Annotated in this window: 55 protein-coding genes and 5 tRNA genes (2 of these 60 running past the window's edge); 25 read left to right on the top strand and 35 right to left on the bottom strand. The window is 58.9% G+C overall.

All coding sequences use genetic code 11. From position 1 onward, the window contains the following. A protein-coding gene (locus AC097W_RS18120) for a valine--tRNA ligase (protein WP_479604029.1) crosses the window boundary here: on the top strand, window positions 1-1,242 show its 3' portion. It extends 1,689 nt beyond the left edge of the window; 1,242 of the gene's 2,931 nt are visible here — the last part of the coding sequence; its start codon lies off the left edge, out of view; it ends in the stop codon at window positions 1,240-1,242. A gap of 74 nt (window positions 1,243-1,316) precedes the next feature. Here AC097W_RS18120 and AC097W_RS18115 read toward each other — a convergent pair whose 3' ends face one another. From AC097W_RS18115 to cysM, 3 genes are read right to left on the bottom strand one after another with little or no spacing between them, the layout of a single operon-like run. Then, window positions 1,317-1,544, bottom strand: a complete 228-nt coding sequence (locus tag AC097W_RS18115) for a sulfurtransferase TusA family protein (RefSeq protein WP_479604028.1) — start codon at window positions 1,542-1,544, stop codon at window positions 1,317-1,319. 19 nt (window positions 1,545-1,563) lie between these two features. Further along, on the bottom strand, window positions 1,564-2,094 hold the full coding sequence (locus tag AC097W_RS18110; RefSeq protein WP_479604027.1) for an NUDIX hydrolase: 531 nt from the start codon (window positions 2,092-2,094) through the stop codon (window positions 1,564-1,566). Continuing rightward, a complete protein-coding gene (cysM, locus tag AC097W_RS18105; protein WP_479604026.1) occupies window positions 2,091-2,993 on the bottom strand; it encodes a cysteine synthase CysM in 903 nt (300 codons plus the stop codon). Before cysM ends, AC097W_RS18110 begins: the two co-directional genes overlap by 4 nt. Before the next feature lie 41 nt (window positions 2,994-3,034). On the opposite strand from cysM, the gene AC097W_RS18100 reads away from it, so the two are divergent. The 4 genes from AC097W_RS18100 (at window position 3,035) to AC097W_RS18085 (ending at window position 7,430) form a co-directional block, all read left to right on the top strand. Then, window positions 3,035-3,119: transfer RNA gene (locus AC097W_RS18100), tRNA-Leu, on the top strand. 122 nt (window positions 3,120-3,241) lie between these two features. After that, the gene (gene mgtA, locus AC097W_RS18095; RefSeq protein WP_479604025.1) at window positions 3,242-5,998 is read left to right on the top strand and encodes a magnesium-translocating P-type ATPase; all 2,757 of its coding nucleotides are present in this window, start codon (window positions 3,242-3,244) and stop codon (window positions 5,996-5,998) included. Further along, the gene (locus tag AC097W_RS18090) at window positions 5,989-6,606 is read left to right on the top strand and encodes a hypothetical protein (protein ID WP_479604024.1); all 618 of its coding nucleotides are present in this window, start codon (window positions 5,989-5,991) and stop codon (window positions 6,604-6,606) included. The genes mgtA and AC097W_RS18090 overlap by 10 nt, the downstream gene beginning before the upstream one ends. Window positions 6,607-6,698: 92 nt before the next feature. Next, entirely contained in the window at window positions 6,699-7,430 is a 732-nt protein-coding gene (locus AC097W_RS18085; RefSeq protein WP_479604023.1) for a phosphatase PAP2 family protein, read from the top strand. Here the strand turns inward: AC097W_RS18085 and AC097W_RS18080 are convergent. Beyond that, complete coding sequence (locus tag AC097W_RS18080; RefSeq protein WP_479604022.1) at window positions 7,408-8,325, bottom strand: NAD-dependent epimerase/dehydratase family protein; 918 nt, start codon at window positions 8,323-8,325, stop codon at window positions 7,408-7,410. The two genes, AC097W_RS18085 and AC097W_RS18080, sit on opposite strands and share 23 nt — an antisense overlap. Before the next feature lie 45 nt (window positions 8,326-8,370). Between AC097W_RS18080 and AC097W_RS18075 the strand changes: the two genes are divergently transcribed. Further along, complete coding sequence (locus AC097W_RS18075; protein WP_479604021.1) at window positions 8,371-9,423, top strand: CDP-6-deoxy-delta-3,4-glucoseen reductase; 1,053 nt, start codon at window positions 8,371-8,373, stop codon at window positions 9,421-9,423. A gap of 111 nt (window positions 9,424-9,534) precedes the next feature. Here the strand turns inward: AC097W_RS18075 and AC097W_RS18070 are convergent, their stop codons facing one another. The 6 genes from AC097W_RS18070 to AC097W_RS18045 all read right to left on the bottom strand — a co-directional run bounded on the left by AC097W_RS18070 (window position 9,535) and on the right by AC097W_RS18045 (window position 15,523). Continuing rightward, a complete protein-coding gene (locus AC097W_RS18070; protein WP_479604020.1) occupies window positions 9,535-10,455 on the bottom strand; it encodes a DMT family transporter in 921 nt (306 codons plus the stop codon). A gap of 19 nt (window positions 10,456-10,474) precedes the next feature. Continuing rightward, window positions 10,475-11,194 (bottom strand): ABC transporter ATP-binding protein, encoded by a 720-nt coding sequence (locus AC097W_RS18065; protein WP_479604019.1) that lies wholly within the window; start codon window positions 11,192-11,194, stop codon window positions 10,475-10,477. Between the two features lie 15 nt (window positions 11,195-11,209). After that, window positions 11,210-11,980 carry an ABC transporter ATP-binding protein gene (locus AC097W_RS18060; protein ID WP_479604018.1) on the bottom strand — a complete coding sequence of 257 codons (771 nt, stop codon included), beginning with the start codon at window positions 11,978-11,980 and terminating at the stop codon, window positions 11,210-11,212. Between the two features lie 11 nt (window positions 11,981-11,991). Then, a complete protein-coding gene (locus AC097W_RS18055) occupies window positions 11,992-13,077 on the bottom strand; it encodes an ABC transporter permease subunit (RefSeq protein ID WP_479604017.1) in 1,086 nt (361 codons plus the stop codon). A gap of 13 nt (window positions 13,078-13,090) precedes the next feature. After that, the gene (locus tag AC097W_RS18050; protein ID WP_479604016.1) at window positions 13,091-14,020 is read right to left on the bottom strand and encodes a branched-chain amino acid ABC transporter permease; all 930 of its coding nucleotides are present in this window, start codon (window positions 14,018-14,020) and stop codon (window positions 13,091-13,093) included. Window positions 14,021-14,254: 234 nt separating this feature from the next. Further along, window positions 14,255-15,523, bottom strand: a complete 1,269-nt coding sequence (locus tag AC097W_RS18045) for a replication-associated recombination protein A (protein WP_479604015.1) — start codon at window positions 15,521-15,523, stop codon at window positions 14,255-14,257. Window positions 15,524-15,726: 203 nt separating this feature from the next. Here AC097W_RS18045 and AC097W_RS18040 point away from each other — a divergent pair, with 203 nt between their 5' ends. Together AC097W_RS18040 and AC097W_RS18035 are read left to right on the top strand one after the other, a co-directional pair. After that, the gene (locus tag AC097W_RS18040) at window positions 15,727-17,847 is read left to right on the top strand and encodes an acetyl-CoA hydrolase/transferase C-terminal domain-containing protein (protein ID WP_479604014.1); all 2,121 of its coding nucleotides are present in this window, start codon (window positions 15,727-15,729) and stop codon (window positions 17,845-17,847) included. Window positions 17,848-17,901: 54 nt separating this feature from the next. Continuing rightward, window positions 17,902-19,149 carry a methyltransferase gene (locus AC097W_RS18035; protein ID WP_479604013.1) on the top strand — a complete coding sequence of 416 codons (1,248 nt, stop codon included), beginning with the start codon at window positions 17,902-17,904 and terminating at the stop codon, window positions 19,147-19,149. A gap of 139 nt (window positions 19,150-19,288) precedes the next feature. On the opposite strand, the gene AC097W_RS18030 is transcribed toward AC097W_RS18035, so the two are convergent. The 12 genes from AC097W_RS18030 to AC097W_RS17975 form a co-directional block, all read right to left on the bottom strand. Next, window positions 19,289-19,365: transfer RNA gene (locus AC097W_RS18030), tRNA-Asp, on the bottom strand. Window positions 19,366-19,433: 68 nt separating this feature from the next. Then, a tRNA-Glu gene (locus tag AC097W_RS18025) sits at window positions 19,434-19,509 on the bottom strand. Between the two features lie 32 nt (window positions 19,510-19,541). Further along, window positions 19,542-19,617, bottom strand: a tRNA-Ala gene (locus tag AC097W_RS18020). A gap of 64 nt (window positions 19,618-19,681) precedes the next feature. Then, entirely contained in the window at window positions 19,682-21,085 is a 1,404-nt protein-coding gene (gene gltX / locus AC097W_RS18015) for a glutamate--tRNA ligase (RefSeq protein ID WP_479604012.1), read from the bottom strand. Next, window positions 21,082-22,308 (bottom strand): O-succinylhomoserine sulfhydrylase, encoded by a 1,227-nt coding sequence (locus AC097W_RS18010; RefSeq protein WP_479604011.1) that lies wholly within the window; start codon window positions 22,306-22,308, stop codon window positions 21,082-21,084. The genes gltX and AC097W_RS18010 overlap by 4 nt, the downstream gene beginning before the upstream one ends. A 28-nt stretch (window positions 22,309-22,336) precedes the next feature. Next, window positions 22,337-23,836 (bottom strand): amidophosphoribosyltransferase, encoded by a 1,500-nt coding sequence (gene purF, locus AC097W_RS18005; RefSeq protein ID WP_479604010.1) that lies wholly within the window; start codon window positions 23,834-23,836, stop codon window positions 22,337-22,339. Window positions 23,837-23,850: 14 nt separating this feature from the next. Further along, on the bottom strand, window positions 23,851-24,336 hold the full coding sequence (locus tag AC097W_RS18000; protein ID WP_479604009.1) for a CvpA family protein: 486 nt from the start codon (window positions 24,334-24,336) through the stop codon (window positions 23,851-23,853). A 15-nt stretch (window positions 24,337-24,351) separates the two neighbouring features. Further along, a complete protein-coding gene (locus AC097W_RS17995; protein ID WP_479604008.1) occupies window positions 24,352-25,029 on the bottom strand; it encodes an SPOR domain-containing protein in 678 nt (225 codons plus the stop codon). A gap of 13 nt (window positions 25,030-25,042) precedes the next feature. Further along, the gene (gene folC, locus AC097W_RS17990) at window positions 25,043-26,353 is read right to left on the bottom strand and encodes a bifunctional tetrahydrofolate synthase/dihydrofolate synthase (RefSeq protein ID WP_479604007.1); all 1,311 of its coding nucleotides are present in this window, start codon (window positions 26,351-26,353) and stop codon (window positions 25,043-25,045) included. Between the two features lie 65 nt (window positions 26,354-26,418). After that, complete coding sequence (gene pip, locus AC097W_RS17985) at window positions 26,419-27,354, bottom strand: prolyl aminopeptidase (protein ID WP_479604047.1); 936 nt, start codon at window positions 27,352-27,354, stop codon at window positions 26,419-26,421. A 4-nt stretch (window positions 27,355-27,358) separates the two neighbouring features. Further along, entirely contained in the window at window positions 27,359-28,378 is a 1,020-nt protein-coding gene (locus tag AC097W_RS17980) for an alpha/beta hydrolase (RefSeq protein ID WP_479604006.1), read from the bottom strand. Between the two features lie 15 nt (window positions 28,379-28,393). Continuing rightward, window positions 28,394-28,546: a hypothetical protein gene (locus tag AC097W_RS17975; protein WP_479604005.1), complete on the bottom strand. Its 153-nt coding sequence runs from the start codon at window positions 28,544-28,546 to the stop codon at window positions 28,394-28,396. Between the two features lie 137 nt (window positions 28,547-28,683). On the opposite strand from AC097W_RS17975, the gene AC097W_RS17970 reads away from it, so the two are divergent. The 4 genes from AC097W_RS17970 to AC097W_RS17955 all read left to right on the top strand — a co-directional run bounded on the left by AC097W_RS17970 (window position 28,684) and on the right by AC097W_RS17955 (window position 31,983). After that, entirely contained in the window at window positions 28,684-29,034 is a 351-nt protein-coding gene (locus AC097W_RS17970; protein ID WP_479604004.1) for an ArsC family reductase, read from the top strand. Window positions 29,035-29,112: 78 nt separating this feature from the next. Next, a complete protein-coding gene (gene ppnP, locus AC097W_RS17965) occupies window positions 29,113-29,430 on the top strand; it encodes a pyrimidine/purine nucleoside phosphorylase (protein WP_479604003.1) in 318 nt (105 codons plus the stop codon). A gap of 4 nt (window positions 29,431-29,434) precedes the next feature. Then, window positions 29,435-30,778: an argininosuccinate synthase gene (argG, locus tag AC097W_RS17960; RefSeq protein ID WP_479604002.1), complete on the top strand. Its 1,344-nt coding sequence runs from the start codon at window positions 29,435-29,437 to the stop codon at window positions 30,776-30,778. 386 nt (window positions 30,779-31,164) lie between these two features. Then, complete coding sequence (locus AC097W_RS17955) at window positions 31,165-31,983, top strand: SDR family NAD(P)-dependent oxidoreductase (RefSeq protein WP_479604001.1); 819 nt, start codon at window positions 31,165-31,167, stop codon at window positions 31,981-31,983. 151 nt (window positions 31,984-32,134) lie between these two features. Here AC097W_RS17955 and AC097W_RS17950 read toward each other — a convergent pair whose 3' ends face one another. The 4 genes from AC097W_RS17950 to murB all read right to left on the bottom strand — a co-directional run bounded on the left by AC097W_RS17950 (window position 32,135) and on the right by murB (window position 35,544). Continuing rightward, window positions 32,135-32,920 carry an alpha/beta hydrolase gene (locus AC097W_RS17950; RefSeq protein WP_479604000.1) on the bottom strand — a complete coding sequence of 262 codons (786 nt, stop codon included), beginning with the start codon at window positions 32,918-32,920 and terminating at the stop codon, window positions 32,135-32,137. 98 nt (window positions 32,921-33,018) lie between these two features. Next, on the bottom strand, window positions 33,019-33,342 hold the full coding sequence (locus tag AC097W_RS17945; RefSeq protein ID WP_479603999.1) for a hypothetical protein: 324 nt from the start codon (window positions 33,340-33,342) through the stop codon (window positions 33,019-33,021). Window positions 33,343-33,400: 58 nt separating this feature from the next. Next, window positions 33,401-34,396 carry a complex I NDUFA9 subunit family protein gene (locus tag AC097W_RS17940; protein ID WP_479603998.1) on the bottom strand — a complete coding sequence of 332 codons (996 nt, stop codon included), beginning with the start codon at window positions 34,394-34,396 and terminating at the stop codon, window positions 33,401-33,403. Window positions 34,397-34,464: 68 nt separating this feature from the next. After that, window positions 34,465-35,544 (bottom strand): UDP-N-acetylmuramate dehydrogenase, encoded by a 1,080-nt coding sequence (gene murB / locus AC097W_RS17935; protein ID WP_479603997.1) that lies wholly within the window; start codon window positions 35,542-35,544, stop codon window positions 34,465-34,467. Window positions 35,545-35,617: 73 nt separating this feature from the next. On the opposite strand from murB, the gene AC097W_RS17930 reads away from it, so the two are divergent. From AC097W_RS17930 to AC097W_RS17920, 3 genes are read left to right on the top strand one after another with little or no spacing between them, the layout of a single operon-like run. Beyond that, on the top strand, window positions 35,618-36,103 hold the full coding sequence (locus AC097W_RS17930; protein ID WP_479603996.1) for a YajQ family cyclic di-GMP-binding protein: 486 nt from the start codon (window positions 35,618-35,620) through the stop codon (window positions 36,101-36,103). Then, window positions 36,103-36,768 (top strand): retropepsin-like aspartic protease family protein, encoded by a 666-nt coding sequence (locus AC097W_RS17925; RefSeq protein WP_479603995.1) that lies wholly within the window; start codon window positions 36,103-36,105, stop codon window positions 36,766-36,768. Before AC097W_RS17930 ends, AC097W_RS17925 begins: the two co-directional genes overlap by 1 nt. Window positions 36,769-36,783: 15 nt before the next feature. Next, window positions 36,784-37,746, top strand: a complete 963-nt coding sequence (locus AC097W_RS17920; protein ID WP_479603994.1) for an HD-GYP domain-containing protein — start codon at window positions 36,784-36,786, stop codon at window positions 37,744-37,746. 22 nt (window positions 37,747-37,768) lie between these two features. Here AC097W_RS17920 and plsY read toward each other — a convergent pair whose 3' ends face one another. The 6 genes from plsY to AC097W_RS17890 form a co-directional block, all read right to left on the bottom strand. Continuing rightward, the gene (plsY, locus tag AC097W_RS17915) at window positions 37,769-38,407 is read right to left on the bottom strand and encodes a glycerol-3-phosphate 1-O-acyltransferase PlsY (RefSeq protein ID WP_479603993.1); all 639 of its coding nucleotides are present in this window, start codon (window positions 38,405-38,407) and stop codon (window positions 37,769-37,771) included. A gap of 49 nt (window positions 38,408-38,456) precedes the next feature. Continuing rightward, entirely contained in the window at window positions 38,457-38,942 is a 486-nt protein-coding gene (locus AC097W_RS17910; protein WP_479603992.1) for an aminoacyl-tRNA deacylase, read from the bottom strand. 39 nt (window positions 38,943-38,981) lie between these two features. After that, entirely contained in the window at window positions 38,982-39,374 is a 393-nt protein-coding gene (locus tag AC097W_RS17905; protein ID WP_479603991.1) for a universal stress protein, read from the bottom strand. Window positions 39,375-39,426: 52 nt separating this feature from the next. Then, entirely contained in the window at window positions 39,427-40,491 is a 1,065-nt protein-coding gene (locus AC097W_RS17900) for an aldo/keto reductase (RefSeq protein ID WP_479603990.1), read from the bottom strand. Window positions 40,492-40,611: 120 nt separating this feature from the next. Next, window positions 40,612-41,379 (bottom strand): glycine-rich domain-containing protein, encoded by a 768-nt coding sequence (locus AC097W_RS17895; RefSeq protein WP_479603989.1) that lies wholly within the window; start codon window positions 41,377-41,379, stop codon window positions 40,612-40,614. A gap of 15 nt (window positions 41,380-41,394) precedes the next feature. Then, window positions 41,395-43,167, bottom strand: coding sequence for an acetate--CoA ligase (locus AC097W_RS17890; RefSeq protein WP_479603988.1), 1,773 nt, complete (start codon window positions 43,165-43,167; stop codon window positions 41,395-41,397). 25 nt (window positions 43,168-43,192) lie between these two features. Between AC097W_RS17890 and AC097W_RS17885 the strand changes: the two genes are divergently transcribed. The 8 genes from AC097W_RS17885 to AC097W_RS17850 all read left to right on the top strand — a co-directional run bounded on the left by AC097W_RS17885 (window position 43,193) and on the right by AC097W_RS17850 (window position 51,165). Next, the gene (locus tag AC097W_RS17885; protein WP_479603987.1) at window positions 43,193-44,095 is read left to right on the top strand and encodes an alpha/beta fold hydrolase; all 903 of its coding nucleotides are present in this window, start codon (window positions 43,193-43,195) and stop codon (window positions 44,093-44,095) included. A gap of 80 nt (window positions 44,096-44,175) precedes the next feature. Then, window positions 44,176-45,280 (top strand): peptide chain release factor 2 gene (gene prfB, locus AC097W_RS17880; RefSeq protein WP_479603986.1). Its coding sequence is split into 2 segments (ribosomal slippage): window positions 44,176-44,256 and window positions 44,258-45,280, totalling 1,104 coding nucleotides; the frame shifts between segments, so codons are not numbered across the junction. 2 nt (window positions 45,281-45,282) lie between these two features. After that, window positions 45,283-45,984: an HAD family hydrolase gene (locus AC097W_RS17875; RefSeq protein WP_479603985.1), complete on the top strand. Its 702-nt coding sequence runs from the start codon at window positions 45,283-45,285 to the stop codon at window positions 45,982-45,984. Then, on the top strand, window positions 45,968-48,709 hold the full coding sequence (gene pepN, locus AC097W_RS17870) for an aminopeptidase N (protein ID WP_479603984.1): 2,742 nt from the start codon (window positions 45,968-45,970) through the stop codon (window positions 48,707-48,709). The genes AC097W_RS17875 and pepN overlap by 17 nt, the downstream gene beginning before the upstream one ends. A 15-nt stretch (window positions 48,710-48,724) precedes the next feature. Next, window positions 48,725-49,732, top strand: coding sequence for a class 1 fructose-bisphosphatase (locus AC097W_RS17865; RefSeq protein WP_479603983.1), 1,008 nt, complete (start codon window positions 48,725-48,727; stop codon window positions 49,730-49,732). Window positions 49,733-49,774: 42 nt separating this feature from the next. Continuing rightward, a tRNA-Thr gene (locus AC097W_RS17860) sits at window positions 49,775-49,850 on the top strand. Between the two features lie 197 nt (window positions 49,851-50,047). After that, on the top strand, window positions 50,048-50,377 hold the full coding sequence (locus AC097W_RS17855) for a hypothetical protein (RefSeq protein WP_479603982.1): 330 nt from the start codon (window positions 50,048-50,050) through the stop codon (window positions 50,375-50,377). 140 nt (window positions 50,378-50,517) lie between these two features. Further along, window positions 50,518-51,165, top strand: coding sequence for a diguanylate cyclase domain-containing protein (locus tag AC097W_RS17850; protein ID WP_479603981.1), 648 nt, complete (start codon window positions 50,518-50,520; stop codon window positions 51,163-51,165). Between the two features lie 81 nt (window positions 51,166-51,246). Here AC097W_RS17850 and AC097W_RS17845 read toward each other — a convergent pair whose 3' ends face one another. Beyond that, window positions 51,247-52,386: an ABC transporter substrate-binding protein gene (locus AC097W_RS17845; RefSeq protein ID WP_479603980.1), complete on the bottom strand. Its 1,140-nt coding sequence runs from the start codon at window positions 52,384-52,386 to the stop codon at window positions 51,247-51,249. A 129-nt stretch (window positions 52,387-52,515) separates the two neighbouring features. Between AC097W_RS17845 and AC097W_RS17840 the strand changes: the two genes are divergently transcribed. Further along, a complete protein-coding gene (locus tag AC097W_RS17840; RefSeq protein WP_479603979.1) occupies window positions 52,516-53,286 on the top strand; it encodes a YdcF family protein in 771 nt (256 codons plus the stop codon). Here the strand turns inward: AC097W_RS17840 and AC097W_RS17835 are convergent. Continuing rightward, entirely contained in the window at window positions 53,254-54,570 is a 1,317-nt protein-coding gene (locus tag AC097W_RS17835; RefSeq protein ID WP_479603978.1) for a hemolysin family protein, read from the bottom strand. The genes AC097W_RS17840 and AC097W_RS17835 overlap by 33 nt on opposite strands. Before the next feature lie 24 nt (window positions 54,571-54,594). Here AC097W_RS17835 and AC097W_RS17830 point away from each other — a divergent pair, with 24 nt between their 5' ends. Continuing rightward, window positions 54,595-55,452: a symmetrical bis(5'-nucleosyl)-tetraphosphatase gene (locus AC097W_RS17830; RefSeq protein ID WP_479604046.1), complete on the top strand. Its 858-nt coding sequence runs from the start codon at window positions 54,595-54,597 to the stop codon at window positions 55,450-55,452. On the opposite strand, the gene AC097W_RS17825 is transcribed toward AC097W_RS17830, so the two are convergent. Next, window positions 55,444-56,247: the 3' portion of a DEAD/DEAH box helicase gene (locus AC097W_RS17825; protein ID WP_479604045.1), read on the bottom strand. The gene runs 708 nt beyond the window's last position; only the last 804 of its 1,512 coding nucleotides appear in the window; its start codon lies beyond the right edge, outside the window; it ends in the stop codon at window positions 55,444-55,446. The two genes, AC097W_RS17830 and AC097W_RS17825, sit on opposite strands and share 9 nt — an antisense overlap.

Here is a 56,247-nt window from a genome sequence, read left to right as displayed (position 1 = left end):
GGCAAGAAGATGAGCAAGTCGGAAGGCAATGTGCTCGATCCGGTGGACTTGATCGACGGCATTGAACTCGCACCCTTGCTGGCCAAGCGCTCCGAAGGATTGCGCAAGCCCGAGACGGCGCCTGCCGTGCGCAAGAACACCGAGAAAGAATTCCCCGAAGGAATCCCGGCCTTCGGCGCAGATGCACTACGGTTTACCTTTGCCTCACTGGCCTCGCTGGGCCGCAGCATCAATTTCGACAGTAAGCGCTGCGAGGGTTATCGCAACTTCTGCAACAAGTTGTGGAACGCCACCCGCTTTGTGCTGATGAACTGCGAAGGCCAGGACTGCGGACTCATGGAGCACACCAAAGCGCAGTGCGAAGCCGGTGGCGAGGCACATGGGTACCTGCGCTTCAGCGCGGCGGACCGCTGGATTGTGTCCCTGTTGCAGAAGGCCGAGGCCGACGTCGCCAAGGCGTTTGAAGAGTACCGTCTGGACAACGCAGCCAACACGATTTACGACTTTGCCTGGAACGAGTTTTGTGACTGGTACCTTGAAATCGCCAAAGTGCAAATACAGACCGGCAACCCCGCACAGCAACGCGCCACGCGCCGCACCCTGATTCGCACGCTGGAAACCCTTTTGCGCCTGCTCCACCCGATCACGCCCTTCATAACCGAAGAACTGTGGCAAAAGGTAGCGCCTGTGGCGGGTCGCGCAGGGCCATCCATCAGCATCGCCGCGTACCCGGTGAGCCAGCCTGAGCGCATTGACGAAGAAGCCATCGCCCATGTGGCCAAACTCAAGCAACTGGTGGATGCGTGCCGCAACCTGCGCGGCGAAATGAGCGTGTCACCCGCCACACGGCTGCCTTTGTTTGTGGTGGCCAATACACCCGCGGAGAAGGAGTTCCTGCAGGCTTCGGCTTCCGTTTTGCAGGCGCTGGCCAAGCTCAATGAGGTGCGCCTGTTTGATGATGAAGCGTCGTGGGCTGCCGCAGCACAGGCGGCGCCAGTGGCCGTGGTGGGTGAAGCACGCATCTGCCTGCACATGGAAATCGACCTCGCCGCCGAAAAGCTGCGTTTGGGCAAGGAAGTGGCGCGCTTGGAAGACCAAATCACCCGAGCCCATACCAAGCTGAGCAACGAGGCCTTTGTCGCCAAAGCCCCGGCGGTAGTGCTGGAGCAAGAGCGCAAACGGGTTGCCGACTTTGCCGCTACGCTGGAGAAGATGCGCGAACAATTGGTGCGCCTGGGTTAACCAGAGACATCACGCAACGGCGCGGATCCATTGCACGCGATCAGGCCCTGCGGGGCCTGGTTTTGTTTTGGGGTTTAGCGTCGGCGCATGACGTGGATGTAGTCGGTGCCTTCGGTTTGCTGATCCAGCAACTCGTTGCCGGTTTGCTTGGCAAAGGCCTGAAAATCACGCAAGGACCCCGCGTCGGTGGAAACCACTTTCAGCGTTTGACCGCTCACCATGTCAGCCAGCGCTTTCTTGGCTTTGAGGATGGGCAGCGGGCAGTTCAGCCCGCGGGTGTCAATTTCTTTATCGATGAGCATCGCAATTCCTATGTCGCTGTTATTTTAGTTTGGGAAACTCGATAAATGTGGGCGTGTGGCCTCTGGACTTCAACCAGTCCGCCAAGGCGTAGCCTGTTCCAGCGGGCCAGCATTTAACGTCTTCCGGCGCATAGAGCCGGTAGTCCACCAGCTCCGGCGACAAGCGCACCTCGCCATGGCACACGGCATGGTAGGCAATGATGATCTGGTTCATGCGCTGAAAGTCATAGACACCAATCAGATTCAGCGCGGTGGTGGAGAGGCTGGTTTCCTCGGCAATTTCCCGGGCAATACCCTCTTGCGGTGTCTCGCCCGCTTCCATGAAGCCAGTGATTAGTGCGTACATTTTTCCGGGCCAGGCGGAATTGCGCGCCAGCAGAATCTGGCCGTCGTACTCAATCACGGCCGCCAGCACAGGGGTCGGATTGTTCCAGTGGGTGTAGCCACAGGCCGGGCAGCGCAAACGCTCTTTGTCTCCTCCATCTTCTGCCTGCGTGATCAAGGCCAGCGCGGTGGCGCATTGGGGGCAAAACCTGAAACCGGGTGTCATGCTGGAAATACTCCTGTCGACAGGTAGCGGTCGCCCCGGTCGCAGACGATAAAGACGATCGTGGCATTGGGCTCGCGCTGGGCGATTTCCTGTGCAACCCAGCACGCACCCGCTGCGGAAATACCGGCAAAAATACCTTCTTCACGGGCAAGGCGGCGGCACATTTCTTCTGCATCCGACTGACTCACATAAACCAGTTCATCGACATTGGCGGGATCGTATATTTTTGGCAAATATTCCTGCGGCCACTTACGAATGCCGGGTATGCGCGAACCCTCGGAAGGCTGCGCACCAATGATCTGGATCGCCGGATTTTTTTCCTTCAAAAACTTCGACACACCGGTAATGGTGCCCGTGGTGCCCATGGCGCTGACGAAATGCGTCACTTTTCCGGCGGTGTCTTCCCAGATCTCGGGCCCGGTGGTCTCGTAGTGGATGCGGGGATTGTCGGCATTGGCAAATTGGTCCAGCACAGTCCCCTTGCCATCGCGCTGCATCTGCTCGGCGAGATCGCGCGCATATTCCATGCCGCCACTCTTGGGCGTAAGGAGGAGCTCGGCACCAAAGGCTTTCATGGTTTGCACCCGCTCTATGGAAAGGTCTTCCGGCATGATCAGCACCATGCGATAGCCCTTGATGGCAGCAGCCATCGCCAGCGCAATGCCGGTATTGCCCGACGTGGCCTCAATCAGGGTGTCGCCCGGCTTGATGTCACCGCGCTCCTGAGCGCGCTGGATCATGGACAAAGCCGGACGATCCTTGACAGATCCGGCCGGATTGTTGCCTTCCAGCTTGCCGAGGACTACCGTCTGGCGCGCCGCATTGTCTGCCGCGCCAATGCGCTGCAGGGCCACCAAAGGTGTTTTCCCGATGGCATCTTCAATTGTTGGGTATTTCATGCCCCTAAATGTGCCATAATTTAGGCCTTAGTTTTCGCGTCGCCCGGGTGGTGGAATTGGTAGACGCACGGGACTCAAAATCCCGCGCCGCAAGGCGTGCCGGTTCGATTCCGGCCCCGGGCACCATAGCTTCTCTGCTATGGTATAGCTAGCATGTGACACTTTCGCTGTCAAACCTTCACGAATTCCCGCTACCATGCAACGGACCATGACGTCTATTGCCATAGTGTGAATCAAGAGGTTCTCCCATGCATTTCTTTACTCACCTGTTTGGCAGGTTTCTCAAGTCACGCCGCGCCGGCCACTTGTTCGCGCGCAAGGTCCTCTTTGAGTCTTTATCGAAAGACGACGCAGCGAGAGCCGTATCTGCTCCGTTGGCCCAAAAGCTGGCACGCGATGCATCGGACGACTTGGCCGCTGTTTTGGCGCGGCTCAACTCCAGTGAAGATGGATTGAGTGACGCTGAGGCGGAACGGGTTCGTGAAAAAGTGGGGCCCAACGAGGTTGCCCACGAAAAGCCCATGCCCTGGTGGCTCCACCTGTGGCTGAGCTACAAGAATCCATTTAACCTTTTACTGACGGCTTTGGCCATCGTGTCCTGGCTCACCAAGGACACCAAGGCGGCGGTGGTGATTGGAAGCATGGTGATTCTTTCAACGGGCATGCGCTTTATCCAGGAGCGTCGCTCCAACCATGCGGCCCAGAGACTGAAAGAGCTGGTGAGCAATGACGCAACAGTGATTCGGCGCGACATATCTGCGGCGGCCGCTCCCGATGCGCAGCGCTACTTTGCAGTCAATTTACAGGTCAAACCACCGCACCAGGCAGAAATAGCCATCAAACTGCTGGTTCCGGGTGACATCGTGGTGCTGTCCGCCGGAGACATGATTCCCGCCGACTGCAGGATCATCGGCGCAAACGATCTGTTTATCAGCCAATCGGCGATGACCGGTGAATCGCTGCCGGTTGAAAAATTCCCTGATGCGAGAAGCCGCGGCGACGATCCTCTGGAGATGAAAAATCTGGTTTTCATGGGTACCAATGTGGTGTCGGGATCCGCCAAAGCGCTCGTGCTGACTACGGGCAATGCGACCTACTTCGGGCACTTGGCAACGCAGGTCAAGGAAGGCGGCGAGGAGGTCAACGCGTTTCAGTCTGGCGTCAACACCGTGAGTTGGCTGCTGATCCGCTTTGCTTTGGTGATGGTTCCCATGGTGCTTTTGATTAACGGATTTACCAAGGGCAACTGGCCAGAGGCATTCCTGTTTGCGCTGTCAATTGCAGTAGGGCTGACGCCCGAGATGCTGCCCATGATCGTCACATCCACTCTGGCCAAGGGGGCGGTGATGTTGTCCCGAAAGAAAGTCATCGTCAAGCGGCTGGATGCGATTCAGAACTTTGGCGCCATGAATGTGCTGTGCACCGATAAAACTGGCACTCTGACGCAAGACAAAATCGCGCTTGCTCGCCACACCGACGTTTTTGGCAAGGAGTCAGAACCGGTGCTTGAATTTGCCTACCTCAACAGCTTCTACCAAACCGGATTGAAGAACCTGCTGGATCACGCTGTCCTGGAACATGTAGAGATGCAGGAGGAGCTTAAGCTTGAGCAGCACTATCAAAAAATTGACGAGGTGCCCTTCGATTTTCAGCGTCGCCGCATGTCCGTGGTGGTGTCCGAGCGCGACCACCACCACGAATTAATATGCAAGGGAGCGGTAGAGGAAGTCATGACCACCTGCACGCTGGTGCGCGATGGTGATCGGGACGTACCACTGGATGCCACCATGCTGGAACGCGTGCTGACCGTCACTCGGGGGTTGAACGAAAAAGGGTTGCGCGTGGTGGCCGTTGCGGTGAAGGAAATGCCACCAAGCCAATTGGTCTATTCGGTGGCCGACGAATCAGAGTTAACCTTGGTCGGCTACATAGCCTTTCTTGACCCCCCGAAGGAATCTACTGCTCCGGCACTCAAAGCCCTTGCGGACAGCGGCATCACTGTCAAAGTACTGACCGGTGATAACGAACTGGTCACGCGTGAAGTGTGCCGCCAGGTTGGCCTCGCGGTGGCAGGGGTTGTCATGGGATCGGAAATCGACCACATGGACGACAAGGCGCTGAGTCTGGCGGTCGAAGCAAACACCATTTTTGCCAAGTTGTCCCCCCTGAGCAAGGAGCGTATCGTGCGTGCCCTGCGCGGCAATGGGGACGTGGTTGGCTTCATGGGAGACGGTATCAATGACGCGCCGGCCCTGCGGGCAGCGGACATAGGCATCTCGGTCGACACCGCGGTGGATATTGCCAAGGAAGCCGCAGACATTATTTTGCTGGAGCGCAGCCTGATGGTTCTGGCAGAGGGTGTGCAGGAGGGCCGCAGAACTTTCAGCAACATGCTGAAGTACATCCATATGACGGCCAGTTCGAACTTCGGAAATGTGCTGTCAGTACTGGTAGCCAGCGTGTTCTTGCCGTTCCTGCCTATGCTGCCCATACAGCTACTGGTTCAAAACCTGCTGTACGACATATCTCAGGTTTCCATCCCATTCGACAACGTGGATGCAGAATTGCTCAAGACCCCGCTCAAATGGAATCCCGGTGAAATTGGGCGATTCATGGTGTTTTTTGGCCCCATCAGTTCCATCTTTGACATCTCCGCATTTCTGATTATGTGGTTTGTCTTCAAGGCCAACTCGGTAGCGGAGGCCACGCTGTTTCAGTCCGGCTGGTTCGTGGTGGGCTTGCTCACCCAAACGCTTATCGTGCACATGATCCGGACGCCCAAGATTCCCTTCCTTCAAAGCCGGGCCGCATGGCCATTGATGACCATGACCTTGCTGGTAATGGCTGTGGGTGTATTTCTGCCTATGGGTCCACTGGCGGATGACTTCAAACTGCAAACATTGCCAGCGCCATTCTTTCTGTGGCTTGTTGGCATTTTGCTAAGCTATGCACTACTGACAACCGTTTTGAAACGTTTCTACATTCGGCGGTATGGATGGCAATAGCTGAAAACATGAACCTGGGAGCCGATCACGTGACTCGGAATCGCTACAAACAAATGTGCCTGGTCCTTGCGGGCAGCCTGCTGGTGGGCGGCTGTACATCCTTGCTACCCAAATCGCAAACGGAGTCACCCACGTTTCAAAACTTTGATGATGCCCGACTGGCAATCGAGTCGCTGGTTCCCGGCAAAAGCAATCTGTCCACACTTTCGGCCATGGGCATTGACCCTGCCAAACAACCCAATACGCTCATTCTGACCCATTCGGACATTGTGAGAAAAGTGGTGAATGGCAGCGTTCTCAGCAAGGAGGAACTTGACACGGGAATCGTGAAATGTCTGAACGCCCGCGACGCCTGCCGCGGCTGGGAATTGAACGTGGCACGTATTTCAAAGGCGCGCACCGGCAACTTCTTTGCCGACTTCATCAACTTCAAGAGACGCACCGAAACTACCGGGTGGCGTTTCAATGCACTGATCCTGCTGGTCGATGATGTGGTGGTCTACCGGGCGTGGGGGGGGCAACCCGTCGTCAACGAGGTGGAAGTCAATACCAACCCACTGGGACCATTTCAGGATATGGGGCCGGCGGTTATCACCAACGGGCGATAGCAGCCAGGCTGCATGTGCCCGTTTGGAGTGCAACGACCCATGTCAGGTCAGGAATCATCGACAATAGGGGCCGTGCTGACCAACCGTTCCCGATGAATACCAACCAGACTCATCTATCGAAAACATCCGAAACACCTCGACTTTTCTGGTGGATCGTCGGCATATCATTGGCATTGGCGCTCATTCCCACGGCGTGGACAGCCATTGATTTGCAGACAGCAGGGCTGTTCATTGGGGATTCTGCGACGATCGATACGCGATCCTGGCTCTGGGTGGAGCTGATCAACTTGTACATACCCGCCGCCTTTCGTGTGGTGGTATTGACTGCCTTGGCTGGCTGGATATTTGCCAGTTTCAGCCGGCACGCAAAGCAATGGAGATTGCAACTTGCATTTGTGGTGCTTGCCGGCGCGCTGGGCCCAGGCGTGCTGGTCAATAGTGGCTTCAAGGAAAACTGGCAACGTTCACGCCCCTACCAGGTGGACAACTTTGGTGGAACTCAGAAATTCACCCGTGCCACAGTCATGACCGACCAATGCAACAACAACTGCTCCTTTGTCAGTGGTCACGTGGCGTGCGGCTTCTTCTTCGCTTCGCTCATGCTGATCGACCGGAGACGCCGCGTTGCATGGGGTGTCACTGGGATCGTCGCCGGGCTGGTCATCGGGTTTGCACGGGTGTCGGTCGGCGATCACTGGTTGAGCGATGTGCTCTGGGCCAGTCCCATCACGCTGCTCTGCAGTTGGGCAATCTGGAAGGTACTGCTGCGAATTTACGCTAGCCAAGCCAACGGTGCGTTGCCTAGCGTGACTGCAAGCCGGTAGCAACCGTGGGGTAAAGCAGACGCAAACCCAGTTCCTGCTTCATTCGGGTGTTGTCCATGCGGCGCGACTCGTTCATGAAACTGAGCAGCATGAGAGGTAGCTGGTCAGCGGCACCCTCTCTGGCTATTCTTGGAGGCCGCGGCAAGCCGTACAGATCTGCAGCAAGGTCAAAATAGTCGCCCATCTTCATTGCGCTGTCATCATTCACGTTATAGACCCTTTGCGGCCCGCCCTTCCATAACGTGCGGCAGCAAGCACGCGCAAGATCGTCGGCGTGGATGTGGTTGGTATACACATCGTCTTGAGCGCGCAAAACAGGTACACCTTTCATCAGGCGGGCCCGAGGCGTTCCCCCATCCCTGTCCGGAGCATAAATTCCCGGAATGCGCAAGATGCTTACCCGAAGCTGCGCAGCACGTCCCCAAAACCGGACTCGGCCTTCGGCGTCTACCCGCCGACGGGCACGCGGCGTGTCGGCGTGTACCGACCGGCATTCGTTCACGTGCTGCCCGCCACAGTCGCCGTAAACGCCACTCGTAGAACCGTATACCACGCTGACCGGCTTTGTCCGCAGGCGCAGTGCCCGCACCAAAGCAAGGGTTCGTGAATCGGCCCACCCCGCAGAAGGTGGCGGAGCAAGATGGATGACCCGGGTGGCAATACCCGCCAGTCGCCGCAAGCTCTGGAAGTCATCCAGGTTACCCGGAAGCGGGGTCACGCCTTTGGCACGCAATTCTTCGATACGCCCGGGACTGGATGTCAGCGCCAGCTTGCGAATCTGGCCTGGCATCCTGACCGCCACGCGCAGTCCGACATCGCCACATCCGATGATAAGAACGCGTTCGCGCCGAAAGCGGGCAGGCAGGGCTCCGAGAGGGTTTTGGTTTGAAGGCAAAATCAACGCTTATTTCAAAGAATGAGATCCAAGGATACCCACAAGATGATGGCAAACGCAGCAAGCGCTTCTAAATATTGCGTCACGGTTCAGCCCAGCGGACGCGTCTTTGATGTCGAAACGGGTGAGGCTGTTCTGGCTGCAGGCATCCGCCAGGGCATCGGCCTACCTTATGGCTGCAAAGACGGCGCTTGCGGCACCTGCAAATGCAAGATGCTCTCCGGTTCCGTAGTGCATGGTGCGCACCAGAGCAAGGCCCTTAGTGCTGAGGAAGAGGTCCATGGCTACGTGCTGACCTGTTGTGCAGTGCCACAATCCGATCTGATTCTTGAGTCACGCCAGGTAACCGAATTAGGCGCGTTGCCCATCAAAAAAATGCCGACTCGCGTGAGTTCGCTGACGAAGAAATCAGCCGATGTGGTGGCAATGCAGCTTCAATTGCCGTCGAACGACGCCTTTGCCTACCGCGCTGGACAGTATGTGGAATTCATTCTTCGCGATGGCGCCCGGCGAAGCTACTCCATGGCCAATGCACCGCACTTGGGGCCGGGGCTGGAACTGCATATTCGCCACATGCCTGGCGGAAAGTTCACGGACCATGTTTTCGGCGACATGAAGGAGAAGGAAATTCTGCGCATTGAGGGCCCCTATGGCTCCTTCTTCCTTCGGGAAGACACTGCAAAGCCCATCATTCTGCTGGCTTCGGGCACGGGGTTCGCCCCGATCAAAGCCATGATTGAGCATATGCAATTTGCTGGAATTACGCGAACCGCCACGTTGTACTGGGGAGCCCGACGGCCGGCAGATCTGTATATGAATGATTGGGTTTTGGCACAGCTTGAAAGCATGCCCAACCTGCACTACGTGCCGGTAGTTTCCGACCCAACGCCCGACGACCAATGGGGCGGACGGACCGGATTTGTCCACCTTGCGGTGTTGGAGGACTTTCCGGACCTCAGTGGCCACCAGGTTTATGCCTGCGGCGCGCCGGTGGTTGTTGACTCAGCTCGCCGGGACTTTTGTGCGTTGGCAAATCTACCCGAGGAAGAGTTTTTCGCTGACTCATTTACGTCAGAGGCAGACAAGCACGCAAGCTGATCGACTTCGAAATAAAGCGGACCTGCCTGCGCGTGGCATGCAGGGCTTTGAGAATGCTCGCCTCGTGCAGCTTGTCCTCCCTTGTGATCACGCCGGCTATAGTGGTTCATGTCACGTTGCGTGATCCATTTTTTCAGCGTGGGGCACAGCCTTCCACTCACTGAGCACGACAGCAAGCACCACCATGGCACCCCCGATGGCCGCCTGAATTGACAGCACTTCCGCCAACCACATCCAGGCAAACACTGCGGCAAAAACGGGCTCCATCGCGTAAATCAAGGCGGCCTTGTCAGCCGTCACATGGCGTTGCGCCATAGCCTGCAAGAACAGCATACCTGCCGTGGCCACGACGCCCAAGTAAACCAGACTGGCCAACATTTCCAAGTCCACACGAGACGCCAGTGTCTGCAACTTGTCGGTTCCTGTGGCGTCGAGCAACATCCAGAGTCCGCCCAGTGCGGCCATCCAGACAATCTGCGTAGCGGCCAACTGGCGCGGCATGTGGTGTCGTGAACGTGCTGACAGCAAAATCACATACAGGGCGTAGGCCAGCGCACCGAACACGGTTGCAACGTCTGCCAGCAAATGGGCACCGCCGTCCCACGACATCAACCCGATCCCCACCAAAGCCAATACGGCCGCGCCCAATACCATCATCGTGGGGCGGGTTCCAAACACGATCCCCAGCAAAGGAACCATCAGAACATTGAGGCTGGTTAGAAAGGCGCTGCGATTGGACGAAATGAACTCAAGCCCAAAGGCCTGGGCGACATAGGAAACCAGCACGAGTGCACCCAGAACGCCGCCTTCCATCCAGGTGCGCCGGGGTGCCCTTATTGCCAGTGGTGCCATGCAAGCTGCGGCAATCAGAAAGCGCAGAGCCGAAACCTCGACGCCACTCAAGTGGGCAGTCGCCAGTTTGAGAACCGGAAACGTCGCACCCCACACCAGAGTGACGAATAGAAGTGCGAGAACGTGGATATTCACAAAATAAGACGACCTGCCGGGTGGTGTGACCAAGGTACCCGGCATGGCCTGAACCAGGCCTTGATCATTCGCCCAGATAAGCGGCCCGAACCCTTGGATCAGTCAGCATCTGGGCAGCGTCGCCCGACATGGTCACGATGCCTGACTCCATCACATAACCGCGATTGGCAATGGCCAGCGCACGGCTGGCATTTTGCTCAACCAGCAGCACGGTGACACCTTGCGCGTACACATCACGCACCACTTCGAAAATCTTGTCTACCATGATCGGTGACAAGCCCATTGAGGGTTCATCGAGCAACAGCACCTTCGGACGGCTCATCAGCGCACGGCCCATTGCCAGCATTTGCTGCTCTCCGCCCGACATGGTGCCCGCCAACTGGTCGCGACGCTCTTTGAGCCGCGGAAAAATCGCGAACATCTTGTCAATGTCTGCCGCAATACCTTCCTTGTCGTCGCGAATGTAGGCGCCCATCTGCAGGTTTTCGATAATAGTCATGCGGGTGAAAACGCCCCGCCCTTCGGGCACCATGGCCAAGCCCTGCTTGACCAGATCCCAGGGGCCCTGCCCACGAATGCTCTTGCCCAGGTACTCAATGTCACCCGCATTGATGGGCAGTGTGCCTGTGATCGCTTTCATGGTGGTGGTCTTGCCAGCCCCGTTGGAGCCAATCAGCGAGACCAGTTCGCCCTCGTGCACCTCGAAATCCACACCCTTGACCGCCTGAATCCCGCCATAGGAAACCTTCAAACCGGTTACTTTGAGCAAAGTATTTGTAGTCATGTTTTTCCTTGCCGCTTAGTGGCCACTGGTGCCGAGGTAAGCCTCAATCACTTTTTCATTTTTCTGCACGTCCGCTGGCGTGCCTTCCGCAATTTGTTTACCGTAGTCCAGGACGGTAACGCGATCACACAGACCCATAACCAGCTTGACGTCGTGCTCAATGAGCAAAATAGTGCGATTGTCCTTGCGGATACGGTCAATCAACTCGCGCAACATGACTTTCTCTGTGGCGTTCATGCCGGCCGCAGGTTCGTCCAGCGCGATCAGTTGCGGATCGGTAGCCAATGCACGGGCAATCTCCAGGCGGCGCTGGTCACCGTAGCTCAGGGTACGGGCTTTGTAGGCGGCAAATTTGCCAATGCCGACGTAGTCCAGCAACTCCTGCGCACGCTTGGCGATAGCCGCTTCTTCGGCCTTGAAACTGGCCGTCCTGAAAACAGCGCCGATCAAGCCGGAATGGGTCCGGATATGTCGCCCCACCATCACGTTTTCCAGAGCGGTCATCTCGGAAAAAAGCCGGATGTTCTGAAAGGTGCGCGCAATACCCGCCTTGGCGACTTCATGTACCGCGGTTGGTTGGTAGGATTTTCCTGCCAATTCAAATGTGCCGCTGTCAGGTGTGTACAGGCCGGTCAGCACATTGAAGAAAGTGGTCTTCCCGGCGCCGTTGGGCCCGATCAGTCCGTAGACCTGACCCCGTTTGATATGGATACCCACATCGCTCAGGGCCTGAAGACCACCAAAACGCTTGGAAACGCCGGAAACATTGAGTACTGTGTCTGTCATGGTGGTTCCGTTCAGTTCTTCACGTTCTGCAAGGATTTACCATGCTCGGGAGAGGGCCACAGGCCACGCGGACGCATCAGCATGATGCTGATCATGGCCAGCGCAATCAACAACTGACGAAGAATGGAAGCGTCCAGTCGTCCACCAGTGATCGCCTGAAGCGGACCAGCAACGTAGCGCAGTACCTCAGGCAATGCGGATAGCAACACGGCGCCCAAAATCACGCCGGGCAAATGCCCCACGCCACCCAGCACCACCATGGCAACAATCATGACGGACTCCATCAGACTGAAGGACTCCGGCGAAATGAATCCCTGAAAGGCCGCGAACATTGCGCCGGAAACACCGCCAAAAGTGGCACCCATGCCGAATGCAAGAAGCTTCAGGTTGCGCGTGTTGATACCCATGGCCTTGGCAGCGATTTCGTCCTCGCGAATGGCCATCCAGGCACGACCCACGCGCGAGAGTTCCAGCCGGTGACAAATAATGATGCTGAAAATCACCAGTATCAAAAACAGATAGTAGTAAAGCGATACCGACGCCAGTTCAAATCCGCCCACGGAAAGCTTCTTTCCCAGATCCAGTCCAAAAAAGTGCAGCGAATCGATCTGACTCACCCCTTTGGGACCATTGGTGATGTTGACCGGATGGTCCAGGTTGTTCAGGAACACCCGGATGATTTCGCCAAACCCAAGCGTCACAATGGCCAGGTAATCTCCGCGCAACCGCAAGGTGGGCGCTCCCAGCAAGATTCCGAACACCCCCGCCAGACCGGCCGCCAGCGGTAAAACCAACCACAAAGGGGTATGCATCCCATTAGGGAACATGGCCGCAATCATGGGAAAGGTATCCGTCAGGTGCGGTGATGCCATCAGGCCGAACATGTAGGCTCCGATGGCAAAGAAAGCCACGTAACCCAAGTCCAGCAGACCTGCGTAGCCCACGACAATATTCAGTCCCAGAGACAGCAGTACATAGAGCAAAGCCATATCGGCAATACGCACCCAAGCATTCCCGAACTGTTGCAGGATCAGAGGCAGGATCAGCAGGCCCACCGATGCAATCAGGAACGCAACGATTTTTTGTTGTTGTTTCATGTGAGAGTGCTCCTCAAGCGCGGTCGGCCACGCGCTCACCCAGCAGCCCCGACGGACGCAGTGTCAACACGATGATCAAAACAATAAAAGCAAAAATGTCGGAATAGTGGCTACCCAATACTCCGCCAGTGAGCTCGCCGATGTAGCCCGCTCCGATAGACTCAATGAGACCCAGCAGAATGGCCCCGACAACAGCACCGCCCAGATTGCCGATACCCCCAAACACTGCAGCCGTGAAGGCTTTCAGACCCGGCAGGAACCCCATGGCATGCTGCGCCGTACCGTAGTTGGAGGCATACATCACACCCGCAATGGCGGCCAGAACTGCACCAATAATGAACGTAGCCGAAATTACCACGTCCGGCTTAACGCCCATCAGGCCTGCCACACGGGGGTTTTCGGCTGTTGCGCGCATGGCACGCCCCAATTTGGTGTAGTTGACCAGCCACATCAGGACAGCCAGCGATACCGCCGTAAAGCCCAGAATCATCACCTGGGTCGGCGTAATAACCGCACCGCCGATATTGAAAGGCGTACTGGGCAAGAGCGTGGGATACGACTTGTAGTTGGGCTTCCAGATGATCATGGCCAGCGTCTGCAACAGGATCGACATGCCGATGGCCGTGATCAGGGGTGCCAATTTGGGGCTATTGCGCAGGGGCCGGTAGGCAACCTTCTCAATGACAAAATTGAGTGATGCCGCCACGATGCAGGCAATGACCAGCGCGATGATCAAAATGAGGTACCCGGGTGTACCGGGCATTGATTCCTGCATCAGACCAATGATGGTCCAACTGGTCAGGGCCCCAACCATCATCACTTCGCCATGGGCGAAATTGATCAGGTTGATAATGCCGTACACCATGGTGTAGCCGAGCGCAATCAGCGCGTACATGCTACCCAACACCAGACCATTGATGATCTGCTGCAAAAAAATATCCATATAACTTCTCCGATTTGTGGCCGGCGCGTAAGTCAGCAATCTGCGGATCGACAATTTGATGACGAAGCGGTGCGGCCTTTTGGGCTGTACCTGTTCTTAAGCAAAAAGCCCGCCATGATTGATGGTGCGACAGGCAAGTGGGAAGGATTGTAACGAAGCTGTAATGAATTTTGAGCGCTGAATCTGCGGGGTTTACCCTTGCGGGGTATTCATACATCGCTGCTCACGGCCGCTTTACTTCTTCAGATTAAGGGCTTTGAGGCTGCGCAATTTCTCGGCGATTCGAATCTCCAGCCCCCGCTCTACCGGGCGGTAGAAACTGACCTCTTGCATACCGTCTGGCAAATACTGCTCCCCTGCAGCGAAACCGCCCTCTTCGTCATGCGCATAGCGGTAACCCTTGCCGTAATCGAGCTCTTTCATGAGCTTCGTGGGCGCATTGCGCAGGTGCATGGGTACCGGGCGGGTGCCATCTTTCCGCACGAACGCTTTGACTTCATTGAAAGCTTTGTAAACCGCGTTGGATTTGGGTGCCACGGCAAGATAAACCACGCATTCAGCCAAGGCAAGCTCCCCCTCGGGGCTACCCAGTCGTTCATACACATCCGCCGCATCCAGTGCCAGGCGCAGAGCTCGCGGGTCAGCCAGGCCAATGTCTTCACTGGCCATACGGATAAGTCGGCGTGCCATGTAGCGTGGGTCTGCACCCCCATCGAGCATGCGCACAAACCAATACAACGATGCATCCGGGTCAGAGCCACGCACCGACTTGTGCAGCGCGCTGATGGAATCAAAAAACTGCTCGCCCCCTTTATCGTAGCGGCGCATGCGCTCACCCAGCACTTTGAGCAGCCACGTGTCGGTGACCTGCTCCTGGCGCTCCTGACGCGCTGCCACGGCCAGTGTCTCCAACGTGTTCAAGAGCCGCCGTGCATCGCCATCCGCATAGGCCACCAGTCGATCTATTGCTATGCTTTCGATAGCTGGCAGCGCAGCATCGGCGAGGGCCCGAGCCACAATTTGTTTCAAATCTTCCTCTGTCAGCGGCTGCAGAACATACACCGCAGCCCGCGAAAGCAAAGCTGAATTGACCTCAAAAGACGGGTTTTCGGTAGTGGCTCCGATAAAGGTGAACAAGCCACTTTCCACATGGGACAAGAATGAATCTTGCTGGCTCTTGTTGAAGCGGTGCACTTCGTCGACAAACACAATGGTGCGTCGGCCGTGGCCCAGTGCAATCTGAGCCTGCTCCACCGCCTCACGGATATCCTTGACCCCGCCGAGCACCGCGCTGATGGTGATGAATTGCGCATCAAAAGCATCGGCCATGAGCCGCGCGATGGTGGTCTTGCCGACACCCGGTGGCCCCCACAAAATGCAACTGTGCGGCTGCCCCGATTCAAACGCCAGCCGCAGCGCCATTCCCTCGCCCAAGAGATGCTGCTGACCGATCACCTCTCCCAGCCGCCGTGGGCGCAGGCGTTCGGCCAGAGGTTGGTGCAAGGGAGGAAGGTCGGCAATCAAGGTTGGTGCGAAGAAGAGTGAGCACGTAGTTTAAGACAGGCCACCCACACCACTACTTCGGCACCAACCCGGCAGCCTGTTGCTGAAGGACTTGGCAGTAAATTGATCTACAGCAAGGTCTTATTTCCGAACGAACCTAGAGTTGCGGCCAAAGACCACCAGGGCCAAAAAAAAGGAGACTTATGACAACCCCTCTCATGATGGATTCGATCGACGCTTGCGTAGACTACGTATTGGACACGACACTTGGCGATATCGTGCTCGGTATCCCGCTGGGTGTGGGAAAACCCAATCCATTTGTCAACGCGCTGTACCACCGCATCAAGGCCAACCCGGCTCGGCACCTCAAAATCATCACGGCCCTCTCTCTTGAGCGGCCCGTTGGAAAGAGTGCGCTGGAACAGCATTTCCTGGGACCACTGGTCGAGCGGGTATTTGCCGACTATCCGGACCTCGAATACGTCAAGGACTCACGCGGCGCCGGCTTGCCGCCCAACATTGAGGTGGTCGAAGTATTCATGAAAACTGGCGACTACTTGGGTAATGTGGTGGCGCAGCAGAACTATATGTCCAGCAATTACACCCATATCGCCCGCGACATGGGGGTACAAGGAATGAATGTGATGGCCCAAGCCGTTGCATCACGGCAAGACGAGAATGGATTGCACCTGAGCCTGTCGAGCAACCCGGACGTTGTGCTGGAAGTCATGGAGAAGTTTCGCGCTAGCGGCAAAAAAATCATTGCCATAGGCGTTATCAACCAAAAAATGCCATTCATGCCCAACACCGCTGAAGTGGAAGCCGATTTTTTTGACGTGGTGGTCACAGACCCGGCGGGTACGCACACCATGTTTTCTCCACCCAACAACAAGGTCGGACTGGCGGACTATGCCATCGGCTTGCACGCGTCCAGCCTGGTCGCCGATGGCGGCACCTTGCAAATCGGCATCGGTTCACTTGGAGACGCCATTGGCCAGGCACTGATCGTGCGGGATCGGCACAGTATGGAATACCAGAGGATCCTGGAGTCTCTGTGTCCCGATGGTCTGGCCGGACGTGATCTGGGGCGCTTTGACAAAGGCCTCTATGGCTGCTCGGAAATGTTCGTCAACGGCTTCCTCAAGCTGATCGAGGCCGGCATTATTCGCCGTGAGGTGTTCAAAGATGCCGTGTTACAACAACTGCTCAACCAGGGCGCCATCGCGGATGAAACCGTCACGCCTCAAACTCTGCGCGCGTTGATTGATGCACGGCGTGTGCGCTTACCGATTGACAGTGAGGACCTCTCCTTTTTGCAGCGCTTTGGCGTGTTGCGCGCGTCTGTGGCGCTGGATGGCAATCAGTTGGCGATGGGTGATCAGCGTTGCAGCGCTGATCTGAGTAACGAAGAATCTTTTGCCTGCGTCTCCCAGCATATGCTCGGGTCGCGACTGCTGGGTGGCATTTTCATGACCGGTGGTTTTTTTCTTGGGCCGCGTGATTTCTACGAACGGCTGCGCACCATGCCCCCGCAGGAGCTGGCCAAGATTGACATGACGCGCATCGATTTCATCAACCAGCTCTACGGACAGGAAGACCTGAAGCGAGCACAGCGACGCGACGCGCGGTTCATGAACACCACCATGATCGTCACCCTGCTGGGAGCCGCTGCCAGTGACGCATTGGAGTCCGGCCAGGTCGTCAGTGGCGTGGGAGGGCAGTACAACTTCGTGGCTATGGCCCATGCGTTGCCTGACGCACGACTCATCATGATGCTACGGGCGACCCATGACAACAAGTCCGGACTGAACAGCAGCATCGTGTGGAACTATGGTCATGTGACGATACCGCGCCACCTGCGCGACATCGTCATTACGGAATACGGCGTGGCCGAATTACGGGGACAACCGGATGGCGAGGTCGTCAAACGTCTGATCGCCATTGCCGACTCCCGTTTTCAGGACGAACTGGTCAAGCAAGCCAAAGCGCACGGAAAACTCGATGCGCACTACGAAGTGCCCGAGCGCTACCGCCACAATCTGCCGCATATGCTGGCAGAAAAACTCCACCCGTGGGCCGAAGCAGGTCTGTTGCCGGACTATCCGTTCGGCACGGACCTCACAGACGAAGAGTTGCACATCGTGAACGCGCTCAAGAAGCTAAAGCACGCCAGCGAGCATCCCGTGGAAATGCTGTCGCTCGCACTCAAGAGCTTTTGGGAGGGCAAGGATATGCCTTCGGCCTTTCAACAACGCCTGGGATTGTCCGATGCCCACAGCTTCAAGGACACAGTGATCAGACGACTGCTGGCGGGCAATCTGTAGGCCGCACTCGCCATCTGTTAAAACTAGGGTGCACCAACTTTCTAATTCGTCCTAATGCCCGATTCCTCCAGCACTTCCTCCCCAACCGATATCGCCAGCGCGAATGACACCATTCACTGGACCGAAAAGGGCTTGGCCTGTTCCGCCAAATGGCGTTCGGAGCGCGGTGCACCGTCGCCGAAGCGCGTTGTTCTTGCGGATGACACCATTACTGCGGATGCTGCCTACCGCTTGGCCTGCGAAGGCACCGCCTTGCTGTGGCGGGGTGATTTTCAAAATGCACGCCAATTACTGCAAGCCATAGCGCGGCGCCTGGATCAACCCGCCAAGCGCACGCTGCGCAAGCATTCCGCCAAAGAAGCCGCTGCAGCGGCAGACCCCGCTGTGGCCTTTCATCAGCACCGTCAAGCGCAAGCTCAGCGTGCGCGGGTACTGGGCATGTTGTTGCTCCCCTTCAACGCAGACTATGGCGTCGCGTTGCGTCGTGCGCCTGATGCGCGCCTGGCGTGTGCCGAGGCATGGGGGCCCGCCAGTCTGGACGGTGATGCATCCGTTGCAACATTGCGGGAGTTGTTAGGCCTCATCAGTGCCCATGAGTGGCGAAAGAAAGGCATCGAAATTCCTGAACTGGGCGCGCCGCCCACCAATCGCATCTTTCCCCACTACGGCGTTTTTTCTCCGATCCGTGGCGAATACGTGGGTCTGGTTTGCAAGATGCCGCTTCCGACAACCGACACACCACCTTTGGTGGCATTTGACATCGGTACCGGCACGGGGGTGCTCTCTGCGGCACTTGCCCGCCGCGGAATTTCCAATATCGTAGCAACTGACCAGGACCCGCGGGCGCTGGCCTGTGCGCGCGAAAACCTCGAACGGTTGGGGTTATCCGCCACTGTTCAGGTCGTGCAGGCCAACCTGTTTCCTGAAGGACTGGCTTCATTGATTGTGTGCAACCCGCCTTGGCTCCCTGCGCGCCCCAGCTCACCGCTTGAATACGCGGTGTACGACGAAGGCAGTCAGATGCTGCTGGGCTACCTGAAAGGGCTGACCGAACACCTTGCACCGGGCGGTGAAGGCTGGCTCATCCTGTCCGATCTGGCAGAGCACCTGGGCTTGCGTTCTCGCGCTGAACTGCTGGCGCAATTCAGTGCAGCCGGTTTGAAGGTCGTGGGACGGATGGACGCAAAGCCGCACCATCCCAAAGTGCAGGATGTGTCCGATCCGCTGCACAAGGCACGCGCTGCAGAGGTGACTTCCCTTTGGCGACTCGCCGCTAAGAGCCCCTCAGCCAGAAAGGCCTGATCGGCATTGCTGAATGGCTAGCGTCATAAATTGAGATAAGTCCCGGCAGCTGGCCGGGACAAAACAGCCCGGCAGAAAATGGAGAGCCGGAAATGAAAAAGCCGTCACAAACCTAGGATTTGCAACGGCTTCCCATTACTGGCGGAGCGGACGGGACTCGAACCCGCGACCCCCGGCGTGACAGGCCGGTATTCTAACCAACTGAACTACCACTCCTGGTAGACAACGTTCACTCTTGCGAGTCAAGTGTTGACGACTTGTACAGCGTCATCTTTCGATGAATCTGGTGGCCCCACGGGGATTCGAACCCCGGTACCTACCGTGAAAGGGTAGTGTCCTAGGCCTCTAGACGATGGGGTCAAAACCTTGGACTAATCCGTTCTCAGAAATTTTGGTGGAGGTAAGCGGGATCGAACCGCTGACCTCTTGCATGCCATGCAAGCGCTCTCCCAGCTGAGCTATACCCCCTAAACCGGAGAAAGCTTACTAGCAGCATTCTCAATTTCCAAGCCTCAAATTATAGCCTCAAAAATCACACCTTGGACAATCTTGCGATGACTTTTTCTCTTCCGCACATTTCCAGCACCGAATCGAGCGTTGGCGTCTGGGCTGTGCCCAGCACCAAAACGCGCACGGGCATGGCCAGTTGTGGCATCTTCAGGCCGGTAGCGGCCAGCACTTCCTTGATCACGGCGGCGATGCTGGCTTTGTCCCATGGGCAGATTGCCAGCTTGTCCGCCAGCATCTGGAGGGCAGGCCTCACCGCTTCGGTCACGTGTTGTGTTTTCTCTGCTGCATTGGGAACCACGTCGCTATAGAACTTCGCAGCCCATAGGGCCAGTGCAATGGTGGTGTCGCAGCGATCCTTGAAAAGCGCGCACACCTGCGGCAGATGCACCTCAATCAGTTCCGGTCCGACCGTGACGCCCAGTTTGACCAATTGTTGCGCCACCAAAGCGGACAGACGCGCGTTGTCGGCCTGCTTGATGTACTGCGCATTGACCCAGAGGAGCTTGACCGGATCCCATTGGGCCGGGCTCTTGTTCAGATGGGTGCCGTCAAACCAGTCAATCAACTGCTCGCGGCTGAACAACTCCTCGTCGCCATGACTCCAGCCCAGTCGGGCCAGGTAGTTCAACATGGCTTCGGGCAAATACCCGTCTTCTTCGTAGGCGGTGACACTCACGGCCCCCCGGCGTTTGGAGAGCTTTTGACCGTCGTCACCCAGAATCACCGGGCAATGCCCAAATTCCGGCAGCGGTGCACCCAGTGCGTTGAAGATATTGATTTGCCACGGCGAATTGTTGATGTGCTCATCCCCCCGGAACACATGGCTGATCTGCATGTCCCAGTCGTCCACCACCACGGCAAAGTTGTAGGTGGGCACCCCGTCGGTGCGAACAATGATCAGGTCATCAATCTCGCGATTGCTGATCGTGATGGGGCCTTTGACCAGATCGTTCCAGGTGACATCGCCATCCACAGGATTGCAGAAGCGCACTACCGGCAGCACACCGACAGGAACCGGCGGCAATACTTTGCCTGGCGCCGGACGCCAGCGGCCGTCGTAGAGGGTTTTTTCCCCGCGTGCCCGCTTGGCTTCGCGCGTGGCTTCCAGCTCTTCAGGGGTGCTGTAGCAATGGTAGGCCTTGCCCTCAAGCACCATGCGGTCTGCCACCTCTTTGTAGCGCGCCAAACGCTGCATTTGGTATATCGGGCCCTCGTCGTATTCCAGCCCCAGCCAGCGCATCGATTCCAGAATTTGCTCGACCGATTCCTGATTGGAACGTGCCACATCAGTGTCTTCAATGCGGAGCACGAACTCCCCGCCAAAGTGGCGTGCGTAAGCCCACGAATACAGCGCAGTACGGGCAGTGCCGAGGTGCAAAAATCCAGTGGGAGAAGGGGCGATGCGGGTACGGATTTTTTTATTCATGACAAGGTGTCCAGACCCAGGGCCAGATCGGCTTTCAGGTCTTCCATGTTTTCAAGGCCAACGGCCACGCGAATCAGTCCCTGACCGATGCCCGCGGCCTGCCGCTGCACTTCAGTCAATCGGCCATGCGAGGTGCTGGCAGGATGACTGATCGTGGTTTTGGTATCACCGAGGTTGGTGGTAATAGAGCAGACCCGTACCGCGTCAATGGCAGCAAAGGCATTGCGACGCAATGTTTCAGGGCTGTCCCCAAACACATCGAACGACAACACCGCGCCCCCCAGCCCCTTGCCGCTGGCCGCCTGCTGGCGCATAGCCAGTGCATGTTGCGGGTGGCTGGACAGGCCGGGGTAGTACACCTGCTTGACCTGTGGATGGGTCTGCAGCCACTGCGCCACCGCCAGGGCACGCTCCGACTGGGCCTGCATGCGGATGCCCAGCGTCTCCATGCCCTTGAGCACTACCCACGCGTTAAAGGGCGCCAGCACCATGCCCGCCGTGCGGGTCACCGGCAAAAACAATGCATCCACATAGCGCTGATCACAGCAAATGGCGCCTGCCATCACGCGTCCCTGACCGTCCAGGTACTTGGTGCCCGAATGAATGATGAAATCTGCGCCAAACCGCTTGGGCTGCTGCAAGGCCGGGCTGCAAAAGCAGTTGTCGACGGCCAGCAACGCACCCGCGTTGTGCGCCAGATCGGCCAGCGCCTGAATGTCGCAAATGTCCGTAAGCGGATTCGTGGGCGTTTCGGCAAACAACAACTTGGTGGTGGGACGTATTGCGGTCCTCCACTCCTGCACATCGGTTTGGGAGACAAAGGTGGTGCTGATGCCAAACTTGGCAAACTCGCCCGCAAACAGGCGGATGGTGGAACCAAATACCGACTGCGAGCACACCACGTGGTCGCCACTTTTCAACAGCCCCATGCCCAGCAACAAAATCGCCGCCATGCCGCTCGACGTGGCAATAGCGGCCTCGGTACCTTCGAGTGCGGCCAGCCGCATCTCCATGCTGGTGACCGTCGGGTTGCCCACGCGCGTGTAGGTGTAGCCCTCTTCTTCCATCGCAAAGCGGCGTGCCGCAGTGGCAGCATCAGGCTGCACAAAGCTGCTGGTCAGGTACAGCGCCTCGGAGTTTTCGCCGTACTGGCTTTTATCAATGGCAACACGCACAGCCAGCGTGTCCAGATGCAGGTTGTCAGGCAGTTTTTTCTGTGTCATGGTCAGTCAAAAGGATCGGCGGCAGGCTTCAGTTTTCAGGATTGGGCAGCGCCAGTCGGGAGTTATCTTCCAGGCCCTCTTCGCCGCCAACCCGGCTCTCGCCCAGGCGTGCAATGTCGTCGGAGGTAATGTCACCCGTCACGTACACACCGTCAAAGCACGATGCATCGAAACCCTTGATGCTGGAATTCAGGGAGCCAATGGCTTTCTTCATGCCTTCCACGTCCTGATAAATCAGCGCATCACAGCCAATGATCTGGCGAATTTCTTCCACGGTGCGGTTGTGCGCTACCAGCTCGCTGCTGGTGGGCATGTCAATGCCATACACATTGGGATAGCGCACGGGCGGCGCAGCGCTGGCCAGGTACACCTTGTTGGCGCCAGCGTCACGTGCCATCTGCACAATCTCTTTAGAGGTCGTGCCACGCACAATCGAGTCGTCCACCAGGAGCACATTGCGACCCTTGAACTCACTGGCAATTGCATTGAGCTTCTGACGCACTGATTTCTTGCGCACCGACTGGCCCGGCATGATGAAGGTGCGGCCCACATAGCGATTTTTTACAAACCCTTCGCGGTAAGGCAAGCCGAGCAAATGCGCCAGCTGCGCCGCGCTGGGTCGGCTGGACTCGGGGATCGGAATCACCACGTCAATCTGGCTGGGCGGCACCGTTGAGATAACGCGCTTGGCCAATGATTCACCCAGATTCAGACGGGCCTGGTAGACCGAGATGTTGTCCATCACCGAGTCAGGCCGAGCCAAATAGACGAATTCAAATATGCAGGGGTTCAACTGCGGGTTATCGGCACATTGCTGCGCATGCACCTTCCCCTCCAGGTCAATGAAAACCGCTTCACCCGGATCCACATTGCGTTCGAACTGGTAACCAATTCCCTCCAGCGCCACCGACTCGCTGGCGATCACTGTGCTGTCATTGTTGCGTCCCATGCACAAGGGACGAATGCCAAACGGATCCCGAAACGCCAGCACACCATGCCCGGCGATCAGCGCAATTACGGCGTACGAACCTTTGACCCGGCGGTGCACATTGCGCACGGCCGCGAACAAATCAGCAGCCTGCAAAGGCAAGCCGCGCGTGGTTTTTTCAATTTCGTGTGCCAGCACATTGAGCAAGACTTCAGAGTCGCTCTCGGTATTGATGTGGCGATGATCGGTACTGAACAGCTCGGCTTTCAATGCATGCGCATTGGTCAGGTTGCCGTTGTGCACCAGCACGATGCCAAAGGGTGCATTCACATAGAACGGCTGCGCCTCTTCTTCGCTGTAGGCATTGCCTGCCGTCGGGTAACGCACCTGCCCCAGGCCGCAGTTGCCCGGGAGCGAACGCATATTGCGGGTGCGAAACACATCGCGCACCATGCCCTTGGCCTTGTGCATGAAGAACTTGCGCTCTTGCTGGGTCACGATACCGGCGGCATCCTGACCGCGATGCTGCAGCAGCAGCAGCGCGTCATAAATCAGCTGGTTGACAGGCTCATTGCTAACGACACCAACTATTCCGCACATATATTTTTACTCATTCAGGGTAGATACTTTCCAAACTCTTGTGGCAATACAGGCTTAAGGCCCTGCAGCGCCACGGTGGCGACGCGTGGGCCCGTGGCATCCTGCCACCAGTCGGCCGTGTGCAGAGGTGTCATGCCCACCACCACGGTCAACGCCAACAACAAAATAACACCGCGCACCACGCCAAATGCCGCGCCCAACAGGCGGTCTGCGGGACGCAGGCCCACCGCCGTCACCAGTTTCTTGATCACAAAAGCCACCAGGCCACCCAGGAAGATGGCGGCGACAAAAACCAGCACAAACCCGGCTGCGTACCGCATCGCCTCTGCCGCACCGGACATCGGCAACCACCGCGCCACGGCTGGCGCAAACCACTGTGCCAGCACAAAGGCTGCAATCCAGCTCAATACCGACAGCACTTCAAACACCAGCCCACGCCAGGCGCCCACGGCCAGGGAGAACACAAGTACCGCCAAAAAAATCCAGTCCAGCGCTTGCATGGGTGCGGGCTACTCTTACAGTTCCAGAATGGCCGCTGGCAGATCCAGTTTCTTGATCTTTTGGGCGGCCTTGTCGGCATCGGCCTTGGTCTCAAACGGTCCTACGCGCACGCGAATGCGCTTGCCCTCTTTGGCCTCCACGACCTGCGTATAGGTCTTCAGGCCCGCTTTTTCCAGCTTGACGCGCGCTTCGTGCGCCTTGGCAAGCTCTGCAAACGCTCCCACCTGCACCACGAACCGGCCGGCCGCTGCGGCAGCAGGTTTGGCCTCGGCAAGTTTGGTTTCCGGCGCTTTGGCGACCGGCTTGGGAACGGGCGCTTGTGCAACCACCGGCACCGCCGCAGGGGCCACCACCGCGGGCGCTGGTATAGCGGGAATCGATGCAGCGGGCTTGGGCGCCGATCCTTCATCAATCATGCCGCTGACCTGCTTGCTGGGTGGTGCCACGGCCACGTTGCCCAGGGGCTTGACCTTGTTCTTGTCTGGAATTTCGATGGGAATATCGACCGCAATGGGTCGTGGCTGGCTGTCAAACAGCATCGGAAATCCGATGACGCCCAGCAGCACCAAAACCGCCGCACCAATCAGGCGGTGTCTGGCGCGTTTGCGCATGGCCTCAATGCTCTCGGGCGCCGGGGGTGGCGGGGTGGTGGCATGGTCGTCGCCACCTTTGCGAAATTTGAAAAAAGCCATGAATGGGGTTGACTCAGGAGTTCAGATGTTTGGCATGCAGCCGGGGTATGCCTTGTTGCAGTACGCCACCCACGGTATAGAACGATCCAAAGACCACGATTCTATCAGCGGGGTCCGCCGCAGCAATGGCCGCCTGGAGGGCCTGCATGGGGTCGGCAAAGGCTGCACCACTGGCGTCCTTGCGCGTGTTTTGCGACTGCCACCGCGCCTGCAAGGCGCTGCCTTTGGCCGCGCGCGCGGTGGGCAAATCCGTGAAATACCAGCGGTCAATCAAGGGATTGACGCGCTCCAGCATGGGCGCCAGGTCTTTGTCGGCCATGACGCCAAACACGGCGTGCGTGGTGGGGAAGTACCCCATGGCGTCCAGATTGGCCGCCAGCGCTGCCACCGAATGGGGGTTGTGCGCCACATCCAGAACCAGTGTGGGTTGACCCGGGATGATCTGGAACCGCCCCGGTAGCTCGACAAAAGCCATGCCATTGCGAACGGCTTGCGCCGTGACGGGCAGACGCTCGCGCAGTGCGGCCAGCGCGGCCAGCACACCGGCTGCGTTGACCAACTGGTTGGCGCCGCGCAGTGCCGGATAGGCCAAACCACTGTAGCGCCGCCCGCGCCCTGCCCAACCCCACTGCTGCTTGTCGCCCGACACGTTGAAGTCATGTCCATTGCGCCACAGGTCAGCGCCCACTTCCAGCGCATGGTCCAGCACGCTTTGCGGCGGCATGGGGTCGCTCACGATGACCGGGCGGCCGGTGCGCATGATTCCGGCCTTCTCCCGACCGATGCTTTCGCGATCCGGACCCAAAAACTCCATGTGGTCCAGGTCGATGCTGGTAATCACTGCGCAATCGGGGTCAATGATGTTGGTGGCATCCAGCCGCCCGCCCAGCCCCACCTCCAGAACCACCACATCCAGGCCGCTGCGCGCCATGACATCCAGAATGGCCAAAGTGGAAAATTCAAAGTAAGTTAGCGAGATTTCAGAGCCATTGAGCACTCTAGCCCTCTCCACCGCTGCGAAGCCAGCTATCAAATGTGTAGCATCCACCGGCTCGCCGACCAAACGCAGGCGCTCTTCAAAGCGCACCAGATGGGGCGATGTGTAGACCCCGGTGCGGTAGCCCGCCTGCAGCAAGATGGATTCCAGCATGGCGCAGGTGGAGCCCTTGCCGTTGGTGCCCGCCACGGTGATGACCGGGCAGTCAAAGCGAATTTGCATGCGCTCGGCCACGGTGCGTACCCGTTCCAGGCCCATGTCAATGGTGGTGGGGTGCAGGCGCTCGCAATGGGCCAGCCACGCGTCAAGGGTGTTGAGTTGTTCCATAGAGCCTGCAATTGTCGCGCACGGCACCCGGCCTTGCCGGCAACACCGCTATTTGAGCCTGGGGGTCAGGCTGCGAAGCGGTCGGTTGCTGCTAGCAGTTGCGCCAGAATTCCGGGCTCGTTGAAAGCGTGGCCGGCATCGGCAATCAGGTAAAAATCCGCGTCGGGCCAGGCGCGGTGCAGGTCCCATGCCGTTTTGGGAGGGCACGCCATGTCGTAGCGGCCCTGCACAATCACACCGGGAATACCCGCCAATTTGCCCGCGTCGCGGATCAACTGCCCCTCGTCGAGCCAGCCTCCGTGAACAAAATAATGGTTTTCGATGCGCGCAAATGCCAGGGCATAGTCATCGCGCTCGTGCTTGGCTTTGGACGCCGCATCCGGCAGCAGCGTGATGGTTTGCCCCTCCCACAGGCTCCAGGCCCTGGCTGCAGCCAATTGCTCCACAGGGTCAGTGCCCACCAGGCGTTTGCGATAGGCCGCCATCAGGTCTCCACGCTCGGCCAGCGGAATAGGGGCCAGATAGGCGTCCCACAAGTCCGGAAACAGCCAGGAAGCCCCTTCCTGGTAGTACCAAAGCAGCTCGGCGCGCCGCAGCGTGAAGATGCCCCGCACCACCAACTCCGATGCCTGCGGCGCATGGGTTTGCGCATAGGCAAGCGCCAGCGAGCTACCCCAGGAGCCGCCAAACACCAGCCAACGCTCAACCCCCAGCATCACCCTCAGGCGCTCGATATCGGCCACCAGATGCCAGGTGGTGTTGTTCTCCAGGGAGGCATGTGGGAGCGAACGGCCACAGCCTCGCTGGTCAAACAGCAGGACGCAGTAGCGCTCGGGGTCGAACAGGCGGCGGTGGTCGGTTGAACAACCTGCACCCGGGCCACCGTGCAAAAAGACCGCCGGCTTGCCCTGCGGGTTGCCACACAGCTCCCAGTAAATGGAATAGCCTTCACCCGTATCGAGCATGCCGCTCTGAAACGGTTCGATTGGCGGGTACAGCATGGCTTCATCCTGGCGCATGGGGTTCACTTTCACGATGGATGGGTTGATGAATAAGGTGGGGATGCGCCTGCCGACGCAAGAATTCAAAGCTGTCACGCCAGCACACGAGCGCTTGCTCGCGCCAAAACATCACGTGGAAGGCGTGGGTTTCGCCGGGGTAGTAACGCGCCGTGTGGGGCAACTGCAGTCGCAGGAGAACCTGCTCCAGCCGCTGCGAGTCGGCAGCCACCGGATCTGCCAGCCCCGCGGCGATAAAAAGGGGCGGCAAATCGGGCGCGCTCGCCATGGCTTCCAGCACGCACAAGGGGTCAGCCAGCGCGTGCTGCGGGCGCGGCTGGCCGGCGGCACTGCCCAGATAAGACCCCGCCGCATCGGTAGCAATGCGCGCGGCCAGCGCCGATACCCCGGCGCGACGATACCGCTCGGGATGACTGGTTTGCAGAAAGCCACAGTACAGCAAGGCCGCAACCGGGCGCAAGCCACGGATGAAAAGCGGTTTGGTATAGGGCTCTGGTCTGGCGGTGCAGCACGCCAGCGTGACCGACAAAGCCAGATTGGCACCGGCAGACTCCCCCGCCAGGGTCATGCAGTGCGGATCGCCGCCATAGTGCGCGACATGATCGGCGGCCCACAGCCAGGCAGCGCAGGCATCCTCCAGTGCGGCGGGGAATGGATGTTTGGGCGCCAGCCGGTAGTCCACATTGCACACCAGATAACCTTGGGAAGCATAGGCAGCAGCCAACGCACGGTGCGTGCGCTTGGAGCCGATGGCAAACCCGCCGCCGTGGAAGTAGATCAGCACCGGGTGGGGCCCCGGACCCTTGGGCTGCAGAACATCCAGGCACAGGGTTTCGCCCGCGTGGTGCGCGTATGGGATATCTTCGATCAGCCTAAAGGTGGCCTGGCGACGCCGCATGCTGGGCAACAGGTCGACCACGGTGGCCAACCCATGCATACCCGCATCCACGGCCACACGCCGCATCAACTGACGGTTGGTCACCATGTCCAGCCAGCGGAGCATCATGTAGTCCGGTCCTGGTCAGCTGGCACGCAGTTTTGTGGGGCTGCGCGTCTTCTTGCCAGCCCGCAGCATGTCCGCACCAAAGCACATGACCGACCTGACCAGACGATTCTTGAGCACCACGCCGCTGGGCAAGGTGAGTGATTGGGCCAGTACGGCAGAGGGCGTCATTGGTGCATTCCTTTTAAAAGTCAGTATAGAACGCAGCGGCGGCGCGACGCAGGCTTCACTATGAATTTCATAGCTGCTTGCGCAGCATTAGCGGGGGCTACAGCTCATTTTGACTATAAATATGCCAGAATTCAGCCATGACCATCCTCTACGGCATTCCCAACTGTGACACCGTCAAAAAAGCCCGCGTCTGGCTGACGGACCACGGTGTGGCTCACCAGTTCCATGACTTCAAAAAACAGGGCGTACCCGAAGCGCAACTCGACATCTGGCTGAAAGCCGTGGGCTGGGAAACACTCGTCAACCGCAAGGGCACTACGTGGCGCAAGCTGGACGACGCCACCCAAGCCACCGTGGTGGACGCCGCCGGGGCCCGGGCTCTGGTGCTGGCCCAGCCCAGCGTCATCAAGCGCCCGGTGGTGGAGTGGCCGCACGGCGATGTGACGGTCGGCTTCACGGCGGAGAGATTTGCCGCCCGCCTGCCCTAAAATCACGGGTTGACGCCCGTTTTTGCACGCCGCTGTGCATCGGCGCCCCGATTAACCTGCTTTCAACATCCTGATTCCATGACCACCACCCACATTGACGGCGTGTCCGTTACCACCCAGGCCAGCGTTTACTTTGACGGCAAATGCGTCAGCCACGGCATCACCTTTGCCGACGGCACCAAGAAGTCGGTCGGCGTGGTCTTGCCCGCCACCCTGACCTTCAACACCGGCGCGCCCGAGATCATGGAATGCGTGGCGGGGTATTGCGAATACAAGCTGGCGGGAACCGACGCCTGGGTCAAGTCCAGTGCAGGTGAGCAATTCAGCGTGCCCGGTAACTCGAAGTTCGACATTCGCGTGACTGAGCCCTACCACTACATCTGCCATTTCGGTTAAGAACATGTCCCACACCATTCTCCAAAATCTGCCCGTCGGGCAAAAAGTCGGCATCGCCTTCTCCGGCGGCCTGGACACCAGCGCAGCCCTGCTCTGGATGAAGCTCAAGGGCGCTGTGCCCTACGCTTACACAGCCAACCTGGGCCAGCCCGACGAGGCCGATTACGACGAAATCCCCCGCAAGGCCATGGAATACGGCGCTGAAAAAGCCCGCCTGATTGACTGCCGCAGCCAGCTCGCCGCGGAAGGTATTGCCGCTCTGCAGTCCGGTGCCTTCCACATCTCTACCGCCGGCATTACCTACTTCAACACCACACCGCTGGGCCGTGCCGTCACCGGCACCATGCTGGTGTCGGCCATGAAGGAAGACGACGTCAACATCTGGGGTGACGGCAGCACCTTCAAGGGCAACGACATTGAGCGCTTCTACCGCTACGGCCTGCTGACCAACCCCAGCCTGAAGATCTACAAGCCCTGGCTGGACCAGCTGTTTATTGATGAGTTGGGTGGCCGCTCCGAAATGTCGGCTTTCATGACGCAGCACGGCTTTGGCTACAAGATGTCGGCCGAAAAAGCCTACTCCACCGACAGCAACATGCTGGGCGCAACGCACGAAGCCAAAGACCTGGAGCACCTGTCCAGCGGCATGAAGATCGTCAACCCCATCATGGGCGTACCCTTTTGGCGCGACGACTGTGATGTGAAGGCCGAAGAGGTCAGCGTGCGCTTTGAAGAAGGCCGCCCTGTCGCCCTGAACGGCGTGGAATACCCCGATCTGGTGAGCCTGATTCTGGAAGCCAACCGCATCGGCGGACGTCACGGCCTGGGCATGAGCGACCAGATCGAGAACCGCATCATCGAAGCCAAGAGCCGCGGCATCTACGAAGCCCCCGGTCTGGCCCTGCTGTTCATCGCCTACGAGCGCCTGGTCACCGGCATTCACAACGAAGACACCATCGAGCAGTACCGTGTCAACGGCCTGCGCCTGGGCCGCCTGCTGTACCAGGGCCGCTGGTTCGACCCGCAAGCCATCATGCTGCGCGAGACCGCCCAGCGCTGGGTAGCGCGCGCAGTGACCGGAACCGTGACCATCGAGCTGCGCCGCGGCAACGATTACTCGCTGCTCAACACCGAGTCGCCTAACCTCACCTACGCACCAGAGCGCCTGAGCATGGAGAAGGTGGAAGACGCGCCGTTCAGCCCGCTGGACCGCATTGGTCAGTTGACCATGCGCAACCTGGACATCAAGGACACCCGCGCCAAGTTGGGAATTTACGCCCAGAGCGGGCTGCTGTCGCTGGGTCAGGATGGGGATTTTCTCAGTTTGCACCACGCGACCAAGAAGTAACTGCTGCGAATAGAAAAATACAAAGGGCCGGTTCTTCCGGCCCTTTTGCTTTCAGTTATTCCGCACAACTAAAGTTGCAAACACACTTGCGACAGTGGGACGGAACAGCTCAGTCATGCCAAGCGGTCGTGAATCCAGCGGTGACTTCGACGTTGGCCAGCGGGCACGCTGCGTTCTCTGGCGCCGCAATAGCCGGCATCTGTCGTTGTGCTCCCAGCGGACGGGAACGAAACCACTGCTACGACAGCCAGTTTCCAAAGCCACATGGGACGCATGCTGAAGCACTAACTCACAAACCACGGGATTTTTCTGGCTGGTTTAGAGCCCGCTAAATGGGCAATAGCGGTCTGGTAGCATGCGTCGAAACTTGGTCAGGATAAGACGCCATGGATACGTTAAAAGGAAAGACGATTATTGTTACTGGCGCCTCATCAGGCGTGGGTGAAGCCACCGCACGCTTGTGCGTGGCCGAAGGGGCTAATGTAGTGCTCGCCGCTCGCAGCAAGAAAGAATTGAATACCCTTGCCAGTGCACTCGGCAAACAGGCCATCATGGTTGTCACCGATGTTTCGAGTCCAGCGGACTGTGTCGGACTCATCCAGGCTGCCCTCGACTCGTTTGGTCATATCGACGTATTGGTGAATAACGCTGGCTTCAATAGTCGGGGGGCAGTCGAGACCGTTGGACTCGACGACATGGAAAGGATTATTGAAGTCAACCTCAAGGCTCCAATCCGCCTGAGCAAACTGGTTTTGCCGCACCTGCTTCAGTGTGGTGACGGTGCCATTGTCAATGTTGCCTCGCTTGCCGGTCGTGTTCCGCTTGACCATGAGGCAACCTACTCGGCTTCAAAGTTCGGTCTGCGGGGGTTTTCTTTTGCCATGGCCGAGGAACTTCAGGGTACCGGCGTGAAGGTGTCTGTGGTATCTCCTGGACCGATAGAAACTGGCTTCATCATGAACGCTATTGAAGCAGTCCCCGATTTGGTTTTCTCTCAACCGATGAGTTCGGCCGAAGAAGTTGCGCATGCCATCGTCCTCAGCATAAAAGACGGTAAGCGCGAGCGTGTAATGAATTTCACATCAGGTGTGTTGGCTCATATCGCGTACCTCGTGCCCTCCTTGCGCGCGGCGCTTAAACCCAGTCTAGAGGCAAAGGGCCGCAAAGCCAAAGCCAAATACATCGCAGCGCGAAGAACCCAGTAAGTTTTGCCGAGTCATTGAAAAACCTTGCTGCGGGGTCCAATCCCGACGGGGGGGTCTATTCGGCCTTGCGGCAACGGCGGAGGAAATAGTCGTCCCATTCGACTCGTTGGGCAAGGCGGAAACCGTGCCTGGGCTTGGATGTCCAGTCAGTTCAATTTGCAAGAATCCATGCAGCGGTCTGGACTACCACGTCGCTCTCCAGTCCATTGAAGCCGTGATAGGCCATCGCCTCACACGGGTCGCCGCGGTCATTGCCGCCCTTGAATGTGAGGAGCGCCGTCTTGTGCTGGCTACCGAGCTTCGTCATCAAACCAGGAATCGCAGCAAATGAGCAAAGGTTGCAGCCATCCTGTTCATGGTGCACAACGAGAACCGGCACATGAATATCCTCAAGCGCCATTTCCGGCACGGCCCGGCTCTTTTTGTCAGCAAGGATTGTTGAGGTCAACACCAGGCCATCCGGGCCATCAGGGCCGTGGAGTTTTGTGCCAATGTGGGCCACCGACTGGGTGCCCCGGCTGGTTCCAATCAACCACACAGGTACTTTGGACTTTGCTCGCAACCATGCAATGGTCGCTTGTATGTCTTGCACATGTTCGGGCGTCTGACGAAAGCCGGAAAGAAATGGACTCGACTGTCTATCCGAGGGCGCGTCAATGACGGCGACGAGCAAACCTTGGTCTGCGAACATCTGACTCGTGCGCACCAGAAAATTGCCCTCCCCCCAGCCAAAACTACCGTTCTGAAATATTTTGAGCCCTCCGTGGCCACCGGCCAACAGGATGACGGATGCCTTGGGTTCTTTGGGCGTGAGTAACACCATTCGTTGCGTTACACCTGCTCTGGTCTGGATATCGACCACCTGCTTATCTACCTGCCCAAATGCTGAGCACGAAACAAACACCGAAATCATCAAAAACAGGAACTTTGCTTTCATTTTGTCCTCTCTTCAATTTAATTCTGGCCTGCGCGATAGTGTGGACTTGACCCCCTAAATTGCGCAATAGAGTTGCCGGTGCCGTCAGTTGTCCTCGTTCAGACCTTGAGCGCGGTGATCAGCAACTTCTTCAATTTTGCTTGCTGCGGAGATGTCAGATGGCACTCCACCGTTGCGAACATCACCGCATCACCCACTGAAGTTAATTCTGGCAACGACGCTCTCAAACCCGAACCCGGCGACCGGTCCAGGTAGGCGCTGATCGCCACATTCTCAATCAGCAAGGGCGCCACCCAACGGTACGCCAACACTGTCTGGCTATCAGCACCCATCGATTCAATGGGCTGATCCACCAAGCTTTCCAGACCCCTGGGCAGTTCCTCAGGTGTCATTCTGAACAGGATGGACCACGGGTGGCTCAAGGGCTGATTCCTGGCTATTGCGTTCCACACGGTCGTGGGCGCCTGCTGCATGCGCAGACTACTGAACCCGCTGGCGAATACCCAGCAAACCATGCGTGGACCGAAGGTCTGTCAGGTAGTCCTGCGCAATCGGCTTGAGTGCCGATGGTGTGATACCCAGAGACTGCAAGCCGGGCACCCGGCCGGTGGCCACGTTGTCGACCTTCATGGAATCCAGGTTGTCACGGCTCATGAGGGGCTCACCGGGAGCCAGTTCCATGAACATCGCTTGCAGTTGCCCAGCCCAGTCCGGCAGCGCAATAACCGGACGACCTTTGCCCTCGTTGATGCCACTGAGTTGCGCGGACATTTGAACCAGCTCTTTCAGGGTGTAAATATCGGGGCCGCAGGCCTCGATCACCTGCGCCGGGTGGGCCACCTCCAGGCTGCGCACCACGGCGGTGGCAACGTCTTCCACCCACACGGGCTGGAAGCGCGCATGGGCTCCCGCTAGCGGCATGAACGGAAACACGGTTTGCAGCTTGGCAAACAGATTCAGAAATTTGTCTTCCGCGCCAAAGATCACACTGGGGCGCAGGATGGTCAGCTTGAATTCGGTCCGCGCGCCAATACCCGCTCCTGCCCCCGCAGCGGCCTGCATCAAAACCGCTTCGCCCTGCCCTTTGCTACGCAGGTACATGGACGGCGCGGATTGGGGATTGATGGCATCCGCACCCAGCGCGCTGATGTGCACCACATGCTTGACGCCCGCAGCCCCGCAAGCGCGCGCCAGCTTTTGCGGCAATGCCACGTGGGTTTTCTCAAACGCGGCCTGGCTGCCATGCAGGATGGCCACCAGATTGACCACCGCATCTTGGCCCTGCACCACGCGGGTCAGCGCAGCTTCGTCGTGCACATCCAACTCCAGCACGGTGACCAGCGGCAAATGCTGCACGCGCCGGGCGTTGACCCTTCTGCGGGTGGGCACGGTGACGTTCCAGCCCTGGGCCACCAGTTTTTCACAAACATGGGCACCCACAAAGCCAGTGCCACCGAGTACAAGAATATTTTTCATAAAGCCAATCTAATGGGAATCGTAAAACCGTGAATTGACAACGATCAACTCACAAATCGGTGCAATTTTCAGACCACAACGGGCTCGGGTTCCAGCAGGATGCCAAAGCGCTCATACACACTGGTCTGAATGGCTTTGGCCAGCGTCATTACCTCGCCACCCGTGGCACCGTTGCCATCGGTACCAACCCCGCGGTTTACCAAGACCAAGGCCTGTCTCTCGTAAACACCGGCCTGCCCGACTGATTTGCCGCGCCAGCCGCACGAGTCAATCAGCCAGCCAGCGGCCAGTTTGACCGAGCCGTCTGCCAGGTGGTAATGCACCACCTTGGGGTCGCGGGCGATGATGTCTGCGCATTGCTCAGGGGTCACCGTCGGGTTTTTGAAGAAGCTGCCGGCATTTCCAATGACCGCAGGGTCGGGCAACTTGGCACGGCGAATGGCGCACACCCAGTCAAACACCTGCTGGGCTGTGGGTTGCGTGCAGCCGTGCTCCCCCATTTTTTTCTCGATATCGGCATAGCCCAGCACCGGTTTCCAGACCTTGGGCAGGGCAAAGCGCACGCGCAGAATCAGCGCACGGTCTTTCAGGCCCAGCATCTGGTGCCCACCTGCTTGCCCGGCTGGGAGCGTTCCGCCGTGTTTGAAGACCGAATCCCGGTAACCAAAGGCACACTGCGCCGCGTTGAGGGTGAACACTTTTCCGGTTTGCAGGTCTACCGCGTCCAGCGACTCGAACCGGTCTTGCAGTTCCACGCCGTAGGCACCCACGTTTTGCACTGGTGACGCACCAACGGTTCCGGGAATCAGGGCCATGTTTTCCAGACCGGGGTAGCCCTGCGCCAGGGTCCAGGCGACAAAGTCGTGCCAGCCCTCGCCCGCGCCCGCCTCCACAATGAAAGCCTTGGGGGTTTCAGACACCAGCCGGCGCCCCATCACTTCCACCTTCAGAACCACCGGTTTCACATCGCCGGTGAGCACAATGTTGCTGCCCCCGCCCAGCACAAACTTGTCGGCAGCGCCCCATTGCGGGTCCGCCAGCAGCAGATGCACATCGGCCTCACTGGCAATGCGGACCAGTGTGTGGGCCTTGGCCACAATGTGGAAGGTGTTAAAGGGCTGGAGCGGGACGTTTTTCTCGACTAACATGGCGAGATTGTCGTTCAACCCGCGCGCAACTTCGACCCAAGAGGGGTGGCGCACAACCCAAACAGCGAAAAAAATGCCTTCATTTGATACCGTCTGCGAAGCAGACCTTGTAGAAGTAAAAAATGGCGTGATCAACACGACCAAAGAGATCATTACCCGCTTTGACTTCAAGGGAACCAGCGCCAGCATTGAAATCAAGGACAAGGAGATCACCCTGATTGGTGATGCCGACTTTCAAATCACCCAGATTGAAGACATCTTGCGCAACAAGCTCACCAAGCGCAACGTGGACGTGCGGTTTCTGGATATGGGCGAAATCAAGAAAATGGGCGGCGACAAGGTCAAACAGATCATCACGGTGCGCAGTGGCATTGAGGCCGATGTGGCCAAAAAAATCCAGCGCGCCATCAAGGACAGCAAAATGAAGGTCCAGGCCGCCATCCAGGAAGACAAGGTGCGCATCACCGGCGCCAAGCGCGACGACCTGCAGGCCGCCATGGCCCTGATCAAGAAAGAAATTCCTGACCTGCCACTGAGCTTCGACAACTTCCGCGACTGATGCAAGCCGCTGCCTCTGCACTGCTATTCATCGCCAGCCTGGCAACAGGCACAGCCGCCCTGTCGCAAACGGTGGGGCTGTCGGGCATGCTTGGAGGCAAAGCTTTGATTATTGTGGATGGCGCTGCACCCAAGTCGGTGGCGGTGGGCGATGCGTACAAAGGCGTCAGGATCGTATCTACCGAAGGTGACCACGCCACCGTAGAAATTGCAGGCAGGCGCCACACCCTGCGGGTGGGCGATGCACCTGCCAGCGTGGGCAACCCGGGTGGCAACGCGGCGGACGGTGGTGCGGGTGGCAGCCGGGTGGTGCTGACTGCCGGCAGCGGCGGCCACTTTTTGACGCATGGGCAAATCAATGGGCGCACCGTTCAATTTATGGTTGACACGGGCGCCACCAAGGTAGGCATGAGCGCCGCCGATGCTGAACGCATAGGCATCAACTACAAGACCGGACAGCCGATTCAAATAGGCACCGCCAATGGTGTCGTGCCGGGATGGCTGATCAAGGTGGCATCGGTGCGGGTAGGAGACGTGATGGTCTATGGCGTCGACGCCATCGTGTCCGCAGGCGCCATGCCCTATGTGCTGCTGGGCAACAGCTTTTTGACCCATTTTCAAATGACGCGGACCAATGACCAGATGGTCCTCGACAAGCGGTATTAAGGGATCGATACGCCTGTGGCTGTTCAAAGCGTCAACGAATATGAAGACCTGCTGAGTCTGTGGTCAGACCTGGAGTCAGGGCTGGGCGTGATCCTGAGCAACCCCGGCAGCACCCAGGAGTTCAGCTACCGCGTCGTGCAATACGACCGATGGATGCAGGGACTCCTGCAACGCGACCCCGACGTCGGCCTGTATCTCCTGTTCCAGCTCTCCAGCAATTCCCCCGTGGGCTACAGCGCATCCCACGCACTGGTGTGCGCCACACTCTGCCATTTGATCGCCACGGAGCTGGGCACCGCACCCAAAGAGCGCGACAGCCTGGTGCGCGCAGCCTTGACCATGAATGTGGCCATGACCACGCTGCAGGACGAGCTGGCGGGCCAGGTTGAAAAACCCAATCAGCAGCAGCAGGACGCCATCCGCGCGCACTCCATCAAGGGCGCCATGATGCTCGCGAACCTGGGCGTTGCCGATAATATGTGGCTGGACATTGTTTCAGGCCACCACGATGACGCAGTCGACCGCGACGAGCTGCATCTGGTTCAGCCGGTCACGCGTTTGACGCGCATTCTCAAGGTGGTGGACCGCTACGCGGCCATGATCAGCCCCCGCATGTCGCGGGCAGGTCGCAGTGCCACGGAATCGGCCCGCACCATCATGGCCAATGCCTCCGCCAAAACCGATGTCATTGGCCACGCGCTGGTGCGCGCCGTGGGCCTGTGCCCACCGGGTACCTATGTGCGCATGGACAATGATGAGCTGGCGGTGGTGCTGCGCCGCAGCAGCACGGCCAACCAGCCCTACGTGGCCATTATTGGCAAGGCCAACGGCGAGCTGCTGGCTGCACCCCGACTGCACCGCACAGCGGGCAGCGGCCCCCGTATTCGCTCCGCTCTCGCGGCGGCTGCGGTGCGGGCGAACCTCAACCATTTTCATATCCTGCAACTGGGCGCATACGCAGCGCAGCAGACCCCGTAGCTGCCAGAACCCCGGCAAGCCTTCAAGGCTTCTTTTTGCCCAACCGGGATTCGGTGCCTTTGGCCAGACGCCCGATATTTTCTGCGTGACGCCAGATCAACAGCAACGACATGACCGCGGTGGACAGCACAATGCTCTTGTCCATCGCCCACACTACGCCATCACCAAAGATGTAGTACACCGGTGCAAAGACGGCCGCGACCAGCGACGCCAGTGAGGAGTAGCGAAAGAAATAGGCGATCACCAGCCAGGTGATTCCGGTCGCCAGACCCAGGATCCAGCTGGTGGCCAGCAAAACACCCAGTGCAGTTGCCACCCCTTTGCCGCCCACGAACCGGAAAAACACCGGGAACAAGTGCCCCAAAAATGCGGCCAGCCCGACCATGGCCACGGTGCCATCACTCAGCCCATAGGGCTCACCAAACCACTTGACCAGCATCACCGGCAGCCAGCCCTTGAAGGCGTCCAGCAACAGGGTCACCACGGCAGCCACCTTGCTGCCGGAGCGCAGCACATTGGTGGCACCCGGGTTTTTGCTGCCATAGGTGCGCGGGTCGTTAAGCCCCATGACCTGACTCACAATGACCGCAAACGACAGTGAACCCACCAGATACGCACCGATCGTGGCGAACAGGGGATAAAAAGAAACGAGGGAATTCAAACCAGTTCTCCTGACAGGTGGGACCGGCCCCACACCAACCGGCGGGGCTTCAGTCAGCCAGTGCGCACTGTACCTTCTTTGCGCCAAGCAACTGCACGCAAACCGCAGGGTCTAGCCCCACCAGATAGCCGCGGCGCCCCCCATTGATCAGTATTTTGGGCAAGCCCAGAATGCTTTCCTCGATATAAACCGGCATCGCCCGTCGTGTGCCAAACGGAGACGTACCGCCTACCAGATAGCCACTGTGCCGGTTGGCCACCTCGGGTGCGCACGGTTCGACCGACTTGGCCCCGATTTGCCGCGCCAGGTTTTTAGTGGACACCTTGCGGTTGCCGTGCATGAGTACCAGCAGCGGTTTGGCATCCTGGTCCTGCATGACCAGGGTCTTGACCACCATGAACGGATCAAAGCCCAGGACCTGCGCGCTATGCTGGGCGCCGCCGTGCTCCAGGTAGTCGTAGGGATGCTCGGTAAAGGCCACCTTGTTTGCCTTGAGCAGTTGGGTGGCAGGGGTTTCGCTGACATGTTTGACCATGCCGGTATTTTCTACCGGAGCGGCCCACCACGGGCGGGCTTAGTTGGCCTTGACCGCCAATACCGGGCAAGAAACGGACAACAAGATTTCCTGGGCCACGCTGCCCATGATGAGCTTGCCCAAAGGCGAACGCTTGCGCAGGCCGATGATCAGCACCGATGCCTGCACGGAGTCAACCAGCGCTTCAATTTCTTCGACGGCATTTTTTCCGCGAATAAACTGCTTGAATTCCGCATCAATACCGTTGTCCACCAGCATCTGCTCGACGCGCTCGACATCCAGATAATCCGCCTTCGACGCGTCTTCCCCGCTCCCCCCGGGGCTGGCGTTGACCACCACCAGGCGCTCATTGCGGCTCTTTGACATTTCAATACCCGTTTGCAGGGCCACCTGGCCCTCGGGACGGGGCACATACGCTACGACGATAGTCATCAGGTCACTCCTTTTTCGTTTTGCCAGTAGGTCAGGGATTCAATAGTCACTGTCAACACGCAGGGTCGCGAATTTCCAGCCGAATGGCGTCAATGGCTGACAGCACTTCGGGTGACAGTGTGGTGCCGTAGGCGTTGATGTCTTCATCCAGCTGTGCCACCGAAGTCACACCGATGATGGTACTGGCAACCTGCCATTTGGTATAGCAAAAGGCCAGCGCAAACTGGGTGGGGGTCATACCGTTGGCGCGCGCCAGCGCGTTGTAGCGCAGCGATGCCGCCACTGATTCCTTGCGACCCCAGCGCTGCTTGCGCACCGATTCAAACTTGGCAATGCGGCCTTCTTTGGGCGCATTCGGGCCGTCGATACCGCTTTCGTCGTATTTGCCCGTGAGCAAGCCAAACGCCAAGGGCGAGTAGGCCAGCAGCGACACGCCCAGGCGGTCCATGGTTTCATCCAGCCCGTTCTCCAGCCCGCGGCTGACCAGGCTGTAGACGTTTTGCACCGTGGCCACGCGTGGCAAGCCATGCTGCTCGGCCAGGCGCACAAATTCGTGCACGCCATACGGTGTTTCGTTGGACAAGCCGATAGCGCGCACCTTGCCAGCCTTGACGAGTTGCGCCAGCGCTTCGAGCTGCTCTTGAATGGTGGTCACATCCTTGTTGCGCGTCGGGTCGTAGTACATGGTGCCGAACATGGGCACATTGCGGTTGGGCCAATGGAGCTGGTAGAGGTCGATCACATCGGTCTTGAGCCGCTGCAAGCTGCCGTCACAGGCGGCAATGATATCGGCGGCGGTCAAATCTCCGCTGCCGCCACGCACCCAGGGCATGCCGCGCGAGGGACCGGCCACCTTGGTGGCAATGGTCAACTTCTGACGCAAGCCAGGGCGGGCGGCCAGCCAGTTGCCCATGATCTTTTCAGTCAAATTGAAAGTCTCGGCGCGGGGGGGGACGGCATACATCTCGGCCGTGTCCAGAAAGGTGATGCCGCGCTCCACAGCGTGGTCCATGATGGCGTGCGCGGTGGGCTCATCCACCTGTTCCCCAAAGGTCATGGTGCCCAGGCAGATGGCGGGAACATGCAGGTCACTTTGACCGAGTTGAACATTTTTCATGGTGTGCTGGTGAGTTGAATCGTTGGCGAAAACGACAGTTTATCGGGCCGCAACTTGTCTTGCTGTCACGGGGGATTATTGCGCTCGCTCAGCTCCGCCAGCCCTTCGGTGGCGGGCCCATCAATCGCCGCCACCGCACCCTCCTCCACAGCCGTCTCCGTCGCCGCCATCCCCTGCGGCGTCTCCACTGGAGGCTTCGCCGCCACCAAAGCTGGTGCCACAGTACGCGTCCGAGCCACTGCGGCGATCAATATCCTGGCAATCCGGCACATAGGTAAAACCGCCGGGAATGGCAAATTTCTTGTCCAGGGCAAACAACAGCGGCAGACGGCTGGGCTTGCGGGGGTCAATGCTTTCTTCCTTGCAGGCCCAGTACCAGGTGCGGCGCAGGCCGTCGTTGCGTTTGGGGTCGCGGCCCAGCACCTCGGCGGGCGTGTGGTGCATCAGCTTGCCAAACGCCGAACTGCACCATTGGTCGTAGGCTCGCGTATGCAAGATGAAGGTGTGCCATGCCGCGTCCACCAGCCTGGAGGGCATCGCTACAAATTTCCGGTTGCTGCGCAAATGCGCCAGGAAGAACTGGCGCAGGCCATGCAGCGCCAGATCGGTATCGCTGGCTGACAACTGCGGGTATTCCTCTCGCAGCTTGGCACCCAAAAAGGCCGGGAACCGCGCCTCCCGTATGAATTGGCGCCGGCGACTGGCTTCCCACATCGCCATCGCGGCAAACAGCGCCAGACACACCATGCTGAACAGCGCTGTGCGGCCCCCACTGCGCAGGCTGAAGTAGCCCACCAGAGGCAGCAGCGGAAAGGCGATCCATTTGCCCGCTGCCAGCAACTGAATGCGACGCCGGAAAGACAGCGGCATGAAAGAGGGTCGCTTCATAAGTATCCCCCGCGATTACAGGCTCTGACCCTTGGCGCGTGCCCGCGCCTCTTCCTGCAGGCGCAGCACGCGCCGCTGCACCTTGCCGGTGGTGGTCATGGGCAGCGCATCCACAAACTCAATCTCCTTGGGGTACTCGTACGGTGCCAGCAAGCCTTTGACATGGGCCTGCAACTCCTCGGTGAGTTTGGAGTGATATTGGGCTATAGCCCCCGTATTACCTGCGCAGGCAGCTATGAAATCAGGAGCAATGACCACATAGGCCTTGACCAGCGCGCCGCGCTCGGGGTCGGGCTTGGGCACCACGGCGGCGTTCATCACGGCCGGGTGCTTGACCAGGCAATTCTCGATCTCGCCCGGGCCAATGCGGTAACCCGCGGCCTTGAACACGTCGTCCGAGCGGCCCTGGTACCAGAGGTAGCCATCGGCATCGCGCACCGCCAGGTCACCGGTACGGCACCAGTCACCAGTGAACTTGTCGCGGGTGGCGGCCTCGTTTTTCCAGTAACCCAGAAAGAAGATGGGGTCGGGGTGGCCGTGCACGTCAAAGCGGTTCAGCGCCACGTCGCCTGGCATGCCCACGGCGCACTCGCGCCCCGTTTCGTCTATCACCGCCACCCGGTGGCCGGGGTAGCCCATGCCCATGCTGCCGGGTTTGGAGGGCCACAGGGCGTTGCAGTTGCCCACGATGTAGTTGATCTCGGTCTGGCCAAACATCTCGTTGGGCTTGACGCCAAGCTGCTGCTCGCAGTAGCCAAACACCGCATCGCCCACGGCCTCGCCTGCGCTCATGATGGCCTGCAGCTTCAGCGTGAACTGCTGCGCCACGCTGCGCTGCTTTGATCCGGGATAGGCCTTCATCATGGCCTTGAGCGCGGTGGGGAACAAAAAAGTATGTGTGACGCCACAGTTGCCCATCAACTCCAGCGCGGTCTGCGGGCTGAAGCGGCCATTAAAAGCCACGATGGGGCGGCCAAAGTAAAGCGTGGGCAAGAGCGCGTCCATCAGGCCGCCGGTCCAGGCCCAGTCGGCGGGAGACCAGAAAACCGCGTCCGTTGTGGCGTTGTCCCGCCCATCAAAACCAAACCAGTTCTGGCTCGCCACAAAGCCCGGCAGGTTGCCGATGAGTGCGCGGTGCGCCAGCAAGGCACCCTTGGGGTTGCCAGTGGTGCCACTGGTGTAGATCAGCACGGCAGGGTCGTCGGCCTGGGTCATCACGGGCACAAAGCCGGAGCGCCCGCGTGCCACTGCGGCAGCGAAGTTGAAATCGCAATGGCCGTGGGTCACCGCCGGGTCCCCCACGCCCAACACGGTGCGCAACTGCGGGCAGGTATTGCGGGCAATTTTCAGGTGAAGCAGGGCCGTGGCGTCGCAAATGGCCAGCACGGCGTCACTGTCGTGCAGGCGGTATTCCAGCGCGTCGGGGCCAAACAAAAGCGACAGAGGCATGGCCACCGCGCCCATTTGCAGCACCGCCATATAGGCCACGGCGGTCTCGAAACTCTGGGGCATCACCACGGCCACCCGGTCGCCGCGCCGGACACCCAGCTTCGCCAGCACGTTGGAGAGGCGGTTGGCTTGCTCCTGCAGCTGTGAATAGGTATAAAAAGTGCTCTCAGCCCCCGTGGAATATACGTGAACAGCTACGTTTTTTGTAGCACCCGGCAAAGCCGCCCAGCGCGCGCAGCACACCTGGGCGATGTTGAACTGCGCGGGCACCGCCCAGGTGAACGCGCTGTGGATGCCGGCGTAGGCGGATTTCTTGTCACGGTTTTGACTGACGCGCACGGTGTGGCTCCTTATGATGGGCTAAATGTACCAAGTCAAAAGAATCTCCCGTAGCGAGTTTGTCCCTATACGCAACCTGCAGTACCACGTGCAGATCTGGGGCGAGCCTTCTGCCGACAAGATCCCGATGGTCATGGTGCACGGCTGGATGGACGTGGCCGCCAGCTACCAGTTTGTGGTGGATGCCCTGAGCCACGACCACTACGTGATCGCCCCCGACTGGCGCGGCTACGGCAAGACGCCCTCCGGTGGGGTCGACAATTTCTGGTTCCCCGACTACATGGCCGATCTGGACTTTTTGCTGGACCACTACGCCCCCAACGGTCCGGTCAACCTGATCGGCCACAGCCTGGGTGGCAACGTGGTGATGCACTATGCCGGTGTGCGCCCGGAGCGCATCCGCCGCCTGGTCAATCTGGAAGGCTTTGGCCTGCCCGCCACAGTGCCCGCCCAGGCCGCCGGCCGCTATGCCAAATGGATGGACGAACTCAAAAAGCTGCACCGCGGCGAAATGGACCTCAAGGCCTACGACGACATCAGCGGCGTGGCGCGTCGCCTCATGAAGACCAATCCCCGCCTGAGCCCGGACAAGGCTAACTGGCTGGCGCAGCATTGGGCGGCGAAAAACGAACAGGGCAAGTGGGCCATCCTGGGTCAGCCGGCACACAAGGTCTCCAGTGCCCATATTTACCGGGTGGATGAGGTGGCAGAGCTGTACAAGCGCCTCACCATGCCCGTGCTGGCGGTGGAAGCGTCTGACAACAGCCTGAATATGTGGTGGAAAGGTGCCTTCACGCTGGACCAGTACCACGAGCGCATCCAGTGCATACCCAATGTAGAAATAGCCTGCATTGACGAAGCCGGGCACATGATGCACCACGACCAGCCCGAAGTGCTGGCCGCGCTGATTGAGCGCTTCATCGACTAGCTGGGGCTCGCCAGAGAGGGGAATGCCAGCCGTGAGAAAATAGCGGGTTATTGAAACCTACACCTCTCAGGACCCGCATCATGGAAATCGAACGCATCAACACCATTGGCACCCAACTCAACGGCCTGACCGCAAGGACCCAAGAGTTACGGGGGTATCTTTGACTACGATGCCAAAACGGAACGCCTGCGCACAGTCAACGCCTCGCTAGAAGACCCCACCGTCTGGAACGACCCCAAGCGCGCCCAAGAGCTGGGCAAAGAGAAGAAGGCACTGGAGGGCGTGGTGGTCACCATTGCGGATCTGGAGCGCGAGTTGTCTGACAACCTCGAATTGTTCGAGATGTCCAAGGAAGACGGCGACGAAGACGGCCTGCTCACCATCGAGGGCGAGACCGCCAAGCTGGCCGCCATCATCGAGGGCCTGGAGTTCCGCCGCATGTTCAGCAACCCGGCCGATCCGCTGAACTGCTTTCTGGACATCCAGGCCGGCGCGGGCGGTACCGAAGCCTGCGACTGGGCCAGCATGCTGCTGCGCCAGTACCTCAAGTACGCCGAGCGCAAGGGCTTCAAGACCATCATTGAGGATGAGACCGCAGGCGACACCGCCGGCATCAAGGGCGCCACCATCAAAATTGAAGGGGAATACGCTTTTGGCCTGCTGCGCACCGAAACCGGTGTGCACCGTCTGGTGCGCAAGAGCCCGTTCGACTCGTCGGGCGGGCGCCACACCAGTTTTGCCAGCGTGTTTGTGTACCCCGAGATTGATGATTCGATCGAGATCGACATCAACCCCAGCGATGTGCGCACCGACACCTTCCGTGCCAGCGGCGCGGGCGGCCAGCACATCAACAAGACCGACTCGGCGGTGCGTCTGACGCACATCCCTACCGGTATCGTGGTGCAGTGCCAGGACGGTCGCAGCCAGCACAGCAACCGCGACGTCGCCTGGAAGCGCCTGCGTTCGCGCCTGTACGACTTTGAGCTGCGCAAGCAACAGGAAGCCCAGCAAAAACTGGAAGACACCAAGACCGATGTGGGCTGGGGCCACCAGATTCGCAGCTACGTGCTGGACAACAGCCGCATCAAGGACTTGCGCACCAACGTCGAAGTGTCTGCCACCCAGAAGGTGCTGGACGGCGACCTGGATGTGTTCATCGAAGCCTCCCTCAAGCAAGGCGTGTGATGATGCAAACCCCGCGCGCGGACTCGGCCGAACCAGTTGAGGCGTTCATCTTTGACATGGACGGAACCATGATCAACTCCATGCCCTGGCACGCCAAAAGCTGGGTGGAGTTCACCCACCGCCATGGCCTGGAGCTGGACCTGCCCGACCTGATGCGTCGCACCACCGGGCGCAATGGCGCGGAGTGCATACGCGAGCTGTTTCAACGCGACATGGATGACGCGCAGGCCTGGGCCCTGATTCACGAGAAAGAAGTGATTTACCGCGAGATGTTCGCACCGCAGTTTTCTGAAGTGGCGGGGTTCACGGCTTTCTCGGAGCGCGCGCGCAGCCGTGGCCTCAAGGTCGGCGTGGGCACGGCGGGTGATCGGCACAACATTGAATTTGTACTGTCGCACCTTAAATTGCCAACACACCCGCTGGCGCTGGTGGGTGGCGACGAAGGGCTGCCCGGCAAGCCCGAGCCTGCTATATTTTTGGAAGCAGCACGCCGAATGAAGACGGGGGCTGGCGCCTGCATTGTCTTTGAAGATGCGCCTTTTGGCATTGAAGCGGCACGCCGCGCTGGCATGCGGGCGGTGGCCATCTGCACCGGCCACAGCGCCGCTGAGCTGGCCGGGCCGCATGTGCTGGCCGCCGTGCGGGACTACAACGAGTTGTTTGAATCTAATTTTCTGGAGAGTTTGCATGTTGCATCTGCTTAAAGCCACCGGCGAAGGCCACGGCCCCGCCACGGTCGTCAACCGCGGCGACTACACCGCACCCGCCTACCGGATTGAAACCGTCGAACTGACGTTTGACCTGGACCCGGCCAAAACCCGGGTGCTCAACAAAATGCGCCTGCGCCGCAACCCCGATGTGGCCGCGCAGGCCCTGAAGCTCGATGGCGAGGAGCTCAATCTGGCCCGCGTGCTGGTCAATGGCCAGGGCACGTCGTTCAAGATGGAGGGTAACCAGCTGGTGCTGGAAAACCTGCCAGAAGGACCAGACGCGTTTGAGCTGGAAATCTTCACCACCTGCGCGCCGGTGAAGAACACCAAGCTCATGGGCTTGTACGTGAGCAACGACTCCTTCTTCACGCAGTGCGAAGCCGAAGGATTTCGCCGCATCACCTACTTCCTGGACCGCCCCGATGTGATGGCCAGCTACACCGTGACGCTGCGCGCCGACAAGGCCAAGTACCCCGTTTTGCTGTCCAACGGCAATCTGGTCGAAGAAGGCAAGCTGGAAGATGGCCGCCACTTCGCCAAGTGGGTGGACCCGCACAAGAAGCCCAGCTACCTGTTCGCCCTGGTGGCGGGCAAGCTGGTGGCGCGCGAGCAGCGCATCACCACCCGTGGTGGCAAAGACCATTTGCTGCAGGTCTATGTGCGCCCGGGCGACATGGACAAAACCGAACACGCGATGAACTCGCTGATCAACTCCGTGGTCTGGGACGAGGCGCGTTTCGGCCTGCCGCTGGATCTGGAGCGCTTCATGATCGTCGCCACCAGCGACTTCAACATGGGCGCCATGGAGAACAAGGGCCTCAACATCTTCAACACCAAGTACGTGCTGGCCAGCCAGGCCACGGCGACCGATGTGGATTACGCCAACATCGAGTCCGTGGTGGGCCACGAGTATTTTCACAACTGGACCGGCAACCGCGTCACCTGCCGCGACTGGTTCCAGTTGAGCCTCAAGGAAGGCCTGACCGTCTTTCGCGACCAGGAATTCAGCCAGGATTTGTGCTCGGACGCCTCGGCCCGTGCCGTCAAGCGCATTGAAGACGTGCGCGTGCTGCGCACCTCGCAGTTCCCCGAAGATGCAGGCCCCATGGCACACCCCGTGCGCCCCGACAGCTACATCGAGATCAACAACTTCTACACCGTCACCATTTACGAAAAAGGTGCCGAGGTGGTGCGCATGATGCAAACCCTGGCGGGCACGCCAGCCCAAAATATTTCGGGACGTGACGGCTTTGCCAAGGGCATGAAGCTGTACTTTACGCGCTTTGACGGCCAGGCCGTGACCTGTGACGACTTCGCGCAATCCATTGCCGATGCCAACCCCGACTCCAGCCTGGCTGCCCTGTTGCCCCAGTTCAAGCGCTGGTACAGCCAGGCGGGCACACCGCGTTTGGCCACCGTTGGTGCCTACAACGCCGTAGACCGTACCTACACCGTGTACTTCACCCAAAGCTGCGCTGCCACACCCGGCCAAGCCGCCAAGGAAGCCTTTGTGATCCCCGTCAGCCTGGGTCTGGTAGGCAGCAGTGGGGCTTCCCTGCCCCTGCAGGTGCAGGGCAGTGATGCCGCTACGGGCGACAGCCACCTGTTTGTCATGACCGCAGAGGCCGAGTCCATCACCTTCGTGAACGTGAACGAGGAGCCAGTACCTTCCATCCTGCGTGGTTTCAGCGCCCCGGTTGTGCTGGACTTTGATTACACCGATGCCCAGCTGCTCACCCTGCTGGCCAACGACCCCGACCCGTTCAGCCGCTGGGAAGCGGGTCAGCGCCTGGCTTTGCGCAGCGCTATCAATTCAATAGCTGCCCCCGCAGACACTACGGGGGCTACCGTGCTAAACGGTGCTTATATTGACGCCATGCGCTCTGTGCTGCGCCACCCCACGCTGGACGCGGCGTTCAAGGAACTGGTGCTCACCCTGCCCTCCGAGACCTACATCGCTGAACAACTCGCTGTGGTTGAGCCCCAGCGCATTCACGCGGTGCGCGAATCCATGCGCCTGCAGCTCGCCGTGCAGCTGCACGCCGACTGGGAATGGGCCTTTGCAGCACACCAGGACAACGGTGCCTACCGCCCTGACGCGGTATCGGCGGGCCGGCGCGCCCTGGCTGGCATGGCGCTCAGCTATTTGTGCCTTTCTTCAACGGAAACGGGTGACGCCGTCTGGCCGGGCAAAGCCCTGCAGCGTTTCAAGGATGCGGGCAACATGACCGACCGCGCCAATGCCCTGCAGGCACTGGTGGTCAGCGGCCATGCACTCGCTGCCCCTGCCCTTGCGCGCTTTCATGCGCTGTTCAAAGACGAAGCGCTGGTGCTGGACAAATGGTTCTCTCTGCAAGCCGGAGCGCCCGACCGGGCCGGCAATGTACTGCCTGCCGTGCGCCAGCTGATGGCGCACCCGGACTTCAACATCCGCAACCCCAACCGGGCCCGCAGCGTCATTTTCAGCTTCTGCAGCGCCAACCCCGGTGCGTTCCACCGTGCCGATGCAGCAGGCTATGTGTTCTGGAGCGAGCGCGTCATCGAGCTCGACGGCATCAACCCCCAAGTTGCCGCCCGTCTGGCCCGCGCGCTGGACAGGTGGAAGCGCCTGGCCGAACCGTACCGCACCGCGGCGTGCGAGGCACTCAAGCGCGTGTCTGCCAAGTCCGACCTCAGCAACGACGTGCGCGAGGTCATTGACCGTGCGCTGGCTGATTAATTTTCTGGAGTTTCCATGGCTAAGAACATATCCCTGACCCGCTACCTTGTCGAACAGCAGCGTGTGGACGGGCACATTCCGTCGCAATTGCGCCTGCTGCTGGAGGTGGTGGCCCGCGCGTGCAAAAGCATCAGCCAGGCCGTCAACAAGGGCGATCTCGGTGATGTGATGGGCACTGCCGACAGCGAGAACGTGCAGGGCGAGATTCAGAAGAAGCTCGACATCATCGCCAACGAAGTACTGATCGAGGCCAACGAATGGGGCGGCCACCTTGCCGGCATGGCCAGCGAGGAAATGGAAGGCATTTACGTGGTGCCCAACCGGTACCCACAAGGCGAATACCTGTTGATGTTTGACCCGCTGGACGGCTCCAGCAACATTGACGTCAACGTGAGCATCGGCACCATCTTCAGCGTGCTGCGCATGCCCGAAGATGATCGTGGTGTGGATGAAGGCGATTTCCTGCAGCCTGGCCACCAGCAGGTTGCCGCCGGTTACTGTGTGTATGGACCGCAGACCACGCTGGTGCTGACCGTGGGTGACGGTGTTGCCATGTTCACCCTGGACCGGGAGCAGGGTTCTTTTGTGCTGACCCGCGAGCACGTGCAGATTCCTGCCGACACCCAGGAATTCGCCATCAACATGAGCAACATGCGCCACTGGGATGCACCCGTGAAGCGTTATGTGGACGAATGCCTGGCCGGTGTGGAGGGCCCACGCGAAAAAGACTTCAATATGCGCTGGATTGCCAGCATGGTGGCCGATGTGCACCGCATCCTGACCCGCGGCGGTGTGTTTATGTACCCCTGGGACAAGCGGGAGCCCCACAAGCCCGGCAAGCTGCGCCTGATGTACGAAGCCAACCCGATGAGCTGGCTGATTGAGCAGGCCGGCGGCGCCGCCACCAACGGACGCCAGCGGATTCTGGACATTCAGCCGACCCAATTGCATGAGCGCGTCAGCGTCGTGCTGGGCTCGAAGAACGAAGTGGAACGCGTAACCCGGTACCACGCAGAGGCCTGAAGTCCCACAAGTACTGACGCGGATATAATTCCCGACTTGTAAGCCGCTTTAGCTCAGTTGGTAGAGCAGCTCCTTCGTAAGGAGAAGGTCGTCAGTTCGACTCCGACAAGTGGCACCAAATGAAAAGGGGTTGACCGTAATGGTCAGCCCCTTTTTTCCTGCGGAACTTCACCCGCAGCCAGAGTCAAATTTTCACCTCCCTAGTGAAGCCGGCCGGCACGTGCCCCAGGCAAATCCTGCGCGGTATCGCGCGCAATCGCCGCCAAATGCCATCATCCGCTAAACTAAATCACATGCAACTACTGAAGGAAACAAATGTTTGATAAACAAGGACAATGGGTTCACCTTGAGACTTATGACGATTTTGACAACGGTCTCTCGGAGTTGATCGACCTCTGGATCAGTGACTCGACTGTGGCAACGACCGCCATCAAGGAATCTGCACTGCAGAATTTCAAAGATGACCTGGAAGCTGCCGTCCTCAAATGGGAGGATAACAAGGCCAAGTCCAAAAAATATGCAGCCATTGGCAAGGAACTGGAAGAGTTCGAAGCGGTGATCAAGGAAGGTGAAGTTGCAATTGCGACAGCAACAGCGAGTGCGAAGGCAAGCCCGGCGCCCGCCAAGACCAAGAAAAAGGTGTGAATGGCGCACGGCAATGTTTGGTAACAAAGCATTCCGATAGGGAATAGACTTTCCGCACCCGGCGAACAACAATTGACGCAAATCGTGTTGTGGCTCACGCCTTCCAATCGGTTCACTCAACCGCAAAGGAAATCAGGAAAGTGGAAACCATTGTCAGTTCAGGTGCATGGCTAGTAGCAGTCTCACTTCTCGCCATAACAGCAACCTTGCTTGTCTACCTGAGAAAATTGCGCGCTCGCAATTTGATATTGCAGGATGAAGTGGCTTCACTCCTGCGCGCTGAAGCATTTCTAAAAGAACAGGCTTATCGTGACAGCCTGACGGGATTGGCCAATCGGCTGCTTCTATCTGATCGCGCCCGTGTGGTCATTGAGCGATCCAAACGCAGCCAGGCAACGTTCGCATTGCTGATGGTTGATCTGAATGATTTCAAGGCGATCAACGATACCTTTGGACACGCGGCCGGTGACGAAGTCCTGATAACTGCGGCGCGTCGGCTTGTCAGTGCTGTTCGCGCATCTGACACCGTTGCCAGACTGGGAGGCGATGAATTTGTCCTGATTATCGAATCGGTTGATGATCCGCGTGAGTTGATTCAACTGGGTCGAAAACTCATTGACACGCTTTCAGACGTGATCACTCTGGAAAGCGGAATCAATGTGCACGTTGGCGCCAGTGTGGGGTTCGCCCTGTACCCCAAAGACGGCTCGGAGGTCAGCGACCTGCTGCACGTGGCCGATAAGGGAATGTACGACTGCAAGGTTTCCGGCCTGATGGAACTTCAATAGCAGCAGCTTTCCTGAAAACGGTTGTCAAGGCTTGACATCAGTAACAGGCTGACCTGTGTCAGCCTTCGACCGAAGTGGCGTTCAGTGCATGAAGCGACCGCCGCGGCCAATGATGGTAAGGTCAGTAAAGTGTGAACCTTCGTGATTCTTGGGACCGTAGTTCACATAAAACCCACCCATGTTGAAGTCGCGCAGGGACTCCAGTGCAATGGTCAGGCTTTCGCGCGTCAGGCCTTTGCCTGCACGACGAAGTCCTTCAGTCAGCACTTTTGCGGCCAGGAAGCCTTCCATGCTGGTGAAGTCAAAATCCTCGGAACCTGCCTCCGTCATGCGCAACTGATACTCGCGCCCGACGGGCAGAGAGCGTGCGCTGGGAAACGGCACAACCTGAGAGATGGTGACACCGGCTCCGATATCGCCCAATTGCTCTGACAACGCTTTGGATCCGACAAAGCTCACATTGAAAAACTGGCCGCCATATGACTTGGCCCGGGCCTGCTTGATTAATTCCGCACTGGATTTGTATGCGCTGATCTGGACCACGACTTCCGGGGCTGCCTTCAAAATTTCTGCCAGGGGCGCTGCGACATCAATGCTGTTTCGCTCCACCGAGACGGCGATTGCGGGCTTGATCTGGCGCTTGGCCAAAGCACGGGTCACGCCTTCGAGTCCGGCTTTGCCGTAGGAGTCGTTCTGATAAAAAACCGCGATCTTGGTAATGCCTAACGTACTCAGATGCTGCACGATGCGTTCGGTCTCATCGAAGTAACTGGCCCGGACATGGAAAATATTGGCGTTAAAGGGTTCACGCAGGGCCTGTGCGCCCGTAAATGGGCCAATCAGGGGAATGCCCGCTGCGTTGATTGCAGGAATTGCCGCCAATGTTGTGGGCGTTCCCACTGAGCCAATCAGTGCGAACACTTTGTCATCTTCTATCAGCGCCTTGGCTGCAGCGGCCGCTTTTTCAGGCTCGTAACCATCATCCCGCGAGATGAGTTTGAGCATTCGACCGTTGATGCCACCGGCACTATTCACCGCGTTGAAATGGGCCAGTATGCCCCGTTGCATACCCTTTCCCAACTCGGCAGCGGGCCCCGTTTGCGCTGCAAATTGGCCCACCAGAATCTCCTTGTCAGTCACCCCGACTTCCGCAGAATGGGCCACCATTCCACACAACGACAGCATCAGTGCAGCACCTCGAAACAAGGGGGCTAGATTCATGGAACGGTTCTCCTGGAAGGAATCAACGTGGTCAAAAGAATCATTTCATTCTAGCCGGGCAGAAAGGCGTCACCTTCACCGCTAACATCCCCGGGTAACTTTTCATTGCCTGCGGCGCACTTCCCATCCATGTTTTTTTTGTCCAAAGTCCTTTCCCTTGTAACCCAGCCGCTGCACTGGGTGATTGTTCTTCTATTGCTCAGCCTGCTGACACTAAAGCGCGCGCCCATCGCGGGGCGCCGGCTGCTGTGGGCCGGGATGGGTGTGCTGCTGCTGATGGGATGGCAGCCTTTGCCGGACATGCTGATTCGTGAACTGGAGAGCCAATACGCGGAAATCGCTCCTGGCGCTGACCTGCATGCCTATGTTGGCGTGGTGGTTCTGGGCGGGGCTACAGAACCGGGCCGCGTGGCAGAGGCTCACGCGCAGCCACTGTTCAACGATGCAGGTGAGCGCTTGACTGCGACTATCGCCTTGTTGCAGCGCAACCCGCAATTGCGGGTGGTTTATACCGGTGGTGAAGGTGACTTGCTGGGTTCCGGGCCCAGCGAAGCCGAGCGAGCCAAGGGTTTTTTTGTGAGCATGGGCCTGCCGGTGCAGCGGGTCGAATATGAAGCGGTTTCACGCACCACACATGAAAACGCCGTGCTGACTGCCCAGCTGCCAGGAATCGACACCAAGCAGCCCTGGTTATTGCTTACTTCGGCTTGGCACATGCCGCGCTCGATGGGCGCGTTTATCAAGGCAGGATGGAACGTGACGGCCTACCCGGTTGACTTCCGGACTGCGCCCAATACGCCCTGGACAACCTATTCACTCAAAGACGGCGCCCGCGATTGGCAGCTGGCTTTGCACGAACTGGTGGGATTACTGGCCTACCGGCTGGCCGGCCGTCTTTAGATGATAGGCAAGCACCTTGTCAATGCGTCGGCCTTCCAGATCTGTCACCTCAAACTGCCAGTGCCCGCATTCAATCTTTTCGCCCACTTCGGGGAGTTGTCCTGAAATGGCCATCAACAGCCCGGCCAGCGTGTTGTAGCGGCCGCGGTCTTCCTGCGGCAATTCGTCTATTTCCAGCCGGGTTTTCAGTTCTCCCACCGGCATTGAGCCATCAAGGTGCCACGAGCCGTCGGGCTGCTCGACCGCCCAGGCCTGCGTCTGGGCATCAGGCTGCAATTCACCGGTGATGGCTTCCAGCAAGTCGTGCGGGGTAAGCAAGCCTTGCACCACGCCGTATTCGTCCACCACAAAAACCATGCGTGCAGATTTGGTTCGAAATTGCTCAATCAGTTCCATACCGCTCAGCGTCTCAGGAACAAAGACAGCGGGCTCGACTTGCGACTCAAGTGTTCCCGGGTGATGAACACCCAACTGCAGCAAGCGGCCCACGCTGACCGTGCCGACCACCTGGTCCAGTGAACCACGGCAGACCGGGTACCAGGAGTGCGCGCCTTTTTGGCCACCCGCAGCGGCATAGGACAGGCTTTGCTCTACCGTGTCGGAGGCTTCCAGCCATTCAATGTCTGCGCGCGGCAGCATCATGGACGTCAGGGACCGGTCATCCAGATCAAACACGTTGCGCACCATCTGGTGCTCATGCTCCTCAATGATGCCGGCGTCAACACCCTCTTCCAGGCTGGCCGATATTTCCGCCTCCGTCACACCACGGGTATCAGAGGTGTCAATGCGCAGCAGTTTGAGCATGCCATGGGTGCACATGGACAGCAGCCGTACAAAGGGTTTGGCACCGGTTGCAAACCACGTCATGGGCCGCGACACGATGCGGGCCACGGTCTCAGGATACAGTTGCCCAACGCGCTTGGGCACCAGTTCACCAAACAAAATGGTGACGAAGGTAATGCCGGTCACCACCAGTGCCGTGGCGGACAGCTCTGCGGCACGGTGTGAAATGGACAAAACACTCTCCAGCTTGCTGGCCACGCCAGCGCTGAATGCGGCTTCGCCCACAATGCCGTTGAGCATGCCGATCGACGTGATGCCAACCTGCACAGACGAAAGGAATTGGGTCGGGTTGTCCAACAAGTCCAAAGCTGCCTGTGCCCCCTTGTCGCCAACCTCGGCCAGATTTTGCAGACGCACTTTCCGGCTGGCGGTTAGCGCCAGCTCGGACATCGCAAATGCTCCGTTAAGCAGCGTCAGCACAATGATCAGCAAAAAATCCATGAAACAGCGGCGAGAATGAACACCATGGCAATGTACCTTATTGGCGACGTGCAAGGCTGCGATGCGCCCCTGCAACGATTACTCGACACCCTGGATTTCTCCCCCAGCCGTGACACGCTCTACCTGCTGGGCGATCTCGTAAACCGCGGGCCTGCGTCAGCCGCCGTGCTTCGCCGCATGATGGGCTATGGCGATGCCGCGCGTTGTCTGCTGGGCAACCACGACCTGAACCTGCTGGCGATTGCACACGGCGTGCGCAAGCCACACCGCAAAGACACACTGGCGTGCGTACTGGATGCACCCGACCGCGACGCCATGCTGCACTGGCTGCGCCACCAGCGACTGGCCATGCTGCTGCATGACGGAAATAGAGAGCTATTAATGGTCCATGCCGGCGTACTGCCTGCGTGGACAGCTACAAAAACCATAGCACTGGCGCAGGAGATGGAAGCAGTCCTGCAAGGGGGGCAATCGGCTGAGTTCTTCCAGACCATGTACGGCAATGCACCGAATGTCTGGAGCGATGCGCTCACTGGCATGGATCGTATGCGCGTGATTGTGAATGCGCTCACACGGCTACGCTTTTGCACCGCACAGGGTGCCATGGAGTTCGACACCAAAGAAGGCGCAGCGGGGGCGCCTGCTGGCTATTTGCCGTGGTTTGATGTACCTGGGCGCCAAACAGCCGACATTACCGTGGCATTTGGCCACTGGTCCACGCTGGGCTGGCTGGGCCGCTCCGACGTACTGGCACTGGACACCGGCTGCGTCTGGGGTGGCTCCTTGAGCGCACTCAAACTGGGCAACCCGGGTGCTGCCCGGGCCGATCAACTCATTCAGGTGCCATGCGAGGCTGCGCAGCAGCCAGGCAAATCACTGTGACTTGAAAAGAGCCGCGACGTTGCGTTTGGGCTTGATATTGGCCGAAATGCTGCGTGCGGCAGGCCGTTCGCTGGCCTCCCATGAAGGCGTTGTCACTTGCGCAGCGGGAGCTACAGCTTCATAGGGCTTGTCAAAGAACGGATCACGCGATGCCTGTGCGGGGCGTGCTGCGTAGTCATTGCGAGGCGGACGTGGGGCCCGGCTTGACGGGTAGGTGTCCTCACGCGACCCGCGCCGGTGGTCGCCACGGGGGGCACCGCGCCCATTGTCTCCGCCGGCATTGCCTGCACTATTGGCCCCCTCTTCCGCATACATGCGCCGACCATCGTTGATGCGGCCTTGTTTGCGGATGTTCGGGCTGTCTTCATCGTATTCCACGGCTTCCAGCTCGATCTTGGTCTTGATGAGTTTCTCGATATCGCCGACCAGTCGCGCGTCATTGTTGCCACTGACAAAACTGACGGCCAAACCGGAAGCCCCGGCACGGCCCGTGCGACCAATGCGGTGCACATAGTCTTCGGCATTGAAGGGGATATCGAAGTTGAACACCGCAGGCACATCTTTGATGTCCAGGCCACGGGCAGCCACATCGGTACACACCAGCAGATCGACTTCGCCTTTTTTGAAGGATTCCAGCGCCTTCAGGCGCTCGTCCTGGCTCTTGTCGCCGTGCAGCGCAGTCGTTTTCAGACCTTCGTGCTCCAGCGAACGGGCCAGACGGGCGCAGCCGAGCTTGCTGTTGACAAACACAAACGCCTGCTTCATGCCGCGCGTCTTCAGAATCTGGTGCAGTGC

It is taken from the genome of Rhodoferax sp. GT1R46 (assembly GCF_056521285.1).
Note: the sequence above shows the minus strand (reverse complement) of the source record. Positions and strands in the feature narration are given on the sequence as shown.

What these genes read in the sequence shown, in the direction of transcription:
- AC097W_RS18115 (WP_479604028.1), bottom strand. Translation starts at nt 1,544, where the DNA reads ATGCTCATCGATAAAGAAATTGACACCCGCGGGCTGAACTGCCCGCTG.
- AC097W_RS18110 (WP_479604027.1), bottom strand. Translation starts at nt 2,094, where the DNA reads ATGACACCCGGTTTCAGGTTTTGCCCCCAATGCGCCACCGCGCTGGCC.
- cysM (WP_479604026.1), bottom strand. Translation starts at nt 2,993, where the DNA reads ATGAAATACCCAACAATTGAAGATGCCATCGGGAAAACACCTTTGGTG.
- mgtA (WP_479604025.1), top strand. Translation starts at nt 3,242, where the DNA reads ATGCATTTCTTTACTCACCTGTTTGGCAGGTTTCTCAAGTCACGCCGC.
- AC097W_RS18090 (WP_479604024.1), top strand. Translation starts at nt 5,989, where the DNA reads ATGGCAATAGCTGAAAACATGAACCTGGGAGCCGATCACGTGACTCGG.
- AC097W_RS18085 (WP_479604023.1), top strand. Translation starts at nt 6,699, where the DNA reads ATGAATACCAACCAGACTCATCTATCGAAAACATCCGAAACACCTCGA.
- AC097W_RS18075 (WP_479604021.1), top strand. Translation starts at nt 8,371, where the DNA reads ATGATGGCAAACGCAGCAAGCGCTTCTAAATATTGCGTCACGGTTCAG.
- AC097W_RS18070 (WP_479604020.1), bottom strand. Translation starts at nt 10,455, where the DNA reads ATGCCGGGTACCTTGGTCACACCACCCGGCAGGTCGTCTTATTTTGTG.
- AC097W_RS18065 (WP_479604019.1), bottom strand. Translation starts at nt 11,194, where the DNA reads ATGACTACAAATACTTTGCTCAAAGTAACCGGTTTGAAGGTTTCCTAT.
- AC097W_RS18060 (WP_479604018.1), bottom strand. Translation starts at nt 11,980, where the DNA reads ATGACAGACACAGTACTCAATGTTTCCGGCGTTTCCAAGCGTTTTGGT.
- AC097W_RS18055 (WP_479604017.1), bottom strand. Translation starts at nt 13,077, where the DNA reads ATGAAACAACAACAAAAAATCGTTGCGTTCCTGATTGCATCGGTGGGC.
- AC097W_RS18050 (WP_479604016.1), bottom strand. Translation starts at nt 14,020, where the DNA reads ATGGATATTTTTTTGCAGCAGATCATCAATGGTCTGGTGTTGGGTAGC.
- AC097W_RS18040 (WP_479604014.1), top strand. Translation starts at nt 15,727, where the DNA reads ATGACAACCCCTCTCATGATGGATTCGATCGACGCTTGCGTAGACTAC.
- AC097W_RS18035 (WP_479604013.1), top strand. Translation starts at nt 17,902, where the DNA reads ATGCCCGATTCCTCCAGCACTTCCTCCCCAACCGATATCGCCAGCGCG.
- gltX (WP_479604012.1), bottom strand. Translation starts at nt 21,085, where the DNA reads ATGAATAAAAAAATCCGTACCCGCATCGCCCCTTCTCCCACTGGATTT.
- AC097W_RS18010 (WP_479604011.1), bottom strand. Translation starts at nt 22,308, where the DNA reads ATGACACAGAAAAAACTGCCTGACAACCTGCATCTGGACACGCTGGCT.
- purF (WP_479604010.1), bottom strand. Translation starts at nt 23,836, where the DNA reads ATGTGCGGAATAGTTGGTGTCGTTAGCAATGAGCCTGTCAACCAGCTG.
- AC097W_RS18000 (WP_479604009.1), bottom strand. Translation starts at nt 24,336, where the DNA reads ATGCAAGCGCTGGACTGGATTTTTTTGGCGGTACTTGTGTTCTCCCTG.
- AC097W_RS17995 (WP_479604008.1), bottom strand. Translation starts at nt 25,029, where the DNA reads ATGGCTTTTTTCAAATTTCGCAAAGGTGGCGACGACCATGCCACCACC.
- folC (WP_479604007.1), bottom strand. Translation starts at nt 26,353, where the DNA reads ATGGAACAACTCAACACCCTTGACGCGTGGCTGGCCCATTGCGAGCGC.
- pip (WP_479604047.1), bottom strand. Translation starts at nt 27,354, where the DNA reads ATGCTGTACCCGCCAATCGAACCGTTTCAGAGCGGCATGCTCGATACG.
- AC097W_RS17980 (WP_479604006.1), bottom strand. Translation starts at nt 28,378, where the DNA reads ATGATGCTCCGCTGGCTGGACATGGTGACCAACCGTCAGTTGATGCGG.
- AC097W_RS17975 (WP_479604005.1), bottom strand. Translation starts at nt 28,546, where the DNA reads ATGACGCCCTCTGCCGTACTGGCCCAATCACTCACCTTGCCCAGCGGC.
- AC097W_RS17970 (WP_479604004.1), top strand. Translation starts at nt 28,684, where the DNA reads ATGACCATCCTCTACGGCATTCCCAACTGTGACACCGTCAAAAAAGCC.
- ppnP (WP_479604003.1), top strand. Translation starts at nt 29,113, where the DNA reads ATGACCACCACCCACATTGACGGCGTGTCCGTTACCACCCAGGCCAGC.
- argG (WP_479604002.1), top strand. Translation starts at nt 29,435, where the DNA reads ATGTCCCACACCATTCTCCAAAATCTGCCCGTCGGGCAAAAAGTCGGC.
- AC097W_RS17955 (WP_479604001.1), top strand. Translation starts at nt 31,165, where the DNA reads ATGGATACGTTAAAAGGAAAGACGATTATTGTTACTGGCGCCTCATCA.
- AC097W_RS17950 (WP_479604000.1), bottom strand. Translation starts at nt 32,920, where the DNA reads ATGAAAGCAAAGTTCCTGTTTTTGATGATTTCGGTGTTTGTTTCGTGC.
- AC097W_RS17940 (WP_479603998.1), bottom strand. Translation starts at nt 34,396, where the DNA reads ATGAAAAATATTCTTGTACTCGGTGGCACTGGCTTTGTGGGTGCCCAT.
- murB (WP_479603997.1), bottom strand. Translation starts at nt 35,544, where the DNA reads ATGTTAGTCGAGAAAAACGTCCCGCTCCAGCCCTTTAACACCTTCCAC.
- AC097W_RS17930 (WP_479603996.1), top strand. Translation starts at nt 35,618, where the DNA reads ATGCCTTCATTTGATACCGTCTGCGAAGCAGACCTTGTAGAAGTAAAA.
- AC097W_RS17925 (WP_479603995.1), top strand. Translation starts at nt 36,103, where the DNA reads ATGCAAGCCGCTGCCTCTGCACTGCTATTCATCGCCAGCCTGGCAACA.
- AC097W_RS17910 (WP_479603992.1), bottom strand. Translation starts at nt 38,942, where the DNA reads ATGGTCAAACATGTCAGCGAAACCCCTGCCACCCAACTGCTCAAGGCA.
- AC097W_RS17905 (WP_479603991.1), bottom strand. Translation starts at nt 39,374, where the DNA reads ATGACTATCGTCGTAGCGTATGTGCCCCGTCCCGAGGGCCAGGTGGCC.
- AC097W_RS17900 (WP_479603990.1), bottom strand. Translation starts at nt 40,491, where the DNA reads ATGAAAAATGTTCAACTCGGTCAAAGTGACCTGCATGTTCCCGCCATC.
- AC097W_RS17895 (WP_479603989.1), bottom strand. Translation starts at nt 41,379, where the DNA reads ATGAAGCGACCCTCTTTCATGCCGCTGTCTTTCCGGCGTCGCATTCAG.
- AC097W_RS17885 (WP_479603987.1), top strand. Translation starts at nt 43,193, where the DNA reads ATGTACCAAGTCAAAAGAATCTCCCGTAGCGAGTTTGTCCCTATACGC.
- AC097W_RS17875 (WP_479603985.1), top strand. Translation starts at nt 45,283, where the DNA reads ATGCAAACCCCGCGCGCGGACTCGGCCGAACCAGTTGAGGCGTTCATC.
- pepN (WP_479603984.1), top strand. Translation starts at nt 45,968, where the DNA reads ATGTTGCATCTGCTTAAAGCCACCGGCGAAGGCCACGGCCCCGCCACG.
- AC097W_RS17865 (WP_479603983.1), top strand. Translation starts at nt 48,725, where the DNA reads ATGGCTAAGAACATATCCCTGACCCGCTACCTTGTCGAACAGCAGCGT.
- AC097W_RS17855 (WP_479603982.1), top strand. Translation starts at nt 50,048, where the DNA reads ATGTTTGATAAACAAGGACAATGGGTTCACCTTGAGACTTATGACGAT.
- AC097W_RS17845 (WP_479603980.1), bottom strand. Translation starts at nt 52,386, where the DNA reads ATGAATCTAGCCCCCTTGTTTCGAGGTGCTGCACTGATGCTGTCGTTG.
- AC097W_RS17840 (WP_479603979.1), top strand. Translation starts at nt 52,516, where the DNA reads ATGTTTTTTTTGTCCAAAGTCCTTTCCCTTGTAACCCAGCCGCTGCAC.
- AC097W_RS17835 (WP_479603978.1), bottom strand. Translation starts at nt 54,570, where the DNA reads ATGGATTTTTTGCTGATCATTGTGCTGACGCTGCTTAACGGAGCATTT.
- AC097W_RS17830 (WP_479604046.1), top strand. Translation starts at nt 54,595, where the DNA reads ATGGCAATGTACCTTATTGGCGACGTGCAAGGCTGCGATGCGCCCCTG.